The organism is Pedobacter sp. GW822-FHT03F06, from assembly GCF_058801365.1.
In genome coordinates, this window is the sequence record NZ_JBXANE010000005.1 from 287,538 (window position 1) to 345,208 (window position 57,671).

At 38.7% G+C, this 57,671-nt stretch carries 54 protein-coding genes (2 of these 54 cut by a window edge); 25 read left to right on the plus strand and 29 right to left on the minus strand.

Features of this window, described 5'->3' with window-relative positions; translation table 11 throughout:
* From AC1RJ8_RS10920 to AC1RJ8_RS10955, 8 genes are all read left to right on the plus strand, one after another.
* On the plus strand, positions 1-1,693 hold the 3' portion of the coding sequence (locus AC1RJ8_RS10920; RefSeq protein ID WP_492953836.1) for a phosphocholine-specific phospholipase C. Its footprint begins 680 nt before the window's first position; only the last 1,693 of its 2,373 coding nucleotides appear in the window; its start codon lies beyond the left edge, outside the window; its stop codon occupies positions 1,691-1,693.
* A 191-nt stretch (positions 1,694-1,884) separates the two neighbouring features.
* Positions 1,885-4,665 carry a ligand-binding sensor domain-containing protein gene (locus AC1RJ8_RS10925; protein ID WP_492953837.1) on the plus strand — a complete coding sequence of 927 codons (2,781 nt, stop codon included), beginning with the start codon at positions 1,885-1,887 and terminating at the stop codon, positions 4,663-4,665.
* A gap of 34 nt (positions 4,666-4,699) precedes the next feature.
* Entirely contained in the window at positions 4,700-5,326 is a 627-nt protein-coding gene (locus tag AC1RJ8_RS10930; protein WP_492953838.1) for a response regulator transcription factor, read from the plus strand.
* A gap of 105 nt (positions 5,327-5,431) precedes the next feature.
* Complete coding sequence (locus AC1RJ8_RS10935) at positions 5,432-5,797, plus strand: VOC family protein (protein WP_492953839.1); 366 nt, start codon at positions 5,432-5,434, stop codon at positions 5,795-5,797.
* 4 nt (positions 5,798-5,801) lie between these two features.
* Positions 5,802-6,668: a helix-turn-helix transcriptional regulator gene (locus AC1RJ8_RS10940; protein WP_492953840.1), complete on the plus strand. Its 867-nt coding sequence runs from the start codon at positions 5,802-5,804 to the stop codon at positions 6,666-6,668.
* Positions 6,669-6,959: 291 nt separating this feature from the next.
* A complete protein-coding gene (locus AC1RJ8_RS10945) occupies positions 6,960-10,073 on the plus strand; it encodes a SusC/RagA family TonB-linked outer membrane protein (protein WP_492953841.1) in 3,114 nt (1,037 codons plus the stop codon).
* An 11-nt stretch (positions 10,074-10,084) separates the two neighbouring features.
* Positions 10,085-11,542 (plus strand): RagB/SusD family nutrient uptake outer membrane protein, encoded by a 1,458-nt coding sequence (locus tag AC1RJ8_RS10950; protein WP_492953842.1) that lies wholly within the window; start codon positions 10,085-10,087, stop codon positions 11,540-11,542.
* A gap of 163 nt (positions 11,543-11,705) precedes the next feature.
* Complete coding sequence (locus tag AC1RJ8_RS10955) at positions 11,706-12,170, plus strand: hypothetical protein (RefSeq protein WP_492953843.1); 465 nt, start codon at positions 11,706-11,708, stop codon at positions 12,168-12,170.
* 95 nt (positions 12,171-12,265) lie between these two features.
* On the opposite strand, the gene AC1RJ8_RS10960 is transcribed toward AC1RJ8_RS10955, so the two are convergent.
* From AC1RJ8_RS10960 to AC1RJ8_RS10970, 3 genes are all read right to left on the minus strand, one after another.
* Positions 12,266-12,835: a DUF2911 domain-containing protein gene (locus AC1RJ8_RS10960; RefSeq protein ID WP_492953844.1), complete on the minus strand. Its 570-nt coding sequence runs from the start codon at positions 12,833-12,835 to the stop codon at positions 12,266-12,268.
* A 130-nt stretch (positions 12,836-12,965) separates the two neighbouring features.
* The gene (locus AC1RJ8_RS10965) at positions 12,966-13,151 is read right to left on the minus strand and encodes a hypothetical protein (RefSeq protein ID WP_025141696.1); all 186 of its coding nucleotides are present in this window, start codon (positions 13,149-13,151) and stop codon (positions 12,966-12,968) included.
* Positions 13,152-13,223: 72 nt separating this feature from the next.
* A complete protein-coding gene (locus AC1RJ8_RS10970; protein WP_492953845.1) occupies positions 13,224-15,728 on the minus strand; it encodes a bifunctional glycoside hydrolase family 9 protein/polysaccharide deacetylase in 2,505 nt (834 codons plus the stop codon).
* A gap of 117 nt (positions 15,729-15,845) precedes the next feature.
* On the opposite strand from AC1RJ8_RS10970, the gene AC1RJ8_RS10975 reads away from it, so the two are divergent.
* The 6 genes from AC1RJ8_RS10975 to AC1RJ8_RS11000 all read left to right on the plus strand — a co-directional run bounded on the left by AC1RJ8_RS10975 (position 15,846) and on the right by AC1RJ8_RS11000 (position 23,793).
* Positions 15,846-16,472, plus strand: coding sequence for a TetR/AcrR family transcriptional regulator (locus AC1RJ8_RS10975; protein WP_492953846.1), 627 nt, complete (start codon positions 15,846-15,848; stop codon positions 16,470-16,472).
* Positions 16,469-17,788: a TolC family protein gene (locus tag AC1RJ8_RS10980; RefSeq protein ID WP_492953847.1), complete on the plus strand. Its 1,320-nt coding sequence runs from the start codon at positions 16,469-16,471 to the stop codon at positions 17,786-17,788. Before AC1RJ8_RS10975 ends, AC1RJ8_RS10980 begins: the two co-directional genes overlap by 4 nt.
* 8 nt (positions 17,789-17,796) lie before the next feature.
* On the plus strand, positions 17,797-18,876 hold the full coding sequence (locus AC1RJ8_RS10985; RefSeq protein WP_492953848.1) for an HlyD family secretion protein: 1,080 nt from the start codon (positions 17,797-17,799) through the stop codon (positions 18,874-18,876).
* Positions 18,877-18,884: 8 nt separating this feature from the next.
* Positions 18,885-20,432 carry a DHA2 family efflux MFS transporter permease subunit gene (locus tag AC1RJ8_RS10990; RefSeq protein ID WP_492953849.1) on the plus strand — a complete coding sequence of 516 codons (1,548 nt, stop codon included), beginning with the start codon at positions 18,885-18,887 and terminating at the stop codon, positions 20,430-20,432.
* A 262-nt stretch (positions 20,433-20,694) separates the two neighbouring features.
* Positions 20,695-23,280 carry a phosphoenolpyruvate carboxylase gene (locus AC1RJ8_RS10995; protein WP_492953850.1) on the plus strand — a complete coding sequence of 862 codons (2,586 nt, stop codon included), beginning with the start codon at positions 20,695-20,697 and terminating at the stop codon, positions 23,278-23,280.
* 204 nt (positions 23,281-23,484) lie between these two features.
* Positions 23,485-23,793: a hypothetical protein gene (locus AC1RJ8_RS11000; RefSeq protein ID WP_492953851.1), complete on the plus strand. Its 309-nt coding sequence runs from the start codon at positions 23,485-23,487 to the stop codon at positions 23,791-23,793.
* Positions 23,794-24,266: 473 nt separating this feature from the next.
* Here the strand turns inward: AC1RJ8_RS11000 and AC1RJ8_RS11005 are convergent, their stop codons facing one another.
* From AC1RJ8_RS11005 to AC1RJ8_RS11025, 5 genes are all read right to left on the minus strand, one after another.
* The gene (locus AC1RJ8_RS11005; protein ID WP_124558920.1) at positions 24,267-24,515 is read right to left on the minus strand and encodes a DUF6952 family protein; all 249 of its coding nucleotides are present in this window, start codon (positions 24,513-24,515) and stop codon (positions 24,267-24,269) included.
* Complete coding sequence (locus tag AC1RJ8_RS11010) at positions 24,515-24,823, minus strand: thioredoxin family protein (RefSeq protein ID WP_025141703.1); 309 nt, start codon at positions 24,821-24,823, stop codon at positions 24,515-24,517. The genes AC1RJ8_RS11005 and AC1RJ8_RS11010 overlap by 1 nt, the downstream gene beginning before the upstream one ends.
* Before the next feature lie 14 nt (positions 24,824-24,837).
* Positions 24,838-25,470 (minus strand): peroxiredoxin, encoded by a 633-nt coding sequence (locus AC1RJ8_RS11015; RefSeq protein ID WP_025141704.1) that lies wholly within the window; start codon positions 25,468-25,470, stop codon positions 24,838-24,840.
* 259 nt (positions 25,471-25,729) lie between these two features.
* On the minus strand, positions 25,730-28,114 hold the full coding sequence (locus tag AC1RJ8_RS11020; protein ID WP_492953852.1) for a S9 family peptidase: 2,385 nt from the start codon (positions 28,112-28,114) through the stop codon (positions 25,730-25,732).
* Between the two features lie 170 nt (positions 28,115-28,284).
* On the minus strand, positions 28,285-29,472 hold the full coding sequence (locus tag AC1RJ8_RS11025; protein ID WP_492953853.1) for a hypothetical protein: 1,188 nt from the start codon (positions 29,470-29,472) through the stop codon (positions 28,285-28,287).
* A 187-nt stretch (positions 29,473-29,659) separates the two neighbouring features.
* Here AC1RJ8_RS11025 and AC1RJ8_RS11030 point away from each other — a divergent pair, with 187 nt between their 5' ends.
* The 3 genes from AC1RJ8_RS11030 to AC1RJ8_RS11040 all read left to right on the plus strand — a co-directional run bounded on the left by AC1RJ8_RS11030 (position 29,660) and on the right by AC1RJ8_RS11040 (position 32,120).
* A complete protein-coding gene (locus AC1RJ8_RS11030) occupies positions 29,660-31,057 on the plus strand; it encodes an aldehyde dehydrogenase family protein (protein ID WP_492953854.1) in 1,398 nt (465 codons plus the stop codon).
* 65 nt (positions 31,058-31,122) lie between these two features.
* A complete protein-coding gene (locus tag AC1RJ8_RS11035; protein ID WP_492953855.1) occupies positions 31,123-31,647 on the plus strand; it encodes a YfiT family bacillithiol transferase in 525 nt (174 codons plus the stop codon).
* Entirely contained in the window at positions 31,644-32,120 is a 477-nt protein-coding gene (locus tag AC1RJ8_RS11040; protein WP_492953856.1) for a DUF6265 family protein, read from the plus strand. The genes AC1RJ8_RS11035 and AC1RJ8_RS11040 overlap by 4 nt, the downstream gene beginning before the upstream one ends.
* 1 nt (position 32,121) lies before the next feature.
* Here the strand turns inward: AC1RJ8_RS11040 and AC1RJ8_RS11045 are convergent, their stop codons facing one another.
* The 8 genes from AC1RJ8_RS11045 to AC1RJ8_RS11080 form a co-directional block, all read right to left on the minus strand.
* On the minus strand, positions 32,122-32,841 hold the full coding sequence (locus AC1RJ8_RS11045; protein WP_492953857.1) for a heavy-metal-associated domain-containing protein: 720 nt from the start codon (positions 32,839-32,841) through the stop codon (positions 32,122-32,124).
* Positions 32,842-33,105: 264 nt separating this feature from the next.
* The gene (gene ygiD, locus AC1RJ8_RS11050; protein ID WP_492953858.1) at positions 33,106-33,930 is read right to left on the minus strand and encodes a 4,5-DOPA-extradiol-dioxygenase; all 825 of its coding nucleotides are present in this window, start codon (positions 33,928-33,930) and stop codon (positions 33,106-33,108) included.
* 168 nt (positions 33,931-34,098) lie between these two features.
* Entirely contained in the window at positions 34,099-34,671 is a 573-nt protein-coding gene (locus AC1RJ8_RS11055; protein ID WP_057931095.1) for a YceI family protein, read from the minus strand.
* Between the two features lie 197 nt (positions 34,672-34,868).
* Positions 34,869-35,432: a helix-turn-helix domain-containing protein gene (locus AC1RJ8_RS11060; RefSeq protein ID WP_492953859.1), complete on the minus strand. Its 564-nt coding sequence runs from the start codon at positions 35,430-35,432 to the stop codon at positions 34,869-34,871.
* Positions 35,432-35,935, minus strand: a complete 504-nt coding sequence (locus tag AC1RJ8_RS11065; protein ID WP_492953860.1) for a DUF3347 domain-containing protein — start codon at positions 35,933-35,935, stop codon at positions 35,432-35,434. The genes AC1RJ8_RS11060 and AC1RJ8_RS11065 overlap by 1 nt, the downstream gene beginning before the upstream one ends.
* Positions 35,936-36,025: 90 nt before the next feature.
* Positions 36,026-36,838, minus strand: a complete 813-nt coding sequence (locus AC1RJ8_RS11070; RefSeq protein ID WP_492953861.1) for a transporter family protein — start codon at positions 36,836-36,838, stop codon at positions 36,026-36,028.
* Position 36,839: 1 nt separating this feature from the next.
* Positions 36,840-37,376 carry a heavy-metal-associated domain-containing protein gene (locus AC1RJ8_RS11075; RefSeq protein WP_492953862.1) on the minus strand — a complete coding sequence of 179 codons (537 nt, stop codon included), beginning with the start codon at positions 37,374-37,376 and terminating at the stop codon, positions 36,840-36,842.
* Between the two features lie 111 nt (positions 37,377-37,487).
* Positions 37,488-37,949 carry an HYC_CC_PP family protein gene (locus tag AC1RJ8_RS11080; protein WP_492953863.1) on the minus strand — a complete coding sequence of 154 codons (462 nt, stop codon included), beginning with the start codon at positions 37,947-37,949 and terminating at the stop codon, positions 37,488-37,490.
* Between the two features lie 34 nt (positions 37,950-37,983).
* Between AC1RJ8_RS11080 and AC1RJ8_RS11085 the strand changes: the two genes are divergently transcribed.
* The 4 genes from AC1RJ8_RS11085 to AC1RJ8_RS11100 all read left to right on the plus strand — a co-directional run bounded on the left by AC1RJ8_RS11085 (position 37,984) and on the right by AC1RJ8_RS11100 (position 42,022).
* Positions 37,984-38,712: a peptidylprolyl isomerase gene (locus AC1RJ8_RS11085; RefSeq protein WP_492953864.1), complete on the plus strand. Its 729-nt coding sequence runs from the start codon at positions 37,984-37,986 to the stop codon at positions 38,710-38,712.
* Between the two features lie 225 nt (positions 38,713-38,937).
* Positions 38,938-39,705, plus strand: coding sequence for an exodeoxyribonuclease III (locus AC1RJ8_RS11090; protein WP_492953865.1), 768 nt, complete (start codon positions 38,938-38,940; stop codon positions 39,703-39,705).
* Between the two features lie 90 nt (positions 39,706-39,795).
* Positions 39,796-41,037: an imidazolonepropionase gene (gene hutI, locus AC1RJ8_RS11095; protein WP_492953866.1), complete on the plus strand. Its 1,242-nt coding sequence runs from the start codon at positions 39,796-39,798 to the stop codon at positions 41,035-41,037.
* The gene (locus AC1RJ8_RS11100; protein WP_492953867.1) at positions 41,030-42,022 is read left to right on the plus strand and encodes a formimidoylglutamase; all 993 of its coding nucleotides are present in this window, start codon (positions 41,030-41,032) and stop codon (positions 42,020-42,022) included. The genes hutI and AC1RJ8_RS11100 overlap by 8 nt, the downstream gene beginning before the upstream one ends.
* A 251-nt stretch (positions 42,023-42,273) precedes the next feature.
* Here the strand turns inward: AC1RJ8_RS11100 and AC1RJ8_RS11105 are convergent, their stop codons facing one another.
* The 10 genes from AC1RJ8_RS11105 to AC1RJ8_RS11150 all read right to left on the minus strand — a co-directional run bounded on the left by AC1RJ8_RS11105 (position 42,274) and on the right by AC1RJ8_RS11150 (position 50,681).
* Positions 42,274-42,432 (minus strand): hypothetical protein, encoded by a 159-nt coding sequence (locus tag AC1RJ8_RS11105; RefSeq protein ID WP_157255332.1) that lies wholly within the window; start codon positions 42,430-42,432, stop codon positions 42,274-42,276.
* Positions 42,433-42,442: 10 nt separating this feature from the next.
* Complete coding sequence (locus AC1RJ8_RS11110) at positions 42,443-43,003, minus strand: 5-formyltetrahydrofolate cyclo-ligase (RefSeq protein ID WP_492953868.1); 561 nt, start codon at positions 43,001-43,003, stop codon at positions 42,443-42,445.
* A 186-nt stretch (positions 43,004-43,189) separates the two neighbouring features.
* Positions 43,190-43,750, minus strand: coding sequence for an elongation factor P (gene efp, locus AC1RJ8_RS11115; RefSeq protein WP_055904072.1), 561 nt, complete (start codon positions 43,748-43,750; stop codon positions 43,190-43,192).
* A 131-nt stretch (positions 43,751-43,881) separates the two neighbouring features.
* Positions 43,882-44,442, minus strand: coding sequence for an elongation factor P (gene efp / locus AC1RJ8_RS11120; RefSeq protein WP_131528600.1), 561 nt, complete (start codon positions 44,440-44,442; stop codon positions 43,882-43,884).
* A gap of 460 nt (positions 44,443-44,902) precedes the next feature.
* Positions 44,903-45,517, minus strand: coding sequence for an ABC transporter ATP-binding protein (locus AC1RJ8_RS11125; protein WP_492953869.1), 615 nt, complete (start codon positions 45,515-45,517; stop codon positions 44,903-44,905).
* A gap of 14 nt (positions 45,518-45,531) precedes the next feature.
* Positions 45,532-45,999: a GNAT family N-acetyltransferase gene (locus AC1RJ8_RS11130; RefSeq protein ID WP_492953870.1), complete on the minus strand. Its 468-nt coding sequence runs from the start codon at positions 45,997-45,999 to the stop codon at positions 45,532-45,534.
* Positions 46,000-46,072: 73 nt separating this feature from the next.
* Positions 46,073-46,858, minus strand: coding sequence for an acyl-ACP--UDP-N-acetylglucosamine O-acyltransferase (lpxA, locus tag AC1RJ8_RS11135; RefSeq protein ID WP_029274294.1), 786 nt, complete (start codon positions 46,856-46,858; stop codon positions 46,073-46,075).
* On the minus strand, positions 46,858-48,270 hold the full coding sequence (locus tag AC1RJ8_RS11140) for a bifunctional UDP-3-O-[3-hydroxymyristoyl] N-acetylglucosamine deacetylase/3-hydroxyacyl-ACP dehydratase (RefSeq protein ID WP_492953871.1): 1,413 nt from the start codon (positions 48,268-48,270) through the stop codon (positions 46,858-46,860). The genes lpxA and AC1RJ8_RS11140 overlap by 1 nt, the downstream gene beginning before the upstream one ends.
* Positions 48,260-49,336: a UDP-3-O-(3-hydroxymyristoyl)glucosamine N-acyltransferase gene (lpxD, locus tag AC1RJ8_RS11145; protein WP_492953872.1), complete on the minus strand. Its 1,077-nt coding sequence runs from the start codon at positions 49,334-49,336 to the stop codon at positions 48,260-48,262. The genes AC1RJ8_RS11140 and lpxD overlap by 11 nt, the downstream gene beginning before the upstream one ends.
* Positions 49,337-49,457: 121 nt before the next feature.
* A complete protein-coding gene (locus AC1RJ8_RS11150; RefSeq protein WP_492953873.1) occupies positions 49,458-50,681 on the minus strand; it encodes an HD domain-containing protein in 1,224 nt (407 codons plus the stop codon).
* A 111-nt stretch (positions 50,682-50,792) separates the two neighbouring features.
* Between AC1RJ8_RS11150 and porX the strand changes: the two genes are divergently transcribed.
* The 4 genes from porX (at position 50,793) to AC1RJ8_RS11170 (ending at position 55,066) form a co-directional block, all read left to right on the plus strand.
* A complete protein-coding gene (gene porX / locus AC1RJ8_RS11155; protein WP_057931049.1) occupies positions 50,793-52,346 on the plus strand; it encodes a T9SS response regulator signal transducer PorX in 1,554 nt (517 codons plus the stop codon).
* A gap of 158 nt (positions 52,347-52,504) precedes the next feature.
* On the plus strand, positions 52,505-52,921 hold the full coding sequence (gene tsaE / locus AC1RJ8_RS11160; RefSeq protein WP_492953874.1) for a tRNA (adenosine(37)-N6)-threonylcarbamoyltransferase complex ATPase subunit type 1 TsaE: 417 nt from the start codon (positions 52,505-52,507) through the stop codon (positions 52,919-52,921).
* Positions 52,922-52,994: 73 nt separating this feature from the next.
* Positions 52,995-54,221 carry an alanine dehydrogenase gene (locus tag AC1RJ8_RS11165; protein ID WP_492953875.1) on the plus strand — a complete coding sequence of 409 codons (1,227 nt, stop codon included), beginning with the start codon at positions 52,995-52,997 and terminating at the stop codon, positions 54,219-54,221.
* Positions 54,222-54,382: 161 nt separating this feature from the next.
* A complete protein-coding gene (locus tag AC1RJ8_RS11170) occupies positions 54,383-55,066 on the plus strand; it encodes a M15 family metallopeptidase (protein ID WP_492953876.1) in 684 nt (227 codons plus the stop codon).
* A 176-nt stretch (positions 55,067-55,242) separates the two neighbouring features.
* On the opposite strand, the gene AC1RJ8_RS11175 is transcribed toward AC1RJ8_RS11170, so the two are convergent.
* The 3 genes in view from AC1RJ8_RS11175 to AC1RJ8_RS11185 are tightly spaced (at most 37 nt apart) and all read right to left on the minus strand, a layout consistent with a single transcriptional unit that may run on beyond the window.
* Complete coding sequence (locus AC1RJ8_RS11175) at positions 55,243-55,743, minus strand: phosphoglycerate mutase family protein (RefSeq protein WP_492953877.1); 501 nt, start codon at positions 55,741-55,743, stop codon at positions 55,243-55,245.
* 37 nt (positions 55,744-55,780) lie between these two features.
* Entirely contained in the window at positions 55,781-56,827 is a 1,047-nt protein-coding gene (locus AC1RJ8_RS11180; RefSeq protein ID WP_492953878.1) for an aminotransferase class I/II-fold pyridoxal phosphate-dependent enzyme, read from the minus strand.
* A gap of 1 nt (position 56,828) precedes the next feature.
* Positions 56,829-57,671 carry the 3' portion of a glycosyl hydrolase family 18 protein gene (locus AC1RJ8_RS11185; protein WP_492953879.1) on the minus strand. Its footprint extends 183 nt past the window's final position, so 843 of the gene's 1,026 nt are visible here — the last part of the coding sequence; its start codon lies off the right edge, out of view; the stop codon is at positions 56,829-56,831.

Here is a 57,671-nt window from a genome sequence, read left to right on the forward strand (position 1 = left end):
GCGCATTTATCAAAACGAACTATGGACCTCCAAACTCCCGGAGGGTGAAATAGATGATTGGTTGGGTAATTATGGCGATAATCCTGTAGAATACATCAGCAGGCATAATGTTAAATTATCGGCTTACTTTAGAAAAAATGGAGATAATACCGTTAAACCTGCTTTAACCGCAAAGGAGGTTCAGGAGAAATACGATAAATTATCTCAAAAGGAAAAAAACTTAGTAGATAAAGCATTTACGACGAACATTTCTCAAAAAGACTACCTCGATCTTGAACCATTTACTTTTAAGAACGACGAAGGGAAGTCTGAAACGATTAATTTACCTAAAGGCGATATTTTCCATCAGTTTAGAAAAGATGTAGATAGCGGGAAATTACCAACGGTTTCGTGGTTGGTTGCACCTCAGCGTTTTTCTGATCATACCAGCTCGCCATTGTATGGAACCTGGTATGTAAGCGAAGCCCTGGACATTTTAACCAAAAACCCGGAGGTTTGGAAAAAAACAATTTTTGTTTTAACCTATGATGAAAATGATGGTTATTTTGACCATCAGCCACCTTTTGTAGTGCCAAACCCTGATGATTCGACCAGCGGAAAGGTATCTGAAGGAATAAACTATGCCACAGATTTCGAAGCAAAAAAGGGAAGTCCGATCGGTTTGGGCTATCGTGTACCATTGGTTATTGCCTCACCCTGGAGCAAGGGTGGTTTTGTGAACTCGCAGGTTTTCGATCATACTTCATCATTAATGTTTATGGAAAAATGGCTGGCTAAAAAAACAGGCAAAACCATTAAAAGCAATAACATTAGCGATTGGAGAAGGAATATTTGTGGTGATTTAACCTCGGTGTTTAGACCGTACAATGGAGAAGAAATTAAATCTCCCGAACCGCTAAAACGTGATGTTGTAGTAACCAATATTGGTAATGCTAAAAACAAACCTGCCCAGGTTGGTCCTACGGCACTTAACAAAACAGAAGTTGTAAAAATAAATAAGTTCGAAGCCTTTTCTGCAGAAACAGCTAATCATGCCCCTAAGCAGGAGAACGGAACAAAACATGCTTGTGCCTTGCCTTATCATTTAACGGTTGATGCAAATCTGGTTAACAATGAAATAGCACTTACTTTTCAATCGGCAAAAACCTTGTTCGGTAGTGAAACAGAAACGGTTGGTGCGCCTTTCAACATGAATACCATTGCCAAATTTAAAGGTGTTGCTGGCAAAACATGGGCCTATGCTGTAAAAGCTGGCGATGTGGTAAAAGACAGCATTAAACTTGATGATTTTGATAATGAAGTTTACGATCTTACAATTAACGGTCCGAATGGTTTTTACAGGCATTTTGTCGGCAGCAAAAAAAATCCTTCCATTGTGGTAAAAGCATATCCAGAGCAGGCTGGTTTGGTGAGCAAAAAACTAACAGGTAACCTGGTTTTCGCTATTGAAAACAAAGGCATCAATTTAGTTTCACTTCAAATTGTAGATAATAAATACAAATCGGGGAGCAAAACGGTAACAATCAAGCCAAAATCGGGTACAAATATCTCATTTAATCTGGCTAAAAATGCGAATTGGTACGATTTCAGTATTGTGCAGACTGGCAATACCACATTTAAGCACCGTTATGCAGGTAAAATAGAAACCGGAGAAATTACCCAAACCGACCCATACATGGGTAACGCATTATAAATATCCCCCAAAAAGGGGGATGGCTTTTGAAAGAAATTATGCTTATTTTGTATTACATGTGCAGTAAACTGTCTATAATCAAGATAAATTTCATAGTTTCTTTCATTTTGCTTTTTAGCCTTAAGCTATCGGCCCAAAGCTATAATTTTACCAATTACAGCTTAAAGGATGGCTTACCTCAATCGCAGGTAATGGTCATATATCAAGCAAAAGACAGGACACTCTGGCTTGGCACTTTTGGCGGGGTTAGTAATTTCGATGGCCGGCAATTTATCTCGTACAGCAAAGCTGATGGGTTAGGATCAAATTCAGTAAACTGTATTGCAGAGGATAACCAGGGCCAAATGCTTTTTGGTACCGAAACAGGTATCAGTATTCTTAAGCGTGGAAAAATAAGCACACTGTTTTCGGGCAAAGGGGTAAGCCATTTGCTTAAAGACAAACAGGGTGTTATTTGGGGAATAAGCGAGTATAAGCTTTTCAAAATTGAAAAGAATAAAATTGTTTTTTATTCCATTGCCAATAAAAATATTAATACCATAAACAGTGATAGCGCCGGAAACCTATATGCTGCTGTATCAGGAAAGGGGATTTATCAATTAAAAAATAATAACTGGGTAATCTCCCTGGAGTTGCCGCCAGCCATTAATTCCTTATCTATCCGGAAGATCTTATTTGATAAAAATGTAAAGAATAAGGCCTATCTCTTAACCTCCCGTAGCGGAATTTATGTGCTGGAGAACGGAATAGTTAAACCGTTTTTTAAAAAAGCGGGTATTGATACCTATTATTCCATCGCACAGGATCATCGTGGAAATATGTGGATAGGCTCTGAAAAAGGAGCTTACTTTATCAATAAAAATGGTTCGATTATTAACTTTAATGGAGAAAATGGATTGAGCGATAACCAGGTTAACGAAATATTTAGCGATGCTGAAAACAATATCTGGATATCTTGTTTTAGTGATGGTATTTACAAATATGAAGGCGATGCCTTTATTCGTTACAATAGGTTTAAGGGCAAGAATCTGGCTTATCCAATAAGCGGAATAGCGGCAGATAAAAATAATAACCTCTGGTTTGGCACTTTTAACAAAGGTGTTTTTAAGTATGATGGTGAAAATGTACAAAATGTTGATATTCCCGCCTTTAAGGATAAGAAAATCTACTTCGTTTATGCCGATAAAGCGAAAAACATTTGGTTTTCGACCTACGGTAAAGGCATTTGGAAGTACGACGGGCAGAAATTTAGCCAGGTATTAAAACCAGATAGGTTTGATAACAGCTCGATAGCTGAAGACGAGGGGGGAGGGATCTGGATAAACGGCCTCATGTCATCTACTTATTTAAAGGATGGGAAAACTGAAAGAATAAGCGGGTTTGATGGTTATTTATCGTGTATTTATACCTTGCGGAAGGATAGCGTGTTTCTTGGTACCTCAAATGGCGTTACACTTATCAAAAACAGAAAGATAGATAAAACATTTCGCATCAAATCGCTCACCAATGTTTACGTACTGAGTATTATAAGACAGAATGATAATTTAATTTTTGCCACGCTTGGCGATGGCATCATCACCTGGAATTTAAAAACGAAAGCCATTAAACGTTATGTTGTTGCTGATGGGTTAAACTCAAATGATATTTATAGCCTTGCAACCGATAAGGAAAATAATTTATGGGCAGGAACCGGGCGGGGAATTAACAAATTAACTTTTAATAAGCAACAACAAAGTTATGAGGTTTTTAGAGATCATCCGCTAATTGTTGAGTGTAATCAAAACGCAATTATCAATTACAAAAACAGCATATTGGTAGGCACCATAGATGGACTTATCCAGTGTAAAACCAATGTGCTTGCAGAGGATAAAAAGAATCCTTTTATCCATATTCAACAGGTAAGTGTTTTTCATAAAAATGATCGGGCAAAGGATCTGTCAGTAGATCTGAACGGAAAAGGAGATAAATTTTATAAACTTAATTACAGTCAAAACCACATTTCGATAAGTTTTAAAGGGGTTTACCTCACCAATCCAGAAAGTGTGCTTTACCGCTATAAACTGGTGGGGGTAGATAACGATTTCAGTAAACCTGTACCCAATACGGAGATCGAATACTCGGCCATAAGGCCAGGTAGCTACACATTCCAGGTTTATGCTATCGCAAATGGCCAACAATCAAATATCGAACAATTTAGCTTTACTATTGTACCGCCCTATTATGATACCATTATATTTAAGATTGGCGCGTTTTTGGTGCTTATATTCTTGATCTGGCTTATCTTTTACCTCATTTTTAAAACCAGAGAACGTAAAAAACACCAATTCGAAAAGTTAAAGTTAAAAGAACAGGAAAAAATAAGAAAGCAAACCGCAGAAGATTTTCATGATGATATTGGCAATAAACTAACGCGGATTAATGTTTTATCCGAAATTTTAGATAAAAAGGTAGCTGGAACGGAAAAAGAGCAAAAAGAACTGATCAGACTAATCAGAGAAAATGCCAGCCTGTTGTATACCGGTACTAAAGATATCCTTTGGGCGCTAGATCCGCATAGCGATAATCTTTTTGAGATATTGATGCACATTAAAAATTTTGGGATCGATCTATTCCAAAACACAGGTGTTACATTTAAAATGGAGGGGGTGTTAAGCAAATACCAAAAGCTACACCTATCGATGGAGTTTAACCGAAACCTGACCCTTATTTTTAAGGAAATGCTAAACAATGTGTTAAAGCATGCCAAAGCAAGCCAGGTGTTGATTATGGTTATTGAAACCGATGATGATACCGTAAACATCTTAACAACAGACGATGGTGAAGGTTTTGATCTTGAAACGGTAGAGAAAGGGAGAGGGTTAAACAACATTCAAACACGCTGCAAACGGATAAAATCGACCTTTCAGATTTCTTCTATAAAGGGGAAAGGCACTACTACAACAATTTCTACCAGAATTCCTGTTACAAAATAGCACTAAAACCGTCTTAATTAAAAACTACCATAAAATGAGCCAGAATTTACGAATTGTTCTAATCGAAGATGACGATATCTTAAGAATGGGTTATGAATCGTTATTAAGCGATGTTGAAGATTTTGTAGTCGTTAACGCTTATGCATCCTACGATTTGGCCAAAAGACACTTAGAGACCGATCATCCAAATGTGATTTTGCTCGATATCCAGATGCCTGGCACCAATGGACTGCAGGCCTTGCCTTTTATCAAAAAAACTTTACCCAACGCGAACATTATTATCCTCACCGTTTTCGATTCACCCGAATTGGTTTTCGAAGCCCTAACCATGGGCGCAGGAGGTTACCTCACCAAAAATTCGAGCGCCTCAAAAATTATAGATGCTGTAAGAGAAGTGAGCACCGGCGGGGGCGCCATGAGTACAAATGTAGCGCGCATTGTAATGCATTCTTTTCAAAAAAACCTGAATTCTCCTTTAACTAAACGCGAAACCGAAATTTTAGATCGGATTGCAAATGGACAAACAAAATCTCAAATCGCAAACGATCTCTTTATTGATCAGGAAACCGTAAGGAGCCATGTAAAAAATATTTACATCAAACTCGATGTAAACTCCAAATCAGAAGCGATTAAAACAGCCAAGGAAAAGCGCTTTATTTAATCTATACCTATATTCTGCTAAAAAATAGTGCGAAAATCACCCTTTTTGGGTGATGCTATGGGTTCAATTTCAGTTTAATTTTACATCATACAATTAAACAAGGAAATGAACCCATCTGCAAAATTCTTTTATGTGCAAGTAAAGCAACTAAATGATGCAGATGCATTTTATGCCAACTGTTTAGGGATGCCTACAGAATCGACAATGATTTCTGAACAGGAAAAAGGAATCATGGTTGAGGCAGATCATGAGACCAAAATTTTCCTGTCAGAACAAAAGCATCAAAACCAGACCAATAAAATTGTATTAACCAGCGATGATTGTTTAGAGGATTATTGCAGGCTAAAATCGAGAGGGGTTATCTTTAAAGATAGACCAGCTTACTTAAGTGAGGGTTTAAGTATCGAATTTTCTGATCCTTCTGGTAATCATTTTATCATATTGGAACAGCGTAACTACAATGAGGATTAATGTTATGAGGTACGTAAAAGAATTAAGCAATAGGAATAAAATTATAAGCGAAAGTACTTGTGAGGCGCTTTACGAGCAACAGAACGATGCTTATACCATTAAATTTGTTTTTAACGGAACCGAAGATTGCGAAATTAACAAACGTAAGTTTAGCATTTACCCCGATACTTTCGCCGTAGTAAATGCCGGAACAAATTTTAGCAGCAAAATAGATTCGATAAGCCCCGTAAATACGTTTTCTGTTTCTTTTGGCGAAAACTTTATTAAAGATTTTCACCATACTTTTTCGAACAGCAACGAAAGTTTACTTACCGGAAAAGAAGCTGGGGAAACACCCCCGTTTATCGAATCACTTTATCCGTTTTCTGGCGATATGCGCTTTAATGTGCTGCATTTAAAAAATCAGCTCGATAAAGGTTTGAAAGACGAAATGCTGATTAATGAATACCTGTACCACTGCCTTTTAAATTATTATAAAATTTATGATAAAGAGGTGGCCCAGAAATTAGATAAACTCAGCTTTATCAAAACAAAAACCCGCGAAGAGGTTTTAAAAAGATTAACACTTGCCAAAGAATACATTAGCAGCAATTACAATCAAAATATAACATTAGAAAATATTGCCGAACAGGCATGTTTATCGGTTAATCATTTGCTAAGAACATTTAAAGAAGCATATGAAATTAGCCCATACCAGTTTTTAATGCAATTAAGATTAAACAGGGCTAAAAAACTATTGCAAACTACCACTTATTCCTTAAACGAAATAGTAGGTTTAGTAGGGTTTGAATGCCCAAGTTCATTCATCAGGTTATTTAAACACACGTTCAATATTACCCCTCTAAAATATAGAAAGAGTAGGTTGAACTAAAATATAAATAGTGATTTCTGCATATTTAGAATGTTGGGATGAAACTATTTTTGAAGCTCTTGCAGGATAATTTGTAGAAGTTTTTTCCTGTTTAGGTTAATAATGATTAAAAAAGCAAACTGCCAGGATTGGAGTTTGCTTTTTTACGTTTAAAGCCTCCTTCAATCCAGAATGGTGATTTTCGCACATTTTTGGATTTTCAGAGCACCTAAATTGCTCATTGATTTGGTTTCGTGCACATCTGCTAAGAACCTGCTTAACTAATTAATTACTAACTATTTATTCCCAAACATGAAACAAAAATTACTATTGATTTTAATGGTGACGGTTTTGTCTTATTTTAATGCCTTAGCGCAAAATAGAACAATTACCGGAAAAGTGGTTGATGCGGATGATGGCTTACCATTGCCAGGCGTATCTATAAAAATAAAAGGAACCGCACAATTAACCCAAACCACCGGGCAAGGAACCTTTTCGATTTTGGTGCCGGCAAATGCAGAGCGTTTAGTGCTAAGCTATGTTGGTTACACCGAGCAGGAAGTAATAATAACTGGCGAAACGCTAAATATCCGCATGGTTTCATCTTCTAAAAACCTGCAGGATGTAATGATTATTGGTTACGGAACCATTAAGAAAGAAAACTTTACGGGCTCCGCAGCGACAGTTAAAGACGATGTTTTTAAAGACCGTCCTGTTACTTCTTTTGAAAAAGCTTTACAAGGTGCCGCTGCAGGCGTGCAGGTTACTAGCGTATCTGGTCAGCCAGGCGCAACTTCTACCGTACGTATCCGTGGTGTAGGTTCCTTTTCGGCCTCTAGTACCCCGCTTTATGTGGTTGATGGTATTGCCATTACCAATGGCGATTTAAGTTCGGTTGCGCAGACTTCTGATGTGCTTTCTTCTATTAACCCTAATGATATTGCTTCGGTAACAGTATTAAAAGATGCAACTGCTGCAGCAATTTACGGTTCAAGGGCGGCAAACGGCGTGGTATTGATTACAACCAAGCAAGGTAAAGCCGGCCAAACCAAACTAAATTTAAGCTCAAGCACAGGCTATTCTTACCAGGCAGTAGATAAACACGAGGTAATGGATGCTACGCAGTACTATAAAACTTTTTGGGATGTTTACTATGCACAGCGGTTGGCAGCAGGTTTAGCTCCTGACGCAGCTGCTACTGCGGCAAATGGATTAACCAATGCTAAACTGGTAGTTAACCCGTACAATACAGCTAATCCTTACGGAGCAAATGGGGTGTTAGCAAACGGCGCATCATTACTTTACGATACCGATTGGCGCGATGAAGTATTAAGAAGAGGCGTAACGAAGAATATCGATTTATCGGCTAGTGGCGGTAATGACAGAAGCAAATTCTTTGCTTCTGGTGGTTACTTTGAGCAAAACGGTATTGTAATCCGATCAGATTTTAAACGTTATTCAGGTAAATTTAACTTTAATACTGATGTAACCGAATTTTTAAAAGTAGGTATTAACAACAGTTTGAGCCGTACCGAGCAAAATACGCCAGCCGGAAGTACAGGTTCTGATAACCCGGTAAACTTTGCCGATCAAACCGCTAATATTTATCCTTTATACGTACGCGATGCCAATGGAGCTGTGGTATATGATGCAACCGGAAACCCGGTTTACAACTACATTAACCCGGTTACACCAGATTTTAATCCGGTAGGTTTGTCTAAACTGAACGAATACAATACCATAACCAACAGGGTAATTACCAGCCCTTACGCAGAAGTTCGGTTTTTAAAAGATTTTGTAGCTAAAAGTATGGTTGGTATTGACTATATCAATAACCGTGAGCGCCAGTTCTATAACATGGAGCATGGCGATGGTGTGAGTGTAAAAGGACGTGCTTATCGCTACTCAAAAGAAGATGTTACCGTAACTTTTCAAAATACTTTAACCTATAATAAAACTTTTGACCAACATAATTTTGATGTTTTACTAGGCCAGGAAGCGTACCGTTCAAAACGCGATTTTAACTATTCGCAGGTTACTGGTTTTCCTTTCCCCGGTACAAGTGAGCAAATTGCAGCATCAACTCCTTCAGCAGTACAATCTTATTATACCCAGCAAAGGTTTGCTTCATATTTTTCTCGTTTACAGTATAATTATGCAGGAAAATACTATTTGTCGGGAAGCTTAAGAAGAGATGGTTCTTCTGTTTTTGGAAACGACAATAAATATGGAACATTTTATTCTGTTGGTGGTGGATGGCGCATCGGCAGAGAGAATTTCTTAAAAGATGTAAACTGGATTGATGAACTAAAACTTAGAGCTAGTTATGGTACTTCAGGTAATGACAGGATTGACCGCTATGCATCACAAGGCTTGTACGGACTGGGTAAAAACTACGAAGGCCAATCGGGTATTAATTATGTACAATTAGAAAATAAAAATTTAAAGTGGGAACAAAACACAACTTTAGATATTGGTGTGGAGTTTGCCTTGTTTAAAGGAAAAATAAGTGGAGAAGCTTCTTATTACAGACGTGGATCAAATGGCTTATTGTTTGATCAGCCACTTACGAGATTAACCGGTTTTGATAATTTGACCACGAACCTTGCCTCAATGGATAATTATGGTATTGAGGTTCTATTAAACGGAAATCCGGTTAAAACCAAAGATTTCGATTGGAATATCTCGTTCAACATTACCTCAAATAAAAACAAAATCAATTCAATGACCCAAAATGAAGTGATTGATGGCACTAAGAGATGGAAAGTGGGCGAAGATAGATACCAATGGTATTTACGCGATTATGCTGGTGTAGACCCGGCGGATGGCCGCCCCATGTGGTATACCGACGAGATTGTAAACGGTCAGGCCACAGGTAATAGAATTACCACTAAAAACTGGTCAACAGCAACACGTTACGATGGTTTAGGTTCTTCGCTACCAAAATTCACAGGCGGTTTTAACAATACATTCAGATACAAAGAATTTGATTTAAGTGTATTGACTTATTTTTCTACTGGAGCTAAAATTTATGATACTTTATATGGTAACCTAATGCATAGTGGCGGTTCTGTTGGTAAACAATTATCAATAGATAATTACAACAGCTGGCAAAAACCTGGTGACATTACCGATGTGCCTCGTTTTGTGATTAATAATACTGATTTGGGAAATAACCAATCAACACGTTTCTTATATGATGGATCATATATGCGTGTTAAAAATATCACATTAGGTTATTCATTAAAGAAAAACTGGTTAGAAGCTATCCATTTGTCGAATGTAAGACTCTACCTGATGGCCGAAAACCCGTTTACATTTGCCAAGCATAAAGGCATGGATCCGGAATCGGCGCTTACCGGTTTAACAGATAACGATATTCCAAATGTTAAAACATTTACGTTAGGTCTTAATGTTGGATTTTAATTGATAAAGAAATGAGAAAGATAAAAATAAATAAAACCGCCATATATACCGGAGTAATGCTGCTTTTAGTTGGGGCAACATCATGCAAGAAAGAATTTTTGCAGGTTACCCCATCGCAACAAATCAACGCCAAAGATGCTTTTTCATCGGGTGCAAAAATACAGGCAGCCATGACCGGCATTTACGATCTCACTACGTTTTCAGGTTATACGAACAACATGTTGTTAAGTGCCGATGTTAAAGGGAATGATGTAATGATTGTGAGTGGTGCTGCTAATTATAACCGCTTTGTGGCGCAATACCAATTTGTAGAAACAGTAAACAATGGCGATGCCTTTGCCTGGTGGCAATACAGCTATAAAGTAATTTCGAACGCAAACCAGTTTGTAGTGAATGTTCCGGATGCACCTATCAGCGATGCTTTAAAAACAGAATATCTGGCCGAAGCACGTGCGTTAAGAGCTTACACGTATTTTTGGTTAGTACGTTGGTTTGCGCAGCCTTATGCTGTAAATCCTGAAGCGCTTGGTGTACCTATTTTAAGAAAACCTTTAGGTCCGGATGAAACCTCGCCTGCAAGGGATAAAGTAAAAGACGTGTATGCTTTTATTATTGAAGATTTGAAATATGCTGAAGCCAATTTGCCAACGGCAGGTAGAACCAGTATTTATAGAATGAGCGTTCCTGCAATACAAGGTATATTGGCACGCGTTTATCTGAATATGGGTAATTGGACAGAGGCCAGTCGTTATGCAAAATTAGCTAGAGCTGCTAAACCATTAAGTACAGCAGCCGCGTTATTAACAGGCTTTAACAATCCAACTTCAGAGTGGATTTATGCCATTAACGTAAGAACAGACGATAATCAAGGCTTTTTGGCTGTATCATCTTTTTACGATCCTTATGACTCTGGTTACTCGAGCTTTAGGGTTACTGATGATTTCTTTAATTCTTTTGCTGCAAACGATGAGCGTAAAAAACAGTTTCTGGTTAAAAGCAGCCCAACTGCTGCTGCCAGTACTGGCGCTTACAGGAGAAGAGGTGAGGGCTATCTGATCAATAAATTTGATTTTACAACAACGACAGCCAATAATCAGGTATTGATACGCTCTTCAGAGATGTATTTAATCGAGGCAGAGGCCGAAGCCAGATTAGGCAACGAACCTGCAGCTAAACAAGCTTTATTAGCTATTCAACAACGTGCTGGTGTAGCTACAGCTGTTTCTGCAAACACAGGTAATGCGTTAATTGAAGAAATACTATTAGAACGCAATAAAGAATTATATGGCGAAGGACATAAGTTTTTTGATTTGTTGCGTACTAAAAAAGGTGTTGACAGAACTGGCTCTACCGTACATTGGAAAATCGTAAACTTCCCATCTGGCGATAACAGATTGGTTTCCCCAATTCCACAAGCGGAATTAGATGCAAACCCCGTGTTAAAGCCTCAGCAAAACCCAGGTTACTAATCCATTTTACACTTAATTTGGTTTCGTTTACGGCCCTTTCCAATACCAATTGGAAAGGGCTTTTGCGGTAATATCACATTTTAGTTACCTCATCATTATGGTGTTATCGGCATATTATTTTTATCGTTTCCGGCCGACCTTTAATAAAAAAACACAGATAGTTATGAGACTAAAAGCTTTGGTGATTTTATTACTAGGTATTACAATCACAAATAATGTTTTCGCAGCTGAAAAACCAACTGCAAGCCATAAATCGGTTATCAATTATTATATGGACAGCTACATGAATTCTGACTATAGAAAGTTAAAAGCTGTTTTAAGTGAAGATGCTGTTTTTACGTCGAATAGAGATGTAAGGGTAATTAAACATAAAGCAAGTGATGTGTTAAATCAAATGAAGAAAAATGAGGGCGTAATTCAAAGAGATTGCAACATCAGTTCTTCAATCGTTTCTGAAACCGATGCCCTTGTGATTGCACGTGTAGATATTAATTACGAATTATTTGATGGCGCACAACAAAACTTTGTGATCATCGAGAAAGATAAAGAAGGCGAATGGAAAATTACCCAGGTATACAAAGTTTTTATCGGCAGCGAAAGTGAGGCTAAAAAACTCGTTTCAAATTAAGATCGTTATTCTCTGGTGCGGAGAAATTAAAAAAGCGATTAAAACAAAGAAGTCCCGGTTATTACCGGGACTTCTTTGTTTTATTTCTTTTCGATTTAAAAATTAATTGGTAATTCTACCTGCGTTCTGTCCCAGCCAATAACCAGGTTTGCACCTCCAGTAATCTCTGTAAAGGTTAAGGAGAAATATTCGATCGGTTTAGCCAGGGTTTTAACCGGAACATTTACACGAACAATATCTTTAGCCTGATTGTAAGAAAAAGCACCCCATTTATCGGTTTCGCTATTTACAATAATTGTCCAGGCATCTTTGCTTGGAATGGCGAATAAGCTATAGGTACCTGCTTTGATTTTTTTGCCGCCAATGCTTACTTTTTTGAAGAAACGAACCTCTGTGCTTTCGTTGGCACCAAAACGCCAAACGTTTCCATACTGTTCTAAAACACCAAAAATATCACGTCCTTTTTTCTGTGGCCGCGAATAAACAATCTTTATAACCGGTTTTGTTGGGTCTCCGGCCTTTGCCTTTGGGGCATTAAGCGGAAAATAAACAATATCAGCAGGGCTTGAGTCTGCAACAGGAAATTTTACTTCAGCGGTAGCGGCCTGTTGGGCCTTTGCGCTGAAACAAAGAAGAGCGAAAACAACAATGAAGATGTTTTTCATTTGTAATTTTTGTTTTCAGTAGCGATGAGCAATCATGATTTTACAGCTATTGGCAAAATCATAACAGTCTCATTTGCTATGGAATTAAATTTTAATCCTTAAGGATCTAATTGTATAAAAGGACTTAAAACTAGTATTTTCTTCCTTTTACGATAGCGTTTAAAAATAAGCCCGCTGTTAACAAACCTAAAACACCGCCTAACAAAGCGAAAATATAGTTTTGCGTAATGATTGCTCCGGTTAAAACTCCGAAGAATAAACCTAAAGCATAATATAACCAGTTGAAATTATTGCTGCTGTTCTCTTGTACACTCATTTTTTTAGTTATTTGGAGGCAAAGTTAATATTTATTTTAAATTTTAATTTGTCATTATGCCCAATATTCTAATTAATTATCAATTCTAGCCAATTTATAATCATACTTTTTCAGATAAGTAATCAATTCTGCTAGTCTGTTATAAAATTTATCATTTCTTCTGGCATCGGTACCGATGTGCAACAACAAGATAAAACCATTTAAACCATTGGGTTTTGTTTCGTTAAAAGTTGTAATTGATCTGTATATCTCATCGCTCGATCGATAACTTTTTCCCATTTCGGGGTAGGTATAATCAGCATTGGCACGTGTTCCCGGAGTGAAATTAATCAATTGTAAACCCTGCGCTTTGGTCCAATTGGCTATGGTTTGGTTATACCACTCGTAAGGAGGCAAAAAATAGCCTGCCGCTTCTTTGCTAATCCCAAAACCGGCCATTGCCTGATAATTGTTGTTTAAATCGGTTTCAAAATCTGTTTTAGTAATCAGGAGGCTGTCACGTTTATTCCAATCGCAGTACAATAAATGCTTGTCAGAATGTGGACCTAGGTAATGTCCATCATTTTTTAGTTTTTTGATCAATGATTTGAAATTAGGATTCCGATAAAAATTTCCGGTAAGAAAAAAGGATGCTTTAACTTTCTCCTGCGCCAGAACCTCGCTTATTTTTTCACCGCCATCCGCATATTCATCGCCTGTAAAAACCAGGTAAATTTTCTTTCGGGTAGAATCGCCCCGAATGTTCGCGCCGAGGCTATAAGTTTTATGGTTGGGTAGGGGTTTAGCCTGCGCTTCCTTGGCCGCTAGTAAATAAATAAGAGATGCTGTCCCGTCCATCGTGGGTTCGTTGGTGCTATAATCGCCATAATCATCATGGTAAACGGCAAGTTTGCTCTGAAAGTCAGCATATTCATCAGCGTCATTGAGCTTGATCCCGATTAAACTTTTATAAATATTAGTGTAAACAGGTCCGTCGACCAATCCGCCGTTTATGGGATAATTCTTTAAATGGGTAAAGGCCGAGTGGGGGTCGCTTGGTGCATCTCCCCATTGAGGCAGGCCATAAACCATACTTGTTCCCCATGGGTTACAGCCAAAAAGCCAGTCGAAATTAGCCTGCTCCAGCGCTGTATAGGTTTTATCGCCACTTAATGCTGAGTACCAGCTACACTGTATGGCAAAGGCAACCGTTAAATTATTGCTGCACCAAATAAACGGAACACCACGATAAAAGGCGTTGTTTTTCGCTCGGTTCCAAACTTGCTTAATTCCTTTTTGATAATAGTTGATGGCTGTTTTATCTTTCGAATCTTGCTTGGCAATTTCGTAATGGCCAAGGTTGATGAAAGGATAATATTGATAATGCGCTGCGGTGTCTTTTTGTAGCCAGGGTGTAATGCTTTCTTGCTGGGCGTAGTTTAAGGCCAGTTTTATTTTCTTTTGATTGATCTTTTCTCTTCCGAAATTGAATGATGTTTCGGCAAGCTCCATGTCATCAACCCAATTATCCTCAGCGTAAATGTAAGGCGATTTTACAGCGGCTGTTTGCGTTACTCCAGGTTTTTGTAATGCAAATTTATAAGCCGTTTTTGCCTTTGTAGTAAGTATTTGGGCATAGGCCTGATCATGCTCTTTAAATAAAACCGACCCTAAATTAAAAGCACTTGTAAATTTAGCGGCTGTAGAACTGGTTCCGGTGGTGTTGTTCATAAATTTGCCCCGCTGCTGTGTTTCGCCGGTAATAAAATAGAGCGGGCGCTCAAAACCTTTTCCGTATTGACTGTCTTCTTTTGGAATCCGCATGCTGATGTGATCACGGTCATCGGCCAGTTGGTTGAACATGATGTTTTTTTGCGGATGCATTTTCAACAGCCAATCTAATCCCCATTTAGCTTCGTCCAGAACATCAGCCAGGCCGTTTTTTCCATCCAAACCATTTGCCTGTTGCCGATCGCTAAATACTTGAGGGAAATCGCGATAAGCCATTAGTAAGTGATAGGCCGCATTTGCCGAAGTAGTTGAATATTGTAGGTAATCGCTGGCATCGTGCCAACCACCGGAAGCATCAAAATGTGTACTGTCTTTAATTCCGGCTTTGGCGCCATATAAAACAAAGCCATCGTGGATATGGCAGCTATCCTTTAAGTATGGATTAAAACCACTCCGTTGCTGACGCATATATTGTAAGCAGAAATCAGCCGAACCGTCATATACCTTGTTATTGATCAATAACAGGGGCGATAGAATACCGTTTGCCCTGAGGTAGAAATGCCCTTCACTTTTAAAATCACTGAAATTTAATCGAGCGGTTCGGTTAAAGGGGCCATAGCTGCCAAAGCTTTTAATATTGGTGGAGGTATAAACAATTTTATTGGTTTCCTTTTCTACAATTTCGAATTGGGTAGGAGTCTCGCCTGTTTTACTTGCCCATACTGCAATTTTAATGCTTTCGGTAGGGTAACCAAGCAAATTAATTCTGATCCAGCTCTGTTGGATTTTTCTTTGGCTGCCAATAAATGAACATAAGAACCATAGGACAAACGAGAAAGTTAAAGCTAAAAAGAACCTATTTTTCATTGTGATGGGTGATTATTTCATTTAAAATTAGGGTTTTATCAAGATAATGTAAAAGAAGTAACCAAACATTTGGAAATTAATCAATCGTTTGATTAATTTTGTGTCGTCAAAAAAGAAATGAAAACAGAAAAAGTAGATAAAAGGCAGGCCATTCTTGAGGCAGCTGAAAAGCTGTTTTGCGAAACGGGGTACGAAGGTACTTCTACCCGCCAGATTGCTAAAGAGTCTGGAGCAAACATGGCCATGATAAATTATTATTTCGGCTCTAAAGAAGGGGTTTTTGTGGAGATTATGAACGAGCGTATTGCTGGTTTTGCTTCTCAGTTAAAAATCATCAATGAAGATAAGATTTCGGCATTAGAAAAATTGCACAGGGTTATAGAGGGCTATGTAAATAGGATATTGAATAATACTGCGTTTCATAAAATGATGCACAGAGAGCTTTCTTTAACCCAAAGGCCAGAAATGTATGATAAGATAAAAGACGCCATGAGCCACAACATGCAGCTTATCGATCGCATTATTACAGACGGGATTGAAGATGGGACCTTTAACAAGGTTGATGTCCGGATGGTAATCGCCACTATTATGGGCACCATAACCAATATTGTTATCTCTCCTCATAAGGTGATATCATGCTCCAACTTCGACTTGAATAACCCGAAAGATAAAAAAATTATTAAGGAGCGGACAATCGCTCACTTACAAGATCTAACAACAGTTTATTTAACAACAAAAAAATGATACCCAGATCAATAAGATTAATGCTTGCGGCATCATTAATTCCGGCGGCTTTATTTGCACAGAGCTCCAAAGAATTAAATATCAACCAGGCAATAGAACTTGGCATAGCCAACAGTAAAAACTTAAAACTTTCTCAAAACAAGATCGATCAGGCTGTTGCACAGCTAGAAGTTGTAAAAGACAATGTTTTGCCTACGGCAAACGCAAGTTTTATGTACAATCATGCTGAAATACCAACCACTACTTTTACTTTACCAGGAGGTGGATCGTCTTTACAATTACCTAAAAGAGCCGATGCTTTTGTAGGAACAGCTGCAGTACAAGAATTGGTATATGGAGGTGGTAAATTAAGATATGCTAAAGAATCGACCAAATTATTGGCCGATGTGGCACGTTTAGATGCGGATAAAAACAAAGAAGAAATTACTTATGCTGTTATTAATACCTATTACGCTTTATACAAAGTATTGCAGAGCAGAAAAGTGGTCGATCAGAATTTAGAATCAATTGCTGCACAAATTAAACAGGCACAACGTTTCTTCGAACAAGGCATTGTAACTAAAAATGATGTGTTGCGTTTCCAACTGCAGCAGGCAAATGTTACGCTAACGCAAATGGATATCGAGAGCAACCGCAAAGTGATTAATTATAACCTTGATATCTTATTGGGTTTACCAGAAGATACCGAGGTGAAAATTACTGATCCTACCTTAGGTTTAAAAGGGGCAGGCTCATTAAACGAATATATTGGTTTGGCAATGGCTAACCGCCAGGAGTTAAAACAACTTGATGTACAGAACAAAGTTGCCGTTTTTAACATTAAAACCATCAAAGCAAATACTTTGCCTACCGTTGGCGTTGGTGCAAACTTATATTACATCAACCCAAGTGGCAATTTTATCCCGCCAACAAACCAATATTTAATGCCCATTACATTAGGCGCAACGGTTTCCTGGAATTTCGGCAACCTTTGGACAAACAAGAACAAAGTAAGCGAAGCGAAAATTCAGCAAAGTGCAATTACCATTCAGAAAGACATCTTATCTGATCAGGTAAAAACAGATATCAACAAAAACTTCCAGGGTTACCAGGTGGCAATGAACAAAATCCAGGTATTGGAAACTTCAATTGCACAAGCAACAGAAAATGATAAGTTGCTGGCATCTAAATACAAAAACAACGTGGCTTCGGTTACCGATCGTATCGATGCTGAAACCTTATTGTACCAGGCAAAAATAAACTTAGAGATAGCTAAGGCAGACGCAGGTTTGGCTTACTATACCCTATTAAAATCAACAGGAAAAATAACGCAATAAACACAGCAATGACAACTGAAAAGAAAAAAAAGAACATAGTAGTACCCATCATTTTAGGTGTTTTACTAGTAATAGGTATAATCTTCGGGATTACAGAATGGAATTATTATAGCAAACACGTAGATACGGATGATGCTCAGATTGATGGCGATATCAGCCCTGTTGTTGCCCGTGTTGGCGGTTATGTTGCAGCAATTAATTTTGAAGAAAATACACATGTAACCGAAGGACAGGTTTTGGTTAAGCTTGACGATAAAGACTATAAAGTTAAATTAGAGCAGGCAGAATCTGGTCAGAAAGGTGCAAGTGCGGGTGTTGGTGTTGCCGAATCGCAAATTGTGGCTACACAGGCGAACACTGGAACTGCAAAAGCAAACGTTGATGCTGCAAAATCAAATGTTGAGGCTGCCAATGTTAAATTAAATTTAGCGCAGAAAGATTATAATCGTTACGAAAACCTGGTGAAAGATGGTTCAATCACACAACAGGCTTTCGATCAGGCTAAAGCGAGTAAGGAGTCTGCCGAAGCGGCTAGACAATCTGCTCTGGCAGCATATCGTGCAGCGCAAGATCAATATAATGCTGCGGTTAAACAAGTTGGTACTACACAATCACAGTTAGCAGTGAGCAGCAATGTAATCAGTCAACGCCAAAGTGATATCGATTTTGCAAAGCTTCAATTATCATATACCGATATCAAAGCCCCTGCAACCGGTATTGTATCTAAAAAGAATGTTCAAAAAGGGCAATTGGTCCAGGCTGGTCAATCTTTATTCTCTATCGTGAACGACGGAAGCATTTATGTAACGGCAAACTTTAAAGAAACCCAATTGGAGAAAATTAAAGAAGGGTCTAAAGTAGAGATCGAAGTTGATGCTTATCCAGACGAAAAAATTGAAGGTGAAGTGTATAATTTCTCTCCGATTACTGGTGCAAAAGGATCTCTATTACCTCCTGATAATGCTACAGGTAACTTCGTTAAAGTTGTTCAACGCGTTCCGGTAAAAATCAAAATTCATCCATCAAAAGAGCTGTTGGCTAAGTTACGCCCAGGAATGAGCGTTAAAGCATCAGTATCTACTAAATAATATTTAAAATGGCCGAAGTAGGTTTAAAAAAGTGGATTATTACGTTTACGGTAATCACGGCTTCTTTATTGGAGCTGATTGATACGACTATCGTAAACGTGGCAATTCCACAAATACAGGGAAACCTGGGCGCTACCCTAGAGGATGTGGCCTGGCTTTCTACCGGTTACGCGGTAGCGAATGTTATCGTGTTGCCAATGTCGGGCTGGTTGGGTAACCGATTCGGCAGGAAAAATTACTTTCTTACCTCCATCATCGTTTTTACATTGGTTTCCTTTTTGTGCGGAAACGCCACATCATTGAATGAACTTATTTTATTCAGGATTATTCAGGGATTGGCCGGAGGTGGTTTAATATCAACAGCGCAAGCTATTTTAATCGAAACCTGGCCACGCGAAGATGTGGGTATTGCAACCGCCTTATTTGGTTTGGGTGCAGTAGTTGGGCCAACAGTAGGGCCAACCATTGGTGGATATATTTTGGAAATCAGTTCATGGCCATGGATCTTTTATGTGAATATTCCCGTCGGAATACTCGCGGCCTACTGTACGTACACTTTTGTTCGGGCAACCCCGAAATCAGGGCAGGGGCAACCTGTCGATTGGTGGGGTATCGCATTATTGGCTATTGCAGTAGGTAGTTTACAAACATTATTGGAAAAAGGCGAGAGCGAAGATTGGTTTGCTACTCCATATATTACTGCATTGGCCGTGACCTCGGTATTTGGCTTACTGTTATTTATATGGCGGGAAATGACCACCGACCATCCGATTGTGAATTTTAAAATTATGAGACACAGAAGTTTCTCTGTGGGGATGTTTACCTCATTTATTTTAGGGTTTGGTTTATATGGTTCGGTGTTCGTGTTTCCGGTATTCTGTCAGAATTTGTTAGGATTTTCGCCTTTGCAAACAGGAGAAATCTTATTCCCGGGCGGTTTATGTACCATTATAATGATGCCGTTTATTGGCATTATGCTTAAAAAAGGTGTTCCGGCACAGATTATGGCAACCTTTGGGATGTTGGCCTTCTTCATTTTCTGTTGGATGTTGAGCAATTCGACTTTGCAATCAGGAACTGGCGATTTCTTCTGGCCACTGGTCATCAGGGGTGTGGGTATGGCCTTATTGTTTGTGCCTTTAACAACACTTGCCATCCAGGATTTAAAAGGACCAGAAATCGGTCAGGGATCAGGTTTGAACAATATGATGCGCCAATTGGGCGGTTCGTTCGGTATCGCAGCTTTAACAACGTTAATTCACGTCCGTTCTGGTTTCCACAGAAGTGTTTTATTGGCAAATGTGAACGATTATAACCAACCATTTGTAGATCGTTTTAACGGTTTGATTAAAGGCTTTATGGCAAAAGGACAAACTTTGTTTGATGCCAAAATTATGGCGGCTAAAGCGATGGAAGGAATTGTTACAAAACAAACCATGTTACTTACTTATGATGATGCCTATTGGGTTGCAGGGTTGATCATGTTGTTCTCCATTCCGCTACTTTATCTTCAAAAGTTTAAGAAAAATGCAAACATTCCTGCTGATGTGCACTAATATTTGCAAAGAAATGCCATAAAAAATGGCAAAAAACAAAAACAGCCGGTGTATTTTATTACATCGGCTGTTTTAACCCAAAAAATTAACAATCAATGCAATGCCCTTAAACATTGCAAATGTTCTTACTTAACCACATAGTGGCCAAATAAGATTCTAAAATTAAAATTTATTCTACAATTTTCCAAATTGTAAGCCTTAGAATTTTAATACCTTATGCATTTTTTGTAGTATTACGGTATACAAAACTATTGCATAAGCTATGCCTAAACTTCGTTTAACTACGCAACGAGAATCTATTTTTAATAATGAGGTAATCTCAAAATTCGAACTATTTAACAGTTTATTTCTCACCTTGCCTTTTTACAAAATTAAAGATACCGGAACATTGCTTCCACTGTTTTTTAAGAGCTGTGAAGAAGGCATTGCAAACGGAGAAAAACCTGCACAGATTATCGAAGAATTTTTTGCCAAGTATACCAGTTATACCGACCCTAAGGATATTGTTGACCTGCTTTTCCGGTTTATCCAGTATATCGAACGTCAGGTGGTGCTTTTTGATGCTGTAGAAGATGCTTCTTTTACCAAGTTGAATACCACTGATGAGCAGAGTACATTGGCGTTCATCTTAAAAAAGAATGCCGATAACAAACCAATGTTATCAAAAATTGAGAAGTTGATTGACGAACTTTCGCTTCGTTTGGTTTTAACCGCACACCCAACACAGTTTTATCCTGGGAGTGTATTGGCTATTATTACCGATTTAACAAAAGCCATTCGTGATAACGACCTTACTTCGATGAACTCCTTGTTGCAGCAATTGGGTAAAACGCCGTTTTTTAACAAAAAATCGCCAACACCTGTTGATGAAGCCTTAAACCTGGCCTGGTTTTTAGAGAATACATTTTATTTTGCTGCGGCAAATATTCAGGAAGAGATCGATCAGAACCTTGATGAATACAACCTGGAGACCAAGAAAATTTTAGAGCTGGGTTTTTGGCCTGGGGGAGATAGAGACGGAAATCCGAACATTCATGCTGATACCACCTTGGAGGTTTCTAAAATGTTGCGCCAGATCCTTTTCCGTTGTTATTACCGCGATTTCAGGGTAATTAAACGCCGCATCACCTTTAGAGGGGTTGAAGAAAATATCGCGAAACTGCACGACGTACTGTATCTGAATGCTTTCGACCAGACCTGTGAGCTTCATGATATTTCTGATGAACTAAGGGATAACCTGAATAAAATTAAAGAAACACTGTTAGCCGAACACGAAGGTTTGTTTGTTGATCTGGTTAACGATCTGATCCGTAAAATAGATTTATATGGTAACTACTTTGCGTCGTTAGATATTCGTCAGGACAGCCGTGTCCTGAGAAACGTACATGCTTATTGCCGCGCAAATAAGCCGATTTCTTCGCTTTATCCTGCCGATTATGATAAACTATCCGAAGCAGAGAAATTAGCTTTAATCTCTTTTAAAGAGGCAACGGTTGTTTACGCCGGTGAACCCGATGCTTTGACAAAAGATACAATCGAAGTAATCAAAGAAATTAAAGGCATTCAAAGACGTAATGGCGAAAAAGCTTGTCACCGTTTTATTATCAGTAATTGCCAACAGGCAAGCGATATTTTGCAGTTAATTGAGCTTTTTCTTTGGAATGGCTGGAGTAAAGAATCGTTAACGATTGATTTTGTACCCCTTTTTGAAACGGTTAACGATTTAAAGGGAGCAGCTGCAATTATGGATACGCTTTACAGCAATCCGTTTTATAAAGCACATTTAGCCAGCCGTGGAAATAAACAGGATATTATGCTTGGTTATTCTGACAGCACCAAAGATGGTGGTTATTTAATGGCCAACTGGTCTATTTTTAACGGAAAAACATCATTATCTGCGGTTTCTGCCAAACACAATATTCAGCTGGCGTTTTTTGATGGCCGTGGTGGGCCGCCTGCACGCGGTGGAGGTAAAACACACCGTTTTTATGCTTCTATGGGTAAGGAAATTGCGAACAAGAACATGCAGTTAACCGTTCAGGGGCAAACCATCAGTTCTCAATATGGTTCGGTAGAAAGTGCAGAATTTAATATCGAGCAATTAATCAACGCCGGATTAACCTCTGGATTAAAAGAGAAACACAATATTCTGTTAGATCCTGAAAATAAGACCTTGCTTGATGAAATGGCTGAAGAAAGTTATAAAGCTTTTGTCGATTTGCGCGAGCACCCATTGTTTGTGAGTTATTTAGAGAAATTATCTCCTTTAAAACTATTGTCGCAAGCTAACATTAGTAGCCGTCCGGTTAAAAGAAACGGAGGAGGCGAAATGAAGCTCGAAGATTTAAGGGCCATCAGTTTTGTTACCGCCTGGAGTATGCTGAAACAGAATGTTCCGGGTTTCTATGGAATGGGAACGGCTTTAAAAAATCAGGAAAAAGCCGGGAATTGGGATAAAGTGCTTAAAGTTTATCAGGATTCTGATTATCTGAAAACGATTGTAGATAACTGTATGATGAGTATGAGCAAATCAGACTTTACCATTACAGCGCATTTGGCCGCAGATAAGGAGTTTGGTGCTTTTTGGACTCAACTACATAACGAATTCGAATTAGCTAAGGAGATGCTTTTAAAACTATCCGGACAGCCAACATTAATGGCTAACTATCCTGTAGATAAAAAATCAATCGCCACTCGCGAAAAAATCATTTTACCATTGGTATTGATTCAGCATTTTGCTTTAGAGAAACTGCAACATGATCAGAACGAGAAAGACCAGCACGCTTTAGAAAAGCTAGCGGTAAGAACGGTATTTGGTATTGTAAATGCAGGAAGGAATTTAGCTTAATTAAGCCAAACCTGTAAGGTTTCAAAAACCTTACAGGTTTATAATATATTTCCAGGGTCTGTGTCCGCACAGACCTTTTTGTTTTGGCTTATTATCATTGCGAAGTACAGCCTGTCAGTAAAAATATTCTAGAACAAAGGGTATTTAACTTTTTCTATTGTGCTGATTATTAGTTATATTTAATATTGATATAAACAGATAAAAATGAAATTGAAAACAAAATTTATTATAGCAACGCTTTTACTCGCCGTTTTCATCGTAGATATGATTTGGTGGTTTCGTGCCACGGATAACAACGGTTCTTTTGAAGTCATAAAGCAAAATTACCTTTCGGTATTTCCCGGGTTTTTACAAAATCCTTTATTGCTAACTGGTATTGCCATTCTATTTTTGGTTATTTCAGGAATATTTTTTGTTCAAACAAGAAAAGGAAATAAACTTAAAACAATGTCGACAGTTGGGTTTTGTTTAAGTTTTACTTTAGCTTTTTGGCAATTGTTTTCTTTGATGTAAGGTTTAAAATATGTCGCCAAGGTCTGTGTCCTCACAGACCTTTTTTTATGTCCAATTTGTCATTCTGTGGTACGAAGAATGTCCAGCACCGTTTGATGTTAATTTTCTAATTCTCAGGTTGTGGATTCGTAACGGTGTTCAGAATGACAAATCCTGCCAGCTAAACCTGATTGGACCAATGCCGATTTAAGCATCTGTTTTTATTTACTTATGGTATGCTTGCTTGTCTCACAGGTTTTCTATAGGCAGTAGGGAAAGCAGGGCTGTATCAACCGATGGAAAACGGAACCTTGCTTTCAAAAAAACGTAAAAAATGATATTAAGGAATGTTTTGCTCAGAAAAGGAAAGATTGCTTCCTCGGCTGAAAAAGCCTCATCGCAATGACGAATTATATCTTAAACAAAAATCCCCCGCTGATTTTTCATCAACGAGGGATTTTATATTATAAAAGCGAGATTAAGCTTTAAAACGATTATCGATCAATCGAACCCATTACCTTTTGGCCGAAAGCATTTAATGCGTCCTTTTCGGCGGTACCCTCGCTTACCATCTGGTGTACTTCTAGGGCACCGCAGATATTGGTAATCATTTCGCCCGCAACATCAACTTCGTGTTCGCTAACCCCTCTAAACTCGCAAAAAGCCTCTAAAACCTCCAAAGTTGTCTCCAGTTGTGCCGGAGTGGTGTTTTGAAATAATTGTCTTATAACCGGAATCTTCATTACTTTATCTTGTTAAATAGTTCAATTAAACCTTCTGCTTTGTTGGTTTGCACCTGATCTACCAAGCTACCACCTTCAAAAGCTGCAAAAGTTGGTAAATTATCAACGTTTGCAAATTTGCGTGAGTTTGGAAGTTTTTCGGCATCAACAATCAAGAAAGCTACATCTTCATTTTCTGAAGCCAATTTTTTAAACTTAGGCTTCATGATCCGGCAGTTTCCGCACCATGATGCAGCATACTGAACCATAACCTTTGAGTTATCGGCCAAATATTGTTGAAGATTATCTTCTGTTAATTCTAAAAACATAACGTTTTGTTTAATTAGTTAGCGGCTAAATATTCAGCTACGCCAGTTCTGTTCGCGTTCATTGCTTCTTTTCCTTCTTCCCAGTTTGCAGGACAAACTTCGCCATGTTTTTGAACGTGAGCATAAGCATCGATTAAACGTAAATATTCTTTAACGTTTCTGCCTAATGGCATATCGTTAACACTTTCGTGGAAAACTTTACCAGTTTCGTCGATTAAATAAGTGGCTCTGAAAGAAACATTTGATCCTGAGAAAGATTCGTTTCCTTCTTCATCGTAGTTAACTTCTTGATCTAAAATATCTAAGATGCCAGATAACTGTCTGTGTGTATCAGCTAAGATAGGATAAGTAACACCTTCAATACCGCCGTTATCTTTTGGTGTGTTTAACCATGCAAAGTGAACTTCGTTGGTATCGCAAGATGCACCAATTACAATTGTATTTCTTTTTTCAAACTCAGGTAAAGCAGCTTGGAAAGCGTGTAATTCTGTAGGGCAAACGAAAGTAAAGTCTTTTGGATACCAGAATAATAACACTTTGCTATTTTTGTTTACAGCTTCTTCAAATACATTGATTTTCAAGTCATCACCCATGTCTGACATTGCATCAATACTTACACTCGGGAATTTTTTACCTACTATTGCCATAATTTTTTGTCTTTAATTTTGTAGTGCAAAGGTAAGGCTAAAACAGGTGTCAATCAACCCCGTTTCACTAATTGTTAATTGTATTTATTGATAACGATATAGATGAAAACTATATTTAATTTGTTTACTATAGCATATTTCTATTTTTCATTCGTTGTCGTCATTTCGAGCGGAGTGCAACGCAGTCGAGAAATCTATCCACAGATCTCTCCATTCCGCTGCGCTCCAGTCGAGATGATGAACTGGCTAAAAGTAGAGGTTACTTCTTCAACGTATTTTCATACAGTTTAAATATCCTTTTATATTCATCTGTCCAGCTGCTAGGCTCGATAAAACCGTGGTCTTCTACCGGATAAACGGCAAGCTCCCAATTGTTTTTGCCCAGCTCTATAAAACGTTGACTAATGCGTACAATATCCTGAAAATGAACATTTACATCAACCATTCCGTGCGCCATTAAGAGGTTGCCCTTTAACTTATCGGCGAAATAGATCGGTGAGCTTCTTTTGTAAGCAATCGGGTCGTTAAACGGTTCATTTAAAATGTTGGAAGTATAGCCATGATTATAATGTGCCCAGTCGGTAACCGAACGTAAAGCTGCCCCACTGGCAAAAACATCCGACTGGTTAAACATCGCCATCAAAGTAATAAAGCCGCCGTACGAGCCGCCATATAAACCAACGTGCTGAGGATTAACACCATATTTCTCCACTAAAAACTTAACACCATCCACCTGGTCGGTTAAATCTTTTCCACCCATATGGCGGTAAATGCCTGTACGGTGATCGCGGCCATAACCAGAACTTCCGGTATAATCGATATCGATTACTGTGTAACCGTTATCGGCCAGTAAATTATTGAACATAAACTCGCGGAAGTAGGTGCTCCAGCCAAAGTGAACGTTTTGAAGATAACCTGCGCCATGAACAAAAACTACCGCAGGGTGGTTGGGATGTGGATTATCGGATTTATACACCCTTGCATACACAGCGGCACCATAGCGGTTTTTAAAGCTTACCATATCCGGTTGGCGCCACTTGTAAGAATTAAATTCGGCAGAGGTAGATTGGGTAATTTTTTCGGCTTTGGCACCAACCTTATTTGGCTGAAGATACAACTCTCCAGGTTTGTCCATAAAGGAATAATTAATGGCGATGTATTTCTCATCAGGAGAGAGGGTGATATCATTTAAGCCTTTCATGGTGGTAATCTGAACAAGCTCACCACCGTTTGCACTGACTTTAAAGAGGTTTGTAATTCCTGGGTGCTCCTTATTTGTTTTAAGATAAAATGTATTTCTATCTTTTGAGAGCTGAACAGATTGCACTTCCCATTTGCCAGATGTTAGTTGTTTTTTATCCCCTGTGGCAACATTCGCCATATAAAGATGTGAATATCCGGTAGCTTCGCTCTGGTAGTAAAAGCGGTTATTGTCTATCCATCCGGTGTTGCCCTGGTAAAAGCCACTAATGCCAGGGCCACCAATCCAGGCTTCATCGCGCTGACGGTCTATTAAAGAAAACTTCCCTGTTGATGCATCTAGTTTTAAGATCCAGCGGTCTTTATTATCCGTTGAGGTTGCAACTACAACTGCTGTACTTCCGTTATCGTTCCAAAGCGGGCCAAAGAAATTTACTGGTCTATCGGCATTTTTCTTTTTTAAGGTATCAAGTTCTTTTGGGTAATCCTTCAGGTAATCGGGGAGATCTTTTATACCTGTAATGGTAGCAGTCTGAATGGCATAAACAGAATCTTTTTGAGTATCGTAGATGAAGCCCTGCGAAATATTTTCATTTTCCCCGACCTTTGTTCTGCCCGGAATATCTTCGGTATAACCTGATGATGTGATATAATTTGGAACAACAGTACTATGGTTATTCTGCGCTGGTGTGGTTAGCTTATAAGTGATAAAACGCCCATCTGGACTAATGATTACGCCATTTAAAAATTTATCTTCGGTATAAAGCTCTTTTAATGGTTTTGAATCGGCAGATGTTGCGCCAGAACGGCCCCTTCCACCACGGGCACCACTTCTGGTTTCTGCATTTCTCTTTTTAATAATATCGAATAGTTCTGTTTGTTGAGCCTTAAGCCATTTATCCTGTTCGGTAACAGATTTGTTTTCCTGTCTTCCCGCTTTTTTACCTTTAACAAAATTGGTTAATTGTTTGGTTTCGGCAGATTTTAGGTTTACTTCAAAAAGATTGTCGCCCAACTGGTATACAATATTTCCATTCGTTAAAAAAACCGGACTGTTTTCTCTCTCCTGTGTACTGGTTAATCGTGTTTCTTTGTTGCTCTTGAAATTTTGGAGATAGATATCACCGCTTTTTTCGATTAACCCAAGAGAACGGTCTGCATTGTAGGCGTAGTTTAAGCTTAACAGTTTTTCATCTTCCTTTTCTGCGGCTTTAATGGGCTTGGTAGCTGTTGCAGAAACTTTAAATAATTCTTCTTTAGCTTTATTTTCAGGGTTCCAGTTGAAGTAAAGGGTTTTGCTATCCGCAGTCCAACGGAAATTAGTTGGCGCAACGCCCATCCACTTTGGATCGCGCATGATCTTTTCGACGGTTAAAGGCGCTAATTGTTGTGCAAAAGCATATTCGCCTGTGCAAAGCAAAAGGAAAAGTAAATATTTCTTCATGAATTTTAGGTTTGGCTGCAATTTAGGGAATGGACTTGCTAATTTTAACAGGAAATGGAAATGTTACAACTCCCGAGCTGTAGAAAAAAGGTTCTGCCACGGAAACACGGCATTCACAGAAATTCTAACCATAACTATTCCGTGTTCCTCACTGTTTCCGTGATAAAAAATTAGCGGATTACTCCTCCCATTTTGTCTACATTCACATCATCGAAAGGCTTTAGGTACTCGTTGATGATTACTGCAAATTCTCGCCTGGTTAATACTTTTTTAAGCTCGTATTTAGAAGTAAACTTGTAATTTTTGTTCCACTTTTTTTGCAGTTCGGTTTTGATTGCCTCAACTGATTTATTGCCCACATAACAGACCATCGCAATGGTGTTTTCTAAATTAATGGGGATATTCTGATGATCATCAAACCAGATCTGAGCCTTGTAATAATAATCTTTGATCGGCTGCTTAATTTCATCATAGGTAACTTCTTTCTCGGGATTAAAATAGGCTTTATCCTGTTTTATTTCGGCTTTGATAATTCCCGTTATACCAATTTTTTGGATGGCCAGCCAGTTAGAATCAATTGATTTTACATCCTCAAAAGGCATTAACGTATGTTTATAGGCTAATAACTCACCCTGGATCCTTTTTAAATTTGACAAACTGGTTTTGGTGTCGAAAAATGCAGCATAGGCTGCGATTGCACCTGCAGCAGGGCCAATTTCGAACTGATCGGCAGAAATATATAAAAGGTTTTCTTGGTTCGGGATGAGTAAATTGTATAGGGATAAAAAATTGGCTCCTTTGGACGAAACACTTGCTACTGTTGTCCTATACAGGTTCTCATTATAATTTAATTGGCTTGAAACCGCAGGATTTAGACTAGTGATTTTTAATGCAGCCAATAATTGATCTGGTTTATCGGCCAGTACAAGAATCTTGGCTTTAATGCTTTTGTCTTTAGTGAGTTTCACTTCCCAACCACTGCCTGATCGTTTGATTTCTGTATAAGGAGTACTATTGATTACATTCAGAAGCAACGTGCTGTCAACCGTCACTTTAACAGGTTTCTTTTTATCGGGTTTTGGTTTAGGGGTTTCTAAGCTTTTTGCATTTTCGATTTCCCTTTTTAAGAAACGCTGATAGAAAGCCTCCACGGTTTTAGGTCTGCCCTCAGAAACTTTCTTAACATCAAGCTGTTCCTTTTGTGTTAGCAGCATGGTTTTAACACCAGATTTGAACGATTGAAAAGATGCGGCATAGGCGGCATCGCCACTACCAATAACCAATACATCTGTTTTTAGGGTTTGGGCATGTATAACCATCGGAATTATGAATGCGAAAACAAAAAACAATCTTTTCATCTTGAATATTAAAATTTGCTGCAATATGCTTTAAATGAATGAATTTTTAATGAAATGAGTGCATTTTAACTAAATTTAACGCACAAATTTAGCTAACTCGATTAGCCATTTAATTTTCATATCACCTCTCCAACCTTATATTTTCTTAAATTGCTTATATGGTAAAAATTGTGAGCCTTTGTTAATTATGGAAGAGCAAATAAAATCAGTTTTCGATTTACAGCAGCAACACAAATTCGTGTTGCGCAAAACAGATGCTAAAACACGCATCGGAAAACTAAGGCAGCTTAAGCAAGCTCTAGAAAATGCCGAGGAAGAAATATTTGCTGCATTGGAAAGAGACTTAAGCAAAAACCGTTTCGAAACAGCAGTAACCGAGCTGTTTTTTACTTATGCAGAAATAGACCATGCCATAAAAAAGCTGCGTAGCTGGATGAAACCAAAATCGGCGGGCAGAACCATAAGCAATCTTTTTGCCAGCAATAAAATTTATTATGAACCAAAAGGTGTTTGCCTGATTATTGCGCCATGGAATTATCCTTTGCAATTGATTATGAGCCCATTGATTTCTGCAATGGCGGCCGGCAATTGTGTAGTCCTGAAGCCGTCTGAACTAAGCGGAGCAACGGCGGGTGTGATCAGTAAATTGATTTCAGATAATTTTGACCAAAAAGAGATTGCCTGTTTTGAAGGTGACGTTGATGTTTCTACCGAATTGTTGAAGCTCCCATTTGACCATATCTTTTTTACAGGAAGTACAGCAATCGGTAAAGTGGTGATGGAAGCTGCGGCAAAAAACCTGAGCTCAGTTACCTTAGAGCTTGGTGGAAAATCGCCATCGATTATAGATGAAACCTGTGACCTACAAAAAGCCGCAGAAAAAATTGCCTGGGGTAAATTGGTAAATGCCGGACAAACTTGCATTGCGCCAGATTATGTGCTGATTAAAGATAATTTGCTGGCCGATTTTGTAGCGCATTATGAAAAAGCTGTTAAAAAAATGTTTTTTGATGAAGTGGGAATTAACAAAAATGATTATGCTAAAATCATCAATGTAAAACAGTTCCTGCGCTTAAATAAATTGATTGAAGAAGCTCTTCGCGATGGAGCTATATTGGCCTTAGGTGGAAAATCTGACGAAAAAGATTTAACCATTACGCCAACGCTTTTAACTTCGGTAGCCGAGGGTAGCAGCATCATGCAGGAAGAAATTTTTGGGCCAATTTTGCCCGTTATTACTTACAACAATCTACAGGAGGCAATTGATTTGGTGAACAGGAAAGAAAAGCCTCTGGCACTTTATATTTTCTCAGGCAATAAACAGAACCAGAATAAAATTATCGCCGAAACAAGTGCCGGCGGAACCTGTGTAAATGATGTACTGGTCCATATCGGTAATCCGAATTTGCCGTTTGGTGGTGTTAACAATAGTGGGATAGGTAGCTGTCATGGTATTTTTGGTTTCAAAACCTTTTCGCATGAAAGGGCAGTGGTTTTTCAGTCGAAGTTGGGATTGACCAAAATGATTTATCCTCCATATGCATCAAAAATGGGTTTGTTGAGGTGGCTGAAGAAATTGATGTAGAAGTATTCTGCGAATTCCGTGTTTCCGTGGCAAAATAATTCATGTAAAAAGCCTATTTTGGTTTCATGGATTTAGAACAGCTTAAATACCCGATTGGTCAATTTTCAATGCCAGAAATTTTCGATCAAAAACAAATTGACATATGGATTTCAGAAATTGAGGCTTTACCAGGCCAGCTTAAAAACGCGACTGAAAACTTAACTGACGAGGAATTAAATCAAACTTATCGCCCCGAAGGTTGGACCCTGAGGCAGGTTGTTCACCATATTCCCGATAGCCATATTAATGCTTATATTCGTTTCAAGCAAGCCATTACCGAAGATGTTCCCATAATCAGGCCATATTACGAAGAACGCTGGGCAGAAACAGGGGAAGCAAAAAATGGTGATATCAAATTATCTATAGATTTATTGGCTGCTTTACACCAACGTTGGGTTGCTTTTTTAAAAACATTGAAGCCCGAAGATTATCAGCGAAAATATATTCATCCAGCTCAGGGAAAAGAACTTACATTAGCAAACATGTTGGGTATGTACGTCTGGCATGGAAAACATCATTTGGCACACATTACCAATACAATAGCAAAATGAAAATAAATCGTTTAAATTTATTGGTCTTAATCCTTATCGGCTTTTGCACTAATGTTAACGCACAAAAAAATCCTTCAAAAACCTTTGCTTTCATTTTAGGTTCATGGGAAATGCAAACGCCAAAAGGAAAAATTATAGAGCAGTGGGTTCAAAATCCTGATAAAACACTCAGCGGCAAAAGCTATCGAATAAATGCCAAAGGCGATAGTTTGCTTACCGAAATCCTTCAGATCAAAAAGATCGGAAAAGATACTTTTTACTGTTCTACTGTAACAGGGCAGAACGAAGGGAAAGAAACCTGTTTCAAACTTATTGCCACAAAAGATGAGACCTATGTTTTCGAAGATAAAACACACGATTTTCCGCAGCGGATAGTTTACCAAAATCAGGGAAAAAATGATTTACTCGCCTGGATTGAAGGCGAGCTTAATGGTAAAAGCCGAAAATCGGAGTTTAGGTATAAACGGCAATAGTTTACATCAAAATCAGCATTGCGGCACTCATCGCAATCATAATGGCATCTTCAACAATGGTTACCGTACTCATGGGTAGGTTAAAAACGGCACCCAAACAGGCGCATTGAATCTTTTTCTTGTTTAAAACACTTTCCAAAACGCCGAGGATGCTTACCGTCATTACAACCAGCGTGGCCCAGTTTACAACTACAGGTGATAAGTTTAAAGCAAAAGATAATCCTAATCCGAGTTCGATAAAAGCGTAGATATATCCCCATGCGCTAAATTTTTTGGCTACAATATCGTACATGGCATAACTTTCGGCAAAAGCTTTCAGATTAAGCATTTTAAAGAAAGAGAAGGTGAGAAAGAAACCAGCCATAAAAATGCGCATAAATACCATGAAGTTAATGCTGCTGCCTTGCCACGAAACGACTAACGAAATCGCGGTAACGTAACCAAAAATTAACAAAATAGGTTTATAGGTTTCGCCCCACGATTTTGCTTCTTCCAATGTTTCGCTATGGTGGGCTGCTGAAATTTGATATTTGCTATTTGTGCCGCCCAAAGCTTGTTGGAATGTATCTAAGCCAATATGTTTATCCATGCTAATGGTGGCAGAATTGGTGTCTTTCGAAACCTCGACTGAGGTTACATCTGGTAAAACGAGCAGGTTACTTTTTACTTTATTTTCGCAACCGCCACAAGTCATGCCGGTAAGTTGATAGGTGTGTGTCATGATTAAAATCTTTACACAAATTTACCGCTTCATGTTACGGAAAGCGTTACAGAATAATCATAAAGTTTTATAGAATTTTAGCTTTTGTCATGCCGTAGACCAAGGGACTTTCTTAATGACCTTAATTTCTTAATGGTACTTCCAAATATACTTTTGACCATTAAGGCGTTAAGAAAATTAAGGTTTAGCAGCAGTGGAAAATAAAACCAGGCCTTTAGCGATTTGTTGCGCTTAAACCCTAAACCCTAAACCCTAAACCCCTGCTTACCCCACCAAAACCGAGGTCATGGTTAACGAACCGCCAACCGCTTTGTCATTAAAGAAAGAAACCTCTTCTTTATCGTTTTTCATCCCAAGGGTATAAATTAATGGTAAATAATGCTCTGGGGTAGGGATCGCTAACATTGCATCGGTACCGAGGTTGCGGTAATTAATTAAAGGTTGATGATCGCCGTTGGCAATTAAATTTTTAAACTTATCGTTCATTTCAATTGCCCAATCATAACCACCACCATTAATCATTTCCCAACTTAACATGCGTAGGTTGTGTACCATATTGCCACTGCCGATAACCAGTATGCCTTTTTTGCGGAGGGCATAAATTTCTTTGGCGATTTCGTAATGCTGTTCAGGTGATTTGGTGTAATCGATACTTAGTTGGAGAACAGGAATATCTGCATTAGGATACATATGTTTAACAACTGTCCAGGTTCCATGATCCAAACCCCAATCGTGATCTAAACCAACGGGAGTGGAGTGAATTAAATTCGGAATTTCTGTGGCCAGTTCGGGATCGCCGGGGGCAGGATATTGAACATCAAAAAGTGCCTGTGGAAAACCGCCAAAATCGTGAATGGTACTCGGGAAATCCATCGCCGTAACAAAGGTGCCATGTGTGTACCAGTGTGCCGACACCACTAACACTGCTTTTGGCACTGGAATATTTTTTGCCAGTTCTGCCCAACTCTGGCTGAACTCATTATTTTCGATGCCGTTCATTGGCGAGCCATGACCGATAAAAAGCGTTGGCATTAAATCCGTTTGAGGCAAACGTTGCGTGAAGTTCCTGAATTGTGATAGTGCAGACATGATTTTCTATTAGGTGATCGTCATTTCGACCGAAGTGTTCCAAAGGAACTCCTTTGGAGGAGAAATCTTTAACGCTTATAAATTATCATAGGCTAAAAGATTTAGCTTCGTTGAGCACTTCGTGGTTCTCGATTCCGCTGTGCTTCACTCGAAATGACGATTCAGGTGTTATTTCCCTTGAACAAACTCCAGGTTTAATTTAATGGCAACATCTTTTGCAACGCCAGCACCAGTCGGGTCATATTTAATATTATAATCTAAACGGTTAATGGTTGTTGTAGCACCAAAGCCAGCTTTAGTATTTCCTTGCTGATCTTTAGCCGTGCCGCCATAAACAACAGCAAATTTTACATCTTTCGTTACATCGCGGATGGTTAACTTTCCACTTAACTCATAGTTGTTGCCACTTAATTTTTTGAAAGAAGTACTTTCGAATTTCATGGTTGGGTAAGTTGCCACATTAAAAAAATCGTCAGTTTTTAAGTGCCCGTCTCTCATATCAACACCTGTAGTAATGCTGTTTACATCAACAGTAAAGCTGATTTTAGCATCTGTTAAATCTGGTTTAGAAGCCGTAACTGTTCCGTCGAATTTTTTAAAAGAACCATCAACGAAAGAAATGCCCATGTGTTTAACCGAAAAGTTAACAAACGAGTGCATAGGATCAATTTTCCAGCTTGTTTGTGCAAATGATGCCACACTAATTGAGGTTGCGATCAGAAATAAGAATAATTTTTTCATCAGTTTATAATTTAGTTTTAACTGTGATGAAGCTATCAGATTTTTCACCAATGTGGTTTGAAAAATCATGATGGTTTCATAACTAGTGAATTTATTTAGATACAAATGTAGTTGAGTATCAGCCGATCAGTCTTGACGTATGATAAGAAATTTGGGGTTAGTATACGGCTTATAGACTATCGACCATGAGCCATCAACTATCTCACCTCGTCTAGTGTTTTCCTGCTATCCGTTGATGCTGCTTTATAAGCCGAGGGTGTAATTCCGGTTACTTTTTTAAACTGTGCGGATAAATGTGCAACACTGCTGTAATTTAGCTGATAAGCAATTTCGCTAAGGTTAAGTTCGCCGTAAGTAAGCATTTCTTTTGCCTTTTCTATTTTTTGAGCAATGAAATACTTCTCAATGGTTTGGTTTTCCGTTTCTGAGAAAATACTGCTTAAGTTAGTGTATTCTAGCTTTAGTTGCTCACTTAAATAGGCTGAAAGGTTAATTTTTAACGGTTCTTTCGTGTAGTGCACCAGGTTGATAATCGCTGTTTTGATCTGCTCCGAAATTTGGGTTTTCTTATCCCCAAGCAGTTCGAAGCCAAAATGCGTTAGGCGCGCTGCTATTTTAACCTTATCCTCTGAAGAAATATTTTCGGCTAAAGTAACTTCACCCAGTTCAACCAATAATGGTTTAAAGCCGAGGTTTTCTAGCTCGGCTTTAACCACCATTTTACAACGGTTGCATACCATGTTTTTGATATGCAGCTTCATTAGTTCGATTTTATGGTTTCGGAAACGTCACCACAATCAAACATCATACTTCCATAATATGGATTTTCGATATTTTCTTTTTCGTTTAACCAGCTTGCCTTAGCCATTGGGCAGTGTTGTACATAAACGGTTTTACTGTTGAATTTCAGGCCTTTTAGGGTTTTGATCATCGCATAAGAAATTCCTTCAAAAGCTTTTCTTTGTGTTTTGATATCATTAGAACCTGCAAGTTGAGCGGCTTTACTTTTAATGATAGCTGCCTGTTCCATAAATATTTTATGCTGATCGGCAGGTAAATCTTTATGGTTAACCGCATTTACTTTTGCCGATAAAACCTTTACCTTTTCGATAGCCAAGTCTTTTTTATCTGTTGCTAATGCATTTTTTACATCGTAATAAGCCGTTAATACCTGGTTTAAGGCTACATCTGTTTTGCTTTGCGCGTAAGTTAAAGCTGTTGTTGCGATTGTTATGATGGCAACTATTCCTAATATTTTTTTCATCTTTTTTATATTGCTTTTAATGGTGATGAAGCGATCATGGTTTATGTTCAGTTTAATATGAAAACGATGATGGTTTCATTTGTTTATATATTATTTTAAAACGTTAAAGAAATTAAATTCTGCCCGAAGCAGATACATATTTTTGGTGTACCGGTTAGCCATATTTCCAGTCGCCTGAAAACGGTAACCCAAATCGATACGTGTTGTACTATTCAAAATCATCTGTATTGCTGGGGCTATATCCAGGTAAGATTGACCGCTACCTGGATCTGTTTTGCCCAATAACTCTAAATATACGTTAAAGTTCGGCTGCTTGTAATCCTTGTAAACCACAGGCAAAACCAGATAACCCGATGATAAACTATAGGATAACATATTTTTTGGCTGTGGCATTCCGGCAATTTGCCTATCGCTGTTTTCGAAAGCATGCGTATAACCCAATGTTGTTGACAGTGCCAGTTTGTGCAAAAGCTGCGTAAAAATTAATCCACCCTGTATACCACTGTTGTCACCTTCGAGGTTAATGTCTCTGGTATAAGTTGGCCTCTTGCTGGTACTTACCCTTCCAAAGGCTGATGCCCTAAGGTGGCTATGTGCTTCATCCAGAGATAAAAATCTGTACTTTGCGTAAAGACTCCCGCCTTCTAAGCGGTATTTTCCATCCATATCAGATAGAAAAGCCTGTGCGTGCATCATCAGGTTTTTATTAAAGCCGATCATTACTTCAGGAATAGTTCTGCTTACAAAGTCAGGATTGTTGAACATACCTTCGTTCGTAATCCTTACACCAATCGATTTGGTTGGCATATTACTGGCGGGCTCGGTAAATACATAGAGTTCTTGTGCAAAACCATTGGTATAGGCGCCGATAATCACCAGCGCCAATACGAATATCCTTTTCATCTTAAGAAAGAACTAAATGGTAAATACGTGTTTTTTTTCCGTTAACTACGCCAGTACCACTCGCATAAGCATCAGAATTAGTGGTTGTGGCTTGCTTTTTAAATGCTGAACCAGAAATGAAGTTTTTATCAACCACGCTGGCTTTTACAGTTCCATTAAGTGTTTTGCTTTTAGCATTTACAAAACGATATACATTGCCATCAACAACTGCCTGACCTTTATCGTCTATTTTTACCTGGTTAAAATTGAAACTTGCAGTTAAACCACCAACCGAAAAACCAGCATCCTGAACCTTTTTGCGAACCAGATCAAGATTGATATTGGCATCTTTTTTAAAAGTTAGAACAAAGGTGTTTTTGTTTAAATCGGGTTTTACACTACTGATAAAGTTTAACGTCTCTAACGACTTTTGTGTTGCATTTGAGCACATTGAGCAGGTTAATCCTGTTACCTGTAAATCGGCTGTAGATATTTGTTGTGCCGAAACATTAACGGCAAAGAACAGCATAATGATGCTGAATATTTTTATTGTTTTCATGATTTTTTTGAATTAGAATAATTTTTTAACTGTTGTCAAGCTGCCCCGATTCTCAGATGGAGCAAGGCCTTAGATGCTGAAACAAGTTCAGCATGACCAACGTAGAAAATCCTAATTCCTAAAAATACAATTGAAAATATGCAGGGCAATCCGCGAGGAAAGTGGCGGGGCTTTATTCGAAATTTTACTGAAAAACTTCGGAGTAATGTTAGTCAGAAATTCTAAAACAGGAGGATGAAGAAAAAGCTGGATAGAAAATAACTTCGGCATTTGTACCTGTGCCGCTGTTTGGTGACTATCTTTAACTTTTACGGTTACCTGGGTGTTTTTGCAGCAACCATCATCTTTCTTTTCAGCGGGAATGTCTTTGCAGAATTTGCATGAAACCTCATTGCTAAAAAGTTTAACGTTTTCTAATTTGCCCCCACAGAAATGGAGACTTAAAGCCAAACCCATAACACTAACTGCATAGAATACAGCCAAAGAAAGTGCTATTTTTTGTTTTAACTTCATTAATACAAAGGTAAAGGAAAAAATATCGAATAATGCCAGTAAATATTTATTGAATTTCATTTTTTAGCTTACTTTAGCCTTAAACACCAATTAAATGAAGAAAATATTATTATTCCTCTGCACCTTTTCGATACTTTCGGCATTTGCTGCAAAGCCTAAAAATCAATATGTACGCATTAAAACCGAATTTGGAGAATGCATCGTTAGGCTATATAACCAAACCCCTTTACACCGCGATAACTTTTTGAAGTTAACCAAGTCGGGATATTACAACGGAGTTTTATTTCACCGGGTGATTAAAGATTTTATGATTCAGGGTGGTGATCCCGATTCTAAAAATGCCAAACCAGACTCCCTGTTGGGCGAGGGTGGGCCTAAATATACCATTCCGGCAGAGTTTAATGATAGCTTGTTTCACAAAAAGGGCGTTTTGGCTGCTGCCAGGGAAGGTGATGATGTTAATCCGGCCAAAGCATCGAGCGGTAGCCAGTTTTACCTGGTTCAGGGAAAAGTTTTTACCGACCAGCAATTGGATAATGTTGAAGAAAAACGCCTGAAATTCAAAATTCCGGAGTGGCAGCGTGAGGTATATAAAACCATAGGTGGTACGCCTCATTTGGATAGAAACTATACCGTTTATGGCGAAATAGTGGTTGGTTTAGATATGGTTGATAAAATAGCCGTTCTGGCAACTGATAAAAATAACCGCCCGAAACAGGATGTAAAAATGGAAATTACGATTTTGAAAAGGAGGGAAGCGAAGAAGTTAGAGAAACAGTTGTTACAGGGATCTTTGAAAGATAAAATGGCTATGGGTTCCTAAACGAATTTCATTTATAAACCCCATGGGATCGTCATTTCGAGCGGAGTGCAACGCAGTCGAGAACCACGAAGTGCTCAGCGAAGCTAAATCTATCGAGGCCAGATCTCTCCATTCCACTGCGTTCCAGTCGTGATGACGGTTGCTAATACATATCATTAATCGAATTACTAAGCATTTATTCAATTAATTTCTAAATTTACCGCCCACAACAATTGAAATTACTGAATGAAGATTATCTCCTATAACGTTAATGGGATTAGGGCGGCAAGTACCAAAAACTTTTTTGGCTGGCTTCAGGCTACAGATGCTGATATGGTCTGCCTGCAAGAAGTAAAGGCCTTGCCATTGCAGATTCCTGAAATTATTGCCCTGATTGAGCAACTTGGCTACCATCATTATTGGTTCCCTGCTGAAAAAAAAGGATATAGCGGTGTGGCAATTCTGACTAGAATTAAACCGAATCATATCGAATTTGGCTGCGGTGAAGAATGGATTGATAAAGAGGGTAGGATTTTAAGGGCAGATTTTGATGATTTTTCTTTAATGAGCCTCTATATGCCGTCGGGCTCAAGCGGAGATGAACGTCAGGTTAAAAAGTACGAATTTATGCGGTTTTTTGATGTGTATATTGGAGAACTGCGCAAAGAGATCCCAAATTTAATTGTAAGTGGCGATTACAATATCTGTCATACCCCCATTGATATTCATAACCCAAAATCAAATGCCAATTCATCGGGCTTTTTACCAGAAGAACGGGAATGGATGCAGTTATTTCTGGATAATGGTTTCATCGATACTTTCCGTCATTTCAATAAAGACCCACACCATTATACCTGGTGGAGCTACCGTGCCGGTTCGAGAGGAAAGAATTTGGGTTGGCGGATCGATTACCATTTGGCTACCAGGCCTATGGAGAGCCGATTGAAAAATGTTAGAATCTTACCCGACGCGATACATTCTGATCATTGTCCGGTTCTTTTAGAGATCGATTAAGTATTTGGTTAACTGGTTAATGGTTTAAATCGGTTAACTGTAACCAAAACCCGATTAACCAATTTAAACAATTAACCTTCAATCTAACCAATGTTAATCACAAATATAAAAGGCCTCGTAGGCTTACATTCCAAAGATAAATTAGTGCTGCTTGGCGGTGAATTAGATTCGTTACCTGTTCTTGAAAATGCCTGGCTGTTAATCGAAGGTAGTCTGATCAAAGATTTTGGTAAGATGGATTCGATCCCGTCTCACATCTCAAGTCTCCCATCTCAAGTTTCGGCAAAGGGCAGATATATTTTCCCTTCATGGTGCGATAGCCATACACACATTGTTTTTGCTGCTTCGCGCGAGGAAGAATTTGCAATGAAAATCCAAGGCAAAAGCTACGAAGAAATTGCTGCGGCAGGAGGGGGGATTCTAAATTCGGCTAATAAACTCCAGAAAGCTTCGGAGGATGAATTGTTTGAGAGTGCATCTGTGCGGTTAAAGCAAATGATTCTTCAGGGAACCGGTGCAGTTGAAATTAAAAGCGGATATGGATTAACCACAGAGAGCGAAATCAAAATGCTCAGGGTAATCCGCAGGTTGAAGGATCAGTTTCCGATCCCTGTAAAAGCAACTTTCTTGGCCGCTCATGCTTATCCGGCTGAATTTAAAAACAACCATCAGGGTTATATCGATTTAATTATTAATGAAATGCTGCCTCAGATAGCAGAAGAAAAACTGGCTGACTATATTGATGTTTTTTGCGAAAAAGGGTTTTTCTCTGTCGAAGAAACCGATCAGATATTAAAAGCGGGTGCAAGATATGGGCTAAAACCAAAAGTGCATGCCAATCAGCTTTCCGTTTCTGGGGCAGTAGAGGTTTCTGTGCAAAATAGCGCCATTTCAGTTGATCACCTTGAAGAAAGTGATGAAGAAACGATCCGAACATTAAGAAATGCTGATACCATTGTAACATTACTCCCTTCTTGTTCGTTTTATCTGGGTATTCCTTTTGCTGATGCCAAAAGCTTTATTAAAGCCGATTTGCCGATTGCTTTGGCTACCGATTACAATCCTGGTTCAACACCCTCAGGAAACATGAATTTTGTGGTGTCACTTGCATGTATTAAAATGAAGATGCTCCCTGAACAGGCGATAAATGCTGCAACATTAAACGGTGCGGCAGCAATGGAGATGAGTAAAGATTATGGAAGCATTACGATTGGTAAAAAAGCGAACCTGTTTATAACCAAACCAATGCCTTCAATTGCCTATTTGCCGTACAGCTTTGGTGAGCCGCAAATAGAAACTGTTATTTTAAACGGTGAAATTTATAATGGATAACCTTAAAATATATTCGCAGGGCGACATCGATCATTTAACCATCACTCGTGATGGCGAAATCAAACTGGGCGAAAGGGTTAATGTATATCAGCACGATGAGGGAGCTTCATCAAGTGATAGTATTTCGGTAGAAGGATTAAAAGCCAGCAGTTCTAAATTTGTATTGTTCGGTATTCCAGAAGACATTGGCGTACGTGCAAACTTAGGTATTGCAGGTGCAGCCTCTATGTGGCGGCCAGGTTTGGTGGCTTTTTTAAATATCCAAAGTAACCGCTTTTTAAACGGTGAGGAGATTTTGGTTTTAGGCCATTTCGAAATCGATGAGCCCGAAGATTCTTCCTTAATGGGTTTAAGAAACAAAGTAGCACAGATTGATGGACTGGTTTATCCCGTAATTGAAAAAATTGTAGCTGCAGGCAAAATACCTATTGTGATTGGTGGTGGTCATAATAATGCCTACCCAATAATTAAGGGTACTTCTTTGGCACATAAAAGCCCAATAGCGGTTTTAAATGTGGATGCACATGCTGATTTAAGAGAACTGGAAGGTAGGCACAGCGGGAACGGATTTTCTTATGCGCTAAAAGAAAACTACCTGAATAGTTATTTCATGTACGGTTTGCACCAAAACTATAATAATGACGCTATTTTAAATCAAATAGATACAAATCCAAAGCTTAAGGCTGTGTTTTTTGACGATATTTTAACTGGCGCTAACGTTACTGACATCGTGAATGAAATAGGTTCGGTTGCGGGCCTGGAAATCGATTTGGACTGCGTTCAAAATGTACTTTCCAGCGCCGAAACACCATCTGGTTTCGCAGTTAACGATATTAGAAAGTTAATTTTGACTAGCGCAAAGCAATTTTCTTATTTGCATCTAAGCGAAGGGGCAACCCGAATGTTGGATGGGAGGGTAAGTAGGTTAACCGCTAAACTGGTTGCTTATCTGGTGAGCGATTTTGTTAAAGGCTATAGTTCTTAGGTTTAGGCAGGTATTCATGTAAAACATGGAGTAGTTGTCCACCAAAGCCGTCATTTCGAGCGGAACCGATAGCTATCGGGTGTACGCAGCCTAGAAGCATGAAGTGCTCAGCGAAGCTAAATCTATCTCGAGCGTACTTTTGATTTAGATCTCTCCATTCCAGTAGAGATGACGAAAAATCGGGGAAGGGTGAAGGCTTTTTTATGAAGCAACCAGACGAAAAAACTAATGACCACTGAACTAATGAGCCCTTACAAGTGCTCCGCTTCGTATTTTTCTCCAGCCTTCAACATCAGTTCGATCTGTTTCAGGTCTTCGGCTGTTAATTCTTCTTTTTCCTGTAACTCGAATACCGCAATCATATTGTCTTCGTATTGTTTTTCGGTTTTGATAACGATTTCCTGTGGCATGCTGGTAAGCTTAAAATTTTATAGTTTCTGTTGGCGTAATGCAAAAATCCAACCTGATGTCGTGTTCATTTACATCTTCGATTTTTTCAATGGCAGGGTACAAAGATAAGCCTATTTTTTGAGCATTTATATCCTGTAAAAAACGATCGTAAAAGCCCTTGCCATAACCCACCCGGTAACCTTGTTTGTCGAAAGCTAAAAGCGGGACAACAACAAGATCTACTTCTCCATCATGCAGGTTTCCTTTTTGTGGTTCCAGGATGTTATAAAGGTTTTTCTTTAAATCGCCTATGCCTAAATATTCGTGATTGGTCATTAAAGCGGTTTCAAAATCGGCTTTAGGTACAATGATTTTAATTTCCGGGTGATTTTTAGTAAGCCATTCGATCAGTAGAAAAGTATTGGGCTCTTTTTTTTCTGTAATGGGCAAAAAGATGTGGAGGGTTTTAATTTGGCTAAAATCGAGCGATTTAAACTCATTTAAGAGCGCTTCGCATAGGTTCTCGTATTCTGCGTCGCTCAGCAATAATCTGTCTTTTAGCGCTTGCTTTCTGATTTCGGCTTTTAACATAACGGCAATTTTAGTATGATTAACAATTTGAAATCAGGCTTGTTTTCTTGTGTGCTTAAATGAACATGTGGATATCGACTCCCTCTTGCTGGATTTTTAAGACCCTGAAATAAATTCAGGGTGACGATCACGAAAAAAAAGCCCCTGAAGAGGTTGCTTCAGAGGCTTTCATATATTTTAATCGAATTATTTTACACGCTCAACGTATTCGCCGGTACGGGTATCGATTTTAATTTTGTCTCCTTGGTTTACAAACATCGGAACTTTCACCTCAACACCGTTTTCTAATGTTGCAGCTTTTAATGCGTTTGTAGAAGTATCGCCTTTAACAGCCGGCTCCGAATAGGTAATTTCGAATTCAGCAAAGTTTGGCAATTGAGCCATAATTGCTTCTTCGCTTTCCATTGAAACAATAATGTTCATGCCTTCTTTTAAGAATTTAATAGCCGAACCGAATAGTGATTTCTCAACGTTAAACTGTTCGTAGCTGTTATTGTCCATTACTACCAGATAATCACCTTCTTCGTATAAATATTGATAATCGTTGGTTTCAACGCGGCAGATTTCTACAGCCTCGTCGGTATTCATACGCGCTTCAACAATTCTTCCCGATTTGATGTTACGGAATTTACCTGTGTAAAATGCGCCGCCTTTTCCTGGTGTACGGTGATTCCATTCGTCAACAGTAACCAGCTCGTTGTTTATGCGGAGAATGTTACCTGTTTTAATTTCTGATGCTTTTGCCATATTGTGTTATCCTAAATTGGATTTATATTTCAGTTTTTCGTGACGGCAAAGGTAAAATTATTTTGATAAAAACCTATAAAGGTTTAAGGTATAAGGCTTAGGGTTTAAGGAAATTTAAACCTTCAGTTGTGCTATTTTACCCGCTCCATATATTCGCCGGTTTTGGTGTCAACCTTCACCTTATCGCCCTGATTGATAAACAGCGGAACTCTAATTTCTGCTCCGGTTTCTACAGTGGCATATTTTTGTGCACTGGTAGATGTATCGCCTTTTACAGCAGGCTCGGAGTAGGTGATTTCTAGTTCCACGCTATTGGGTAGCTGGGCAACAATCGGTTCATCACTTTCAAAAGCGATGGTTACATTCATGCCCTCTTTTAAAAATTTAATGGCGTTTCCGAAAAGCAACTTGGGGATATTGTACTGCTCAAAAGTATTGTTGTCCATCACCACTAAATAATCGCCATCTTCATAAAGATATTGATAGTCGTTGGTTTCTACACGGCAAATGGTCACCTCTTCATCGGTACGGAAACGGTATTCTACAATTTTGCCGGTTTTTACGTTACGCATGCGGGCCTGATAAAAAGCCCTTAAATTTCCTGGAGTACGGTGGATATACTCTTCTACACTTACCAACTCTCCGTTAAAACGAAGTACATTTCCGCTTTTTACTTCTGATGCCTTTGCCATTTTATCTTGAAATATAGTTTTGTTAATTTTTGAGCACCAAAGTTAAAAAAAGGAATGATGATTTGGAAAGGAAAATCTGTGGCTCATTGGTTCGATAGTCGTTAGTTAATTGGTCTGAAAGCATACGCGGATGATTGTTTTTGTTTTTAGTGAACGTTAACCCTTAAAAAAACTCCGTATAAAAGAAATGCCTTTGGGAACCACTCCAAAGGCATAATCAACCTAAACCTCAAACTAAACTATGAAAAACTCTTTGCTTTTTACGGCTATATATTTTGATTCCGAAATACGGAAAATATGATCTTTACTTCAAGAGATAAAATTAAATAATTGTTTCTCTTTTTGGTGGTGCAAAGGTAAGTATAATTTGCGAATTACAAAATATTTTCTGAAAAATTTATTTATAATACAAATGTATGACAAAACAGACGTTTTGTAGGTAATAGATTTTTTAGATAACTTACTTATAATCTGATATTTGTATCTGATCTGTGCAGAAATCGTATTCTTGTATTTGGTTAGAGCCAATTATTGTTAGGCGGTCCTTTCCAAAATTTTCAATCAGTTCGCGGTACCAATTTATTCCCTGAACGTCTAAATTGCTCGTTGGTTCGTCTAAAAATAAAATTGGTGTATCGGTACAACATGCCAAAGCTAGTTTGGTTCTTTGCTTCATTCCCGATGAAAAGTACTTGATTTCTTTGTTCGCTGCTTTTTCTAATCCCAGTATGGTGATCAGCTTTTTTGAATCGAGCCCCGGAGCAAAATTTTTGAACTTAAAATGGAAATCAATGCTCTCTTTTAAGGTAAATGTTTCAACCAGTTCGAGATACGGCGCAGCCAGGCTGATGTATTTGTAGATATTTTCTACAGGAATTTCCTTGGTATCTGAGAATGAAATTTCTCCTTCAGAGGGAGATAGACTGCCTGTTAAAACACTTAATAGTGTTGATTTACCAGAGCCGTTGGGCCCGAGTATGGCATAACTATTGCCAGAGGTGAACTCAGTACTTAAATTTCTAAAAATCCATTCCTTATTAAACCTTCTGCCAACACTATTTAAAGAGATATTCATTTTCAGCAGGGCGTTTAGGGTTTGGTGATAAGCGGTTTAGTCATGCAAACGCTGTTATCAACGCCGATATATTGTCCGTAATTGGGAGTAATGTGGTAACCCACCTTTTGATAAAGTGTAATGGCTTCCGGCTGTTTCTTGCCCGTTTCTAAAACACATGCAGTAAAACCGAGTTCAGTAGCCCAGCTTTCTAATTCATTTAAAACTTTAGCAGCTATGCCTTGCTTCCTATAATCTGGATGTACAAACATTCTTTTAACTTCGGCTTCTGTTGCTGAAAAAGGCTTTATGGCGCCACAGCCAACAGGATTTCCATCGTGATAAGCGACAATCACTTCCTTAATGGTATCAACCTTATTAAATTGAGCATAAAAAGCGTGATCCTCACCATCTCTAACCGCTAGATCTTTATCCAGTAAAGCAACCAATTGTCTAAAATCGGCATTGTCTGAATCGGTCCTGATTAGTGTTAAATCACTCATGAATATATATTTGAATTTGGTTAAGGCAATGGGTTTTACCCTCCACCTTAAACCCTTCAGCCTTCTACCTTAATTAGCTTCCCATTCCGAAACCCTTCATTACACCGCGGTTAGAATTACGGATAAAATCTACAATTTCATCACGGATTTCCGTTGGTTTAAATTCGGCTTCGATCATGTCTAAAGCTTTAGTTACATTATTGTGTTTTACGAAGAGTACACGGTAAATTTCCTGGATTTCATCAATCTGCTCGTTGGTAAAACCTCTTCTGCGCAAACCCACAGAGTTAATGCCTGCATAGGAAAGTGGTTCACGTGCTGCTTTTACATAGGGGGGAACATCTTTACGCACCAATGAACCTCCGGTTACGAAAGCATAAGAGCCCACTTTAACAAATTGATGTATTGCAACCAAACCTGCCAAAACTACATTGTTTCCAATGGTAATGTGGCCAGCCAAAGTAGTACTGTTTGAGAAAATACAGTTGTTGCCAACTTCACAGTCGTGCGCGATGTGAGAGTATGCCTGAATTAAACAATTGCTACCGATAGTCGTTTTCCATTTATCTTTTGTACCACGGTTAATGGTTACACATTCGCGGATAGTTGTATTGTCGCCAATTTCTGCAGTGGTAACTTCGCCGGCAAATTTTAAATCCTGCGGTTCGCCAGAAATAACGGCACCAGGAAAGATGCGGCAGTTTTTACCAATACGTGCACCATCCATAATGGTAACGTTCGATCCGATCCAGGTTCCCTCACCAATTACAACGTCTTTATGTATCACTACAAAAGGTTCGATTACCACGTTTTCGGCAATCTTTGCCTGAGGATGTATGTATGCTAAAGGTTGTATCATTATTGGGTGGGTTCTGCTTGTTTAACTTTTGAAATTTGAGCCATCATTTCGGCTTCGACAACGATTTTTTCGCCAACCATACCTACGCCTTTCATCTGGGCAATGCCCCTTCTGATCGGTTCAAGTAAATCGCAGCGGAAAACAATAGTATCGCCAGGAAGAACCTGGGCCCTAAAACGTACGTTATCTATTTTTAAGAAATAGGTTAAATAATTTCTGGGATCTGGTACGGTGCTTAACACTAAAATGCCACCAACCTGAGCCATAGCCTCAATTTGGATTACGCCGGGAAAAACCGGTGCACCAGGAAAGTGACCCTTAAAAAACTCCTCGTTCATGGTTACGTTTTTAACGCCCACTACGTGATTTTTAGAAAGTTCTAATATTTTATCAACAAATAAAAACGGTTGGCGGTGAGGCAAAATGTCCATAATCTGAACAACATCATATAATGGTTTTGCACTTGGATCGTAAACCTTTTGTATTTTTTTGTTTTTCTCTTTTTTAATTGCGGCTTTAATTTTTTTTGCGAAGGCAACGTTGGCTGCGTGGCCTGGGCGGGCAGCCATAATATGGCCTTTTAAATGCATGCCAACCAAAGCTAAATCGCCAATCATATCTAATAGTTTATGACGGGCGGGCTCGTTTTGATAACGCAGTTCCATGTTGTTCAAAATCCCTTGTGGGGCAACATCGATATCTTTACGGTTAAATAATTTGGCCAAATGGCTCAATTCGTCCTTCGTAACCTCTTTATCTACAATTACAATAGCGTTATTTAAATCTCCACCTTTAATTAAATTGTGCGATAACTGGTATTCCAATTCGTGTAAGAAACAGAAGGTGCGGCATGAAGCAATTTCTTTCTTAAACTCTGCAATGGTATTAATGCCGGCGTGCTGGCTGCCCAAAACAGGAGAATTGTAATCGATCATACACGTAAAACGATAATCGTCTAACGGCATCGCTACAATTTCTACTTTTCTATCTTCTTCGGTATAAGTAATGTTATGGGGAATAGTAAAGTACTCGCGATCTGCGTTTTGCTCTACTGTACCTACCTCTTCCAGTAAATCAACAAACTGGATAGAGCTCCCGTCCATAATTGGTGTTTCCGGTCCGTCAAGTTTAATGAGTACGTTATCGAGGTCCATACCAACCAGCGATGCCATTACGTGTTCTACAGTGCTAACGCTGGCGCCATTTTGGGTAAGCGTGGTGCCTCGTGAGGTATCGGTAACGTTATCTGCATCGGCTTCAATAATCGGGTGGCCGTCTAAATCAATACGCTGAAATTTAAAGCCATGATTTTCGGGGGCCGGGCAAAATGTTAAAGTAACATTAGCGCCTGTGTGTAAACCAACACCAGATGCCGATATTTCTTGTTTAATCGTTTTCTGTCTAACGTTCATTGTGTATTGTATTCTTTTCCAGTTCAGCTGTGAGCTTTTTCAATTCCTGTTCGAGCGCATTTATTCTTTTTTCTACATCTGGAAGATGTTTGAAAATTACTGAGGCACGCATCCAGTTGCGCAAAGGTTGCGCCGGACTGCCATGCCATTGTTTATTTTCTTCTGTAATATTAAAATTTATGCCGGCCTGGGCGCCAATTTGAGTGCCCTTAGCTAATGTTAAGTGCCCTGCTATACCAACTTGCCCGCCAACAACACTGTTAGGGCCAATTTTTGTACTTCCTGATATACCCGACTGTGCGGCTAAAACCGTATTCTCGCCAATCTCCACATTGTGTGCAATCTGTATCAGATTGTCGATTTTTGCACCTTTTTTTACAATTGTTGATCCCATTGTTGCACGATCTACAGTTGTATTTGCGCCGATTTCTACGTCATCTTCAATTATAACGTTTCCAATCTGAGGGATTTTATTGTAAGTACCGTCTTTTTGTGGGGCAAAACCAAAACCATCGCTTCCAATAACGGTATTGGAATGAATAACAACCCTGCTGCCGATTACCGAATTGTGATAAATTTTTACACCAGGGAAAAAAGTGCTGCTTTCGCCAACTTTAGAATTCGCGCCAATAAAGGTTTGCGCATTTATTTTACAGCCATCTGCAATTTCTACGTTTTCGGCAACATAGGCAAAAGCATCTATAAACACGTTTTTGCCAATTTTCGCTGTGGGGTGAACAAATGCAAGTTTATCAATTCCAGATTGTGCGGTCTGGGCGTTAACAGCTTCATTATATTTATCCAATAAGATTGTAAAAGCGCTATATGGATTTTCTACACGTATTAATGTACTGGTATATGGTTGCGTAGGGGCGAAATCCTTTGATACGATAACGACTGATGCCTGAGTAGAATACAAGAAGTTTTCGTACTTAGGGTTCGAAAGAAAAGACAAAGAGCCTTCCTTTCCGTCTTCTATTTTAGAAAGTTCGGTAACGGCTACATCAGGGTTACCTTCAATGGAACCGTTTAGAAACTGACTTATCTGCGTGGCAGTAAATTGCATCGTACAAAGGTATATGTTAAATTGATATGAACAAAAAAACCTGCTCAGGTTAAAGGGTGTATATTTACACAATAATAAGACTTAAAACGGCACTAAAAGTTAAATATTTTGTTAAATAACCTTAAATCCCTCTGGGGTAACAGAGGATATATTTTTCTACAGTTTTCTGGAGCGACTCAAGATTAGACAAATCAGATGCCTTTGCAATATCAACAATGTCGTTATTTTTCATCAAAATCTTAATATTTCCAACCCCAGCGTTATATGCGCGGTTTTGGATCGAATCAGTAAAAACAAAATACCTTGCTTCTTCGGGCTTGATTTCTAATAAATTAATGGCTGCATCCTGCAAAAAGTTTACGCGGTCTTCACTTGCCTTTTCGTTACCCATTTCTACTTTATATAGGTTTCTTGAGGTAAGCATTTTACATAAAGTAGACAAAATTTTATCGGGATGTTTGGTCCAAACCTTAACTGCCGCATAAATGTCCTGATCATCCAGGTTGGTAAAATGCTCGAGATTTTCATGCTGAGAAAAGAAATTAGCCTCGTTAATATCGTTTTTCAGGAAATAATTTAACGATGGTGAAGCAAATAACTCAGTTCCAGCAGCCGATAGTTCTTTTGCACGTTCTAATAGCTTTACCAAAATCATCTCACCAGCAATAACGGTTTTGTGCAGATAAACCTGCCAGTACATCAGTCGGCGGGCAATTAAAAATTTCTCGATAGAATAAATGCCTTTCTCCTCAATAACCAGGTCATCATCGTAAACGTTAAACATTTTGATAATCCGATCGAAACTGATTACGCCTTCGCTAACACCCGTAAAGAAGCTATCACGGTTTAAATAATCCATTCTATCGAGGTCTAACTGACCGGAAATTAATTGATGTAGAAACTTTTTAGGGTAAGTACCATTAAAAATTTCGATGGCATGTGTTAGTCGACCATTAAAATGCGCATTTAAATCGCGCATCAGTTTTGCCGAAATATCTTCATGCCTAATTCCGGTTACTAAAGAATGTTCTAATGCGTGTGAAAAAGGACCATGGCCGATATCGTGCAGTAAAATGGCCAAAATGGCGGCTTCTTCTTCGCCCTCGGTGATCGTATGTCCTTTACTTCTTAAAAGGTTTATGGCCAAACTCATTAAATGCATGGCCCCTAAAGCATGGTGGAAACGCGTATGTAATGCACCCGGGTAAACCAAATGAGTCATTCCAAGCTGTTTGATGTAACGCAAACGTTGGAAATAGGGATGTGAGATCACATCGTAAACTAATTCGGACGGAATGCTGATGAAACCGTATACAGGGTCATTTATTATTTTCTTCTTGTTCAATCGTTAAAAATAGTTAAATAGATAGATACGGTACAAAAATTGCTATTTTTATTTATAGTTTGATTTACCTGCCACAATTAAAAGGCAATACTTATCTATTTTTACAATAACATGCAAGAAACTAAAATATTATGGGCCGATGATGAAATCGACTTATTAAAACCTCATATATTATTGCTCAACGATAAAGGTTACCATGTAACTACATTTACCAATGGGAACGATGCGTTGGAAGCATTTGGAAAAGCTCATTTTGACTTGGTTTTTTTGGATGAAAATATGCCGGGGATGAGTGGAATTGAAACCTTATCGGCCATCAAAAACCTGAATCCGGATGTTCCTGTTGTGCTGATTACCAAAAGTGAAGAAGAAAATTTAATGGAGGATGCGATTGGTAGTAAGATTGACGATTATCTGATTAAACCTGTAAACCCTAAGCAGGTTTTGTTAACCATTAAAAAACTGATTGATAACAAACGCCTGGTAAGCGAGAAAACTTCTATGGCTTATCAACAGGATTTTCGCCGATTGGGTATGACGCTTGGCGACAGGCTGAATTACGAAGAGTGGGTGGATGTGTATAAAAAAATCGTTTTTTGGGAACTGGAACTTGAAAAACTCGACGACCCACAGATGCATGAAATTTTAACCATGCAGAAACAGGAGGCCAATACACAGTTTACTAAATTTATCGAAGAACATTATTTAGGCTGGATTAAAGAAAAAGATAAAGCTCCTTTGCTTTCTAATGAACTGTTAAAGAAAAAAGCATTTCCTCATATTAACGATACCACACCAGTCTTTTTTATTCTGATCGATAATTTACGTTACGATCAGTGGAAAATCATTAATCCGCTAATTTCTGAATATTTCAGGATCGATGAAGAAGATATGTACACCAGTATTTTGCCAACAGCAACACAATATGCCCGTAACGCCATCTTTTCGGGCATGATGCCTTTGGATATGGAGAAACGTTTTCCACAGCTGTGGCAGAACGATGATGATGAGGGTGGAAAAAACATGCACGAAGAAGCTTTTCTGGCAGATAACATTAAGCGTAGTTTAAGAAAAGATTGTAAATTCAGTTATAATAAAATCCTCACTTTTGAGCAGGGGAAAGATCTTGTTGATCAGACCAATAACTTGTTGCAGAACGATTTCAACGCCATAGTATTCAACTTTGTTGATATGTTAAGCCATGCCCGTACGGATATGCAGATGATCCGCGAGCTGGCCAATGATGATGCCGCTTACCGTTCGTTAACCTTATCTTGGTTTGAACATTCGCCACTTTGGGACTTATTGAAAAAAATCTCACAGAAAAAGGTAAAAGTGATCATTACAACCGATCATGGGACCATCCGGGTTAAAAAACCGGTTAAAGTAATAGGCGATAGGAGCACAAACACCAATTTAAGGTACAAACAAGGTAGAAACCTTAATTTTAATGCAAAAGAAGTATTTTTGATTAAAAACCCTCATGATGCTTTGTTGCCTAAAATCAACATCAGCAGCAGTTATATTTTTGCAAGGGAGGATAGTTATTTCGTTTATCCGAATAATTATAATCAGTTTGTGAATTACTATAATGAAACCTTCCAGCATGGAGGTATTTCACTCGAGGAAATGATTATTCCGGTGGTGACATATTCGCCGAGGTAGAACATAAATAAATTCGTCATTTCGACTGGAGCACAGCGGAATGGAGAAATCTTTGATGAGATGATTCGGGAAAGATTTCTCCACTACGGTCGAAATGACGACCTATAAAAGGCAAAAGCAATGCAATTATGTATTACTTTTGCCTTTATTTTTTTAAAATGGATATCGAAGTTAACAGTTTAGCCGATTTACCCGCTGTTGCACAACAGCTTTCAGATTTCGCCAATGGCCAGAAAGTCTTCATTTTTGAGGGTGATATGGGAGCTGGGAAAACAACCTTCATTAAAATTTTCTGTAAACATTTAGGGGTTGACGATGTGGTTTCGAGCCCTACCTATTCTATTGTAAATGAATATGAAAGTCCGAACGGCTCGGTTTTCCATTTTGATTTTTATAGAATAAAAGATATTCACGAAGCTTATGATTTGGGCTATGAAGAATATTTTTATGGTGGTGGCGTTTGTTTAATAGAATGGCCTGAGCGAGTGGAAGAGTTACTACCCGAAAAACATATTAAAATTGAGATAAATGTGCTGGATGAAAACCGCAGGTTATTCAGAATTTCGAAGGTATAACAATTAGTTATCAATAAATTAACAGATTTTCCTTATCTTGAACAACCTAAAACTATCAAAATTTTAATTCAACATGGCTACAGGATTACGCGAAGGAATGGCCGATATAGCTCGTCAGGGTTTACTACAAACGCAAGAGGCAAAGCTAGAAACCAGAAATAAAAAAAACAGTCTATATATAGGAATACCAAAGGAAATTTCTTTCCAGGAAAATAGAATTGCGCTAACTCCTTTATCTGTTGCCTTGTTGGTAAACAATGGGCACCGTGTTGTGCTGGAAAGTGGCGCTGGCAACGGCGCTAATTTTTCTGATACGGAGTATGCTGAGCAGGGTGCTAAAATTGCCTACAACAAAAAAGAAGTTTTTGATGCTGATATCCTGATGAAAATTGCGCCCCCGATGCTGGAAGAGATTGAGATGATGCATAAGGGCCAAACGCTTATTTCTTCTTTACAAACCGGAACGCTAAAGCAGGATTACCTAAAAGCGTTGAGGCACAAAAAAATTAACGCATTGTGTTTTGAGAATCTTCGCGATGAAGGTAATGTACTCAGCGTGGTGCGCGCCATGAGCGAAATAGTGGGCTCGACCTCTATTTTAATTGCTGCAGAATACCTGAGCAACGTTACAGGCGGGAAAGGTTTAATGCTTGGCGGCTTTACTGGTGTTCCGCCAACGGAGATTGTTATTTTAGGCGCTGGAACGGTGGGCGAATATGCCGCCAGAACAGCTTTGGCATTAGGAGCCGAGGTTAAGGTTTTCGATAGTTCTATTTACCGTTTACGCCGCCTGCAGAATAATTTGGGCAGCAGGGTATTTACTTCGGTAATGCAACCTATTGTTTTGAATAAGGCTATTGTAACCTGCGATGTAGTAATAGGTGCCATTAGAGCTACCCACGGGCGTAGTCCATGCATAGTAATGGAAGAAACCGTTGCCCGCATGAAACCACACTCGGTGGTAATTGATGTAAGCATTGATCAGGGCGGCTGTTTTGAAACTTCTGAAGTGACCAACCACACCAATCCAGTGTTTAGAAAATACGATGTAATTCACTATTGTGTGCCAAATATTGCTTCGCGTGTGCCAAGAACAGCCTCTTACGCTTTAACGAACATTTTTGCTCCGATTTTATTGGATATTGGTGAATTTGGAGGTTTAATGAACATGGTTTGGAATAATCCGGGCATTCGTGAAGCGCTTTATATTTATCAAGGTAATTGTACCAATAAAGATCTGGCCGATATGTTCAATCTGCCATTTAAAGACCTTGAATTGTTGGTCGTTTCGAATCAGTAAAACTTTGCAGTAACGAGCCTATTGATAAATGAACGAAATGTCATCCTGAGCTTGTCGAAGGACATTTTGTTCGTTATTTAAATGTAAAGGTCTTCGACAGGCTCAGACTGACAATCGTTTTGACTTATAGCAGTAATGACGTATGCTAAATACCAATTTATATGAAATTCAACCTCTTTACGTTATTTTTCTTCTTCTCAGTCGTTGTTAGCGCTCAAAACAAACCTGTTGCCGTAAAAAAACTGGCGGTGGTAAGTTCTTATAATCAATACCTCGCATCTGTAAAAACAGATCCGAATAACGAATTGGTTGAAATCAAAAAAGCCATTCCCAATATTAAGCTTGAAATCCGCTACGCCACTAAGCATAATTTTATGCAGCAGGTCATGTATAAACAGGCAAGGGCTTTTGCCCGAAAACCAGTGGTAGAATCATTAAAAAAAATCCAAAAGGAATTAAGTAAAAAAGGATATGGCTTAAAAATATTCGATGGCTATCGGCCCTATGCTATTACCGTTGAGTTTTATAAAAAGGCCAGCGATAAAAATTTTGTGGCGAATCCGGCAAAAGGATCTAAACACAACAGAGGTTGCGCGGTAGATTTAACATTGATCAATTTAAAAACAGGTAAAGAAATAACAATGCCAACACCTTACGACAGTTTCTCGGCTGCCGCTGCGGCAAAATATGACAAGGTATCGCCAGAGGCTAAGAAGAATCGCGACTTTCTGATCGCTATAATGGGTAAATATCAGATGAATGTACTGGAGAACGAATGGTGGCACTATGATTTTGCCGGTTGGAAAAAGTACGATTTAATGGATATTCCCTTTGAGAAGCTTTAGAGGTAAATTTGTTCAATAGTCATTAGTTCATTAGGCTGGGAGCATACCAAATTAGTTTCGTCATTTCGACTGGAACGCAGTGGAACGGAGAAATCTACCCTTTTCTCGGTGTAAGATGTTATCATCTTCTAAATTTAGCGCTCCAATTGTCAGGTGGTAACACCTTACCTCACAAACTATAAATGATGCGGCCTCCCGTATTGTTCCATTTTTACCTTCGCTTTATCCTCTTTTACAGCCAGTTCAAAAATGTAATCGTAATCATCATCTGTTAATTCCTCTTTAGGCTTTTTTCCACCAAGGGCTTCAATAATTTCGAGTACGGTATTAGAATGGCCTGCTACAATAATTGTTTTGCCAATATAATTGGTTTTAATGCTGTCTACAAGTGATTTAATGTCTTTATAATCGATTACCTTCGGAATCACCAATGAATCCAATGTTTGGTGCGTTCTTTTTGTCGGCGTGGCAAAAGCAACATCAAATTTTACCTTTTTTAAGTAAGTTGCTAAATCGCCTGCTCTTATTCTTCCTTCATCAGAGAGATTAGGGTTGGTATCCTGTGGGTTCGATTTATCTTTCTCCGCGTGCCTAACAATCCAAACATTAGTGGTTTGTGCAGAAATTACATTAGCAAAGAGAAGCGTTAACGACAGTAATACAAGCAGTTTTTTCATGTGATAAATATTCAAAAATTAATTGGATAAGGAAAGGTTAAAAATTTATAGCTGTTATCAGCCTTTCAATATCCTCTTTTTCATGCCAGGAGGAAAGCACTATACGATCTAAAGGCGCGTCGCTAGGATTTGGATAGGGAAAAGATGAAATTAAGATTTGCCTTTGCAGAAGGCGTTCTGAGAAATTAACATCGCCCAGCAAATATACAGAAAAACCATATTCGTATTTCCAGGTAAGATTTAAAGCAGATTCAAACATCAGCATGTTGTTTTTCAGTTTGTTTAACGCTCTGTTATATATTTCTTCGGCATGGATAAATGCATAAAGTGCGGCGGGGCTTGGTGGAGAAGCGCCAATAAACGAATTTGTACTTTTAAGTTTATCGATGATTTTATTTGAGGCCAACACAATACCAGCATCTACCCCCAATGCTTTTGCCATAGAGGCAACCACTACATTTTCGATGTTTTCTTGCTTGGGAAGATTCAAAACAGCCCCCATTCCATTGTTGTTTACGCCTATTCCATGTGAATCATCAACAACCAGCATTATATTTTTATCCATGTGGATTTCTTTTACAAAGCCGAAGTCATAAATTTCGGGCATTAGATTGTTCATCGAATTGCTGATCAAAACCCAATTTTTTTCTTCGGATACATTTATCCTTTCAATTGTTGCCTGTTCCCATGCTTTAAACGGCATTAAACTCCTGGTTTGATTTTCGGTTAACCAAAGCGAGGGGTGCGTAGCGGGGGCATAAATTACCTGGCCTGATTTCGATAAAGCTTTAACCGTAAGCTGTGCAGCTAAATATCCGCTTGAAGTAATTAGTGCGGCTTCTGCTCCGTAGCGTGCTGCAGCTACTTTTTCGGCATCATCATAAATGCCAAGCTGAATGTTGTTGGTACGGCTTGTTCCGTTATTTAAACCGAATTTTTTAATCCCTTCGATATACAGATTAATGAAGTCCTGATTTTTGGGAATGCCCAGGTATGCTGTTCCCCCAAAATATAAATAGGTGTTCCCCTCAATATTTATGTGATTAGAAAAAGGCTGATCAATCGACTTAAAGTTAGGCTTCATATTAATTGTAGTTTCTTCCAAGCTCATCATTTGCAGCACGGATAATAGATTTATCGCCATTGTCATCATGGTAGAATTCCCAGAACATGATTCCATTTGCAATATCTTTAGCGAGTTTAGCTTTTTTCTTGGTGGTTAGGGTTCCATTAAAGTAAAATTGAACGCCATCAATTGATGCATTATCTAAACTTACATCAGCCCCTGCCGTTACAAAATCGCGATAGGCCTTAGCCGAGTTACTGGCGTTTTTGCCGTAAGCCGGGATACCCAGAACGGCTTTCTCCTTTGGCATGCCGCGGGTACTTAACCAATAATTTAAACTGGCAACGGCCATATTATAGGATGCGTGTTGTATAGGCTCATTTTTATCCCAGCCAATGCCATCATACACCATAATATTAAAGAAATCTACAGCAGGGAAAACTTCCGATTTTAATCCATCCCGGATACTGCCGGCGTATACACCGGGGGTTATGGCCGCACTAAGGAATTTATGGTGTTTGTGCAGCGAATCTGAAAGCTCTTTCATAAGCAGCACGTAATTATCTGCCGATCCATCGCTGGTGCTTGGATATTCCCAATCCATATCTACGCCGTCCAGATTATTTGTTTTGGCAAAAGTTAGCACATTTTTTACAAACAGGTTTCTCGCCGTTGCAGATGCCGCCATGGTTACAAAAATACTTTTCGTACCAGATATCGAAATGCCTGTTTTTACGCCATTTGCTCTTGCTTTTTGCATTACTGTTGTAAATCGGCCGGGCTGTTCCAACGCAGCTAAACTTCCATCGGCATTGGGATTTAGAAAAGCATAAAAGAGGTGCGTTATCATTTTGAACTTCGA

Excerpts from the sequence above, each read along its gene's own strand:
- AC1RJ8_RS10995 (WP_492953850.1), top strand. The coding sequence starts at position 20,695 with ATGCCTAAACTTCGTTTAACTACGCAACGAGAATCTATTTTTAATAAT.
- AC1RJ8_RS10935 (WP_492953839.1), top strand. The coding sequence starts at position 5,432 with ATGAACCCATCTGCAAAATTCTTTTATGTGCAAGTAAAGCAACTAAAT.
- AC1RJ8_RS10930 (WP_492953838.1), top strand. The coding sequence starts at position 4,700 with ATGAGCCAGAATTTACGAATTGTTCTAATCGAAGATGACGATATCTTA.
- tsaE (WP_492953874.1), top strand. The coding sequence starts at position 52,505 with ATGGATATCGAAGTTAACAGTTTAGCCGATTTACCCGCTGTTGCACAA.
- AC1RJ8_RS11140 (WP_492953871.1), bottom strand. The coding sequence starts at position 48,270 with ATGAACGTTAGACAGAAAACGATTAAACAAGAAATATCGGCATCTGGT.
- AC1RJ8_RS11165 (WP_492953875.1), top strand. The coding sequence starts at position 52,995 with ATGGCTACAGGATTACGCGAAGGAATGGCCGATATAGCTCGTCAGGGT.
- lpxA (WP_029274294.1), bottom strand. The coding sequence starts at position 46,858 with ATGATACAACCTTTAGCATACATACATCCTCAGGCAAAGATTGCCGAA.
- AC1RJ8_RS11045 (WP_492953857.1), bottom strand. The coding sequence starts at position 32,841 with ATGACACACACCTATCAACTTACCGGCATGACTTGTGGCGGTTGCGAA.
- AC1RJ8_RS11175 (WP_492953877.1), bottom strand. The coding sequence starts at position 55,743 with ATGAAAAAACTGCTTGTATTACTGTCGTTAACGCTTCTCTTTGCTAAT.
- AC1RJ8_RS11180 (WP_492953878.1), bottom strand. The coding sequence starts at position 56,827 with ATGAAGCCTAACTTTAAGTCGATTGATCAGCCTTTTTCTAATCACATA.
- AC1RJ8_RS11055 (WP_057931095.1), bottom strand. The coding sequence starts at position 34,671 with ATGAAAAAATTATTCTTATTTCTGATCGCAACCTCAATTAGTGTGGCA.
- AC1RJ8_RS10965 (WP_025141696.1), bottom strand. The coding sequence starts at position 13,151 with ATGAGTGTACAAGAGAACAGCAGCAATAATTTCAACTGGTTATATTAT.
- AC1RJ8_RS11170 (WP_492953876.1), top strand. The coding sequence starts at position 54,383 with ATGAAATTCAACCTCTTTACGTTATTTTTCTTCTTCTCAGTCGTTGTT.
- AC1RJ8_RS10950 (WP_492953842.1), top strand. The coding sequence starts at position 10,085 with ATGAGAAAGATAAAAATAAATAAAACCGCCATATATACCGGAGTAATG.
- AC1RJ8_RS11070 (WP_492953861.1), bottom strand. The coding sequence starts at position 36,838 with ATGAAAAGGATATTCGTATTGGCGCTGGTGATTATCGGCGCCTATACC.
- AC1RJ8_RS11060 (WP_492953859.1), bottom strand. The coding sequence starts at position 35,432 with ATGAAGCTGCATATCAAAAACATGGTATGCAACCGTTGTAAAATGGTG.
- AC1RJ8_RS11075 (WP_492953862.1), bottom strand. The coding sequence starts at position 37,376 with ATGAAAACAATAAAAATATTCAGCATCATTATGCTGTTCTTTGCCGTT.
- AC1RJ8_RS11000 (WP_492953851.1), top strand. The coding sequence starts at position 23,485 with ATGAAATTGAAAACAAAATTTATTATAGCAACGCTTTTACTCGCCGTT.
- porX (WP_057931049.1), top strand. The coding sequence starts at position 50,793 with ATGCAAGAAACTAAAATATTATGGGCCGATGATGAAATCGACTTATTA.
- AC1RJ8_RS10925 (WP_492953837.1), top strand. The coding sequence starts at position 1,885 with ATGGTCATATATCAAGCAAAAGACAGGACACTCTGGCTTGGCACTTTT.
- AC1RJ8_RS10990 (WP_492953849.1), top strand. The coding sequence starts at position 18,885 with ATGGCCGAAGTAGGTTTAAAAAAGTGGATTATTACGTTTACGGTAATC.
- AC1RJ8_RS11090 (WP_492953865.1), top strand. The coding sequence starts at position 38,938 with ATGAAGATTATCTCCTATAACGTTAATGGGATTAGGGCGGCAAGTACC.
- AC1RJ8_RS11030 (WP_492953854.1), top strand. The coding sequence starts at position 29,660 with ATGGAAGAGCAAATAAAATCAGTTTTCGATTTACAGCAGCAACACAAA.
- AC1RJ8_RS10970 (WP_492953845.1), bottom strand. The coding sequence starts at position 15,728 with ATGAAAAATAGGTTCTTTTTAGCTTTAACTTTCTCGTTTGTCCTATGG.
- efp (WP_055904072.1), bottom strand. The coding sequence starts at position 43,750 with ATGGCAAAAGCATCAGAAATTAAAACAGGTAACATTCTCCGCATAAAC.
- AC1RJ8_RS11025 (WP_492953853.1), bottom strand. The coding sequence starts at position 29,472 with ATGAAAAGATTGTTTTTTGTTTTCGCATTCATAATTCCGATGGTTATA.
- AC1RJ8_RS10945 (WP_492953841.1), top strand. The coding sequence starts at position 6,960 with ATGAAACAAAAATTACTATTGATTTTAATGGTGACGGTTTTGTCTTAT.
- AC1RJ8_RS11010 (WP_025141703.1), bottom strand. The coding sequence starts at position 24,823 with ATGTTTTTAGAATTAACAGAAGATAATCTTCAACAATATTTGGCCGAT.
- AC1RJ8_RS10975 (WP_492953846.1), top strand. The coding sequence starts at position 15,846 with ATGAAAACAGAAAAAGTAGATAAAAGGCAGGCCATTCTTGAGGCAGCT.
- AC1RJ8_RS11035 (WP_492953855.1), top strand. The coding sequence starts at position 31,123 with ATGGATTTAGAACAGCTTAAATACCCGATTGGTCAATTTTCAATGCCA.
- AC1RJ8_RS11105 (WP_157255332.1), bottom strand. The coding sequence starts at position 42,432 with ATGCCACAGGAAATCGTTATCAAAACCGAAAAACAATACGAAGACAAT.
- AC1RJ8_RS11020 (WP_492953852.1), bottom strand. The coding sequence starts at position 28,114 with ATGAAGAAATATTTACTTTTCCTTTTGCTTTGCACAGGCGAATATGCT.
- ygiD (WP_492953858.1), bottom strand. The coding sequence starts at position 33,930 with ATGTCTGCACTATCACAATTCAGGAACTTCACGCAACGTTTGCCTCAA.
- hutI (WP_492953866.1), top strand. The coding sequence starts at position 39,796 with ATGTTAATCACAAATATAAAAGGCCTCGTAGGCTTACATTCCAAAGAT.
- AC1RJ8_RS11065 (WP_492953860.1), bottom strand. The coding sequence starts at position 35,935 with ATGAAAAAAATATTAGGAATAGTTGCCATCATAACAATCGCAACAACA.
- AC1RJ8_RS11125 (WP_492953869.1), bottom strand. The coding sequence starts at position 45,517 with ATGAATATCTCTTTAAATAGTGTTGGCAGAAGGTTTAATAAGGAATGG.
- AC1RJ8_RS11040 (WP_492953856.1), top strand. The coding sequence starts at position 31,644 with ATGAAAATAAATCGTTTAAATTTATTGGTCTTAATCCTTATCGGCTTT.
- AC1RJ8_RS11100 (WP_492953867.1), top strand. The coding sequence starts at position 41,030 with ATGGATAACCTTAAAATATATTCGCAGGGCGACATCGATCATTTAACC.
- AC1RJ8_RS11130 (WP_492953870.1), bottom strand. The coding sequence starts at position 45,999 with ATGAGTGATTTAACACTAATCAGGACCGATTCAGACAATGCCGATTTT.
- AC1RJ8_RS10980 (WP_492953847.1), top strand. The coding sequence starts at position 16,469 with ATGATACCCAGATCAATAAGATTAATGCTTGCGGCATCATTAATTCCG.
- efp (WP_131528600.1), bottom strand. The coding sequence starts at position 44,442 with ATGGCAAAGGCATCAGAAGTAAAAAGCGGAAATGTACTTCGTTTTAAC.
- AC1RJ8_RS11085 (WP_492953864.1), top strand. The coding sequence starts at position 37,984 with ATGAAGAAAATATTATTATTCCTCTGCACCTTTTCGATACTTTCGGCA.
- AC1RJ8_RS11080 (WP_492953863.1), bottom strand. The coding sequence starts at position 37,949 with ATGAAATTCAATAAATATTTACTGGCATTATTCGATATTTTTTCCTTT.
- AC1RJ8_RS11005 (WP_124558920.1), bottom strand. The coding sequence starts at position 24,515 with ATGAAGATTCCGGTTATAAGACAATTATTTCAAAACACCACTCCGGCA.
- AC1RJ8_RS10955 (WP_492953843.1), top strand. The coding sequence starts at position 11,706 with ATGAGACTAAAAGCTTTGGTGATTTTATTACTAGGTATTACAATCACA.
- lpxD (WP_492953872.1), bottom strand. The coding sequence starts at position 49,336 with ATGCAATTTACTGCCACGCAGATAAGTCAGTTTCTAAACGGTTCCATT.
- AC1RJ8_RS10985 (WP_492953848.1), top strand. The coding sequence starts at position 17,797 with ATGACAACTGAAAAGAAAAAAAAGAACATAGTAGTACCCATCATTTTA.
- AC1RJ8_RS10940 (WP_492953840.1), top strand. The coding sequence starts at position 5,802 with ATGAGGTACGTAAAAGAATTAAGCAATAGGAATAAAATTATAAGCGAA.
- AC1RJ8_RS10960 (WP_492953844.1), bottom strand. The coding sequence starts at position 12,835 with ATGAAAAACATCTTCATTGTTGTTTTCGCTCTTCTTTGTTTCAGCGCA.
- AC1RJ8_RS11015 (WP_025141704.1), bottom strand. The coding sequence starts at position 25,470 with ATGGCAATAGTAGGTAAAAAATTCCCGAGTGTAAGTATTGATGCAATG.
- AC1RJ8_RS11110 (WP_492953868.1), bottom strand. The coding sequence starts at position 43,003 with ATGTTAAAAGCCGAAATCAGAAAGCAAGCGCTAAAAGACAGATTATTG.